Source organism: Lysinibacillus sp. FSL W7-1291, from assembly GCF_038593415.1.
GTDB classification, from domain to species: Bacteria; Bacillota; Bacilli; order Bacillales_A; family Planococcaceae; genus Lysinibacillus; species Lysinibacillus fusiformis_D.
Genome location: NZ_CP151994.1, coordinates 3,574,193 through 3,631,863 on the forward strand (window position 1 = coordinate 3,574,193; position 57,671 = coordinate 3,631,863).

The following is a 57,671-nucleotide window of genomic DNA, read 5'->3' on the forward strand; positions in this document are numbered from 1 at the left end:
TTGGGACCATTACCCCCAAAGGACGAATCCATTCAGTCCACAATTCTGTTCACTGAGAACATCGCCGCACTACTACCCGCTAATCACCCATTAGCTAAAAGGGAAAGTATTCAGCTAGCAGAGTTGAAAAATGATTTATTTGTCTTATTTCCAGATGGCTATATATTACATAAAGTAGCTATGGATGCTTGCCGTGCTGCAGGCTTCTTACCAAATGTTATTTCAGAAGGTGAGGATTTGGATGCACTGAAAGGTTTAGTAGCTGCTGGTATAGGTGTTAGTCTATTACCTGAAAGCTCCTTATATGATTCAGCCGCTCGATTTACCGTCAAGGTTCCAATTGAATCACCCACAATACCTAGAACTGTTGGCATTATCTCACCCGTAAATCGAGAAATCGCACCATCTGAAGCAATCTTTTTAGATTTTGTGAAACATTTCTTTTCTCGTCTTTCCCAATTCCAATAAAAAGGCGATGTCAATAGCAGAGAAAGACTTTTTGACAAGGCGAGAGGTTGATTTCCGTTCCGCCAGCATCCTTTCCAAGGGGCATCCGATGAGCCGCTTCACTCACCGCGTTCGCTCCAGGTCTCCGCTGTGACGCTAATCCCTAAGAGTGACGCTGGCTCTACTCTAATCAACCATACTGCATTTTGTCTTTCTTACTAACTTAAGGAACATAGCCTATTATTAGAGAAAGGATAGGCTATTATTTTCAATGTGAAGAAGTATTGGTCCCAACAGCCATCGATTAAATGAGTAATGAACACCATCATTTTATTTGTGCAACCTTTATCACTTTGCAGATGAGAGTGGCAGACTACTTGACTCCCGTAGGATAGCATGACAGGGGGCAACTGCTTTTATTCTGCACAACAGCGGCAAGCAAGTTTCCTAAAACGAAAAGCCCTTTTCACCTTTCACTTTCAATACTATGAAAAAAATCGCCTGAAAAGGCGATTTTTTTTGCATGAATGCTATTCAATTGATTGCTCACTGATCCATTGTAAAGTTCTTGCACCTAAGCCTCCAGCACGCCATAGCACCACGTCATGATAGCTTCTTTTTTGTATATAGTTTACCCATTTTTCAAGTGTTTCTTGATCTGCATACCAAACCTCATGACTGACATTGTCATGATCTACATACGTAAAATAAACGGCCCCACTCCCCTTATCACGCTGCTTCACTGCATTCGTTTCAGCTAATAGTTGTTCAGCCTCAAGCTCTGTTAAAGCAACAATTTGACCTTCGGCTACCCAATCAAAGCCTCCTGTAGCAAAGGCAATCGCTAAATCCTGATTGGACTTCTTCACTTTTCTCACTAAATCATTGAGAAAAGAGTAAGTGGCCTTCGCACCTGGACCACTATGATAGCCATGAACATTATAGGCCATGACAGTATAGATTGGTCCATTAGGCAATTTCATATTAAATGGAAAACTTGGCTCTAGAACGACATGTAATGTCACATCCTTTTTTGAAAGAGCTTTGTACAGCTCTTTTAAAAAAAGAATGTAGTTTCGAAGGTCTTTCTGTGCTACCTTTTCATAATCAATCTCAATGCCACTCACTTGGTATTGATCGACTACTTGCAAAATATTATTGATATGCTTTTGCCTCGCAGAAGAATCCTGCACGAGTCTATGCAAAAGCGTACTGTCCTTTTGAACAGAAGGGGCATTATCTGTTACATAATCATTGATAAGCGTTAGGATTACAGGATGGGAATCATTAAATTGTTGCTGCGTTTGTTGTAGCATGTCAATCGCATTTTCAGTTAATAATAGTTCATCTTTGCTATTAAAATAAGCACCGAAAACCCGTATATCTTGTAATCCATCTAGAGAATTTTTCACATCCTCCATCGCAGATTTATTTTGCCATTCTGGTAACCAGATGGACAATCGAAGCTTCTCCTTGTCCTTTATTCCTACCTTTGCTTCAGCTGGTGGCTCTTTACTATTACTACAAGCAGTGATAAATAGTAGTGCTATACATATAAACAATACAAAGTTCTTCACTTGAATCAAATTTCACCCCGATTTAGAAGGTATCAATAAAGAAATCCACAACATGATTAAACATGGTGATGGTTTTATGCTTCACCTTCTCAAAATTCGTATATTGGTTCGTAAATATGGTTTGATCTTTACTGTCTGTAATTAATATATCCTCTATCAATGTATCGTAAATATCATCTGCATACTGTTCATGTGAAGTATCCTTTTTACTGTACAATGCACCAAATCCAATTTGTGACCCTTGTAACAATGGATTTATTTGAACGGTCCCGGATAATACATTATCAACATCTATTTCTATTTTATCCTTATTCACGGTAATGTTAAATACTCTTTTTTTCGTTAAGTTTCTTGGGTATTCTTTGTCATTAATCCGTGACCCATTTTGTGTATCTTGATAGGAATAAACGGTCGCTTTGTTAAAGGCATATTCCTCTTCATTCCATTTTATTTCATTTAACTGAAAACGCTGCTTTTCAACAATTCCTGCTCCTGGTAATTTTTCGCTAATCACAATCTCATTATCTACTAATGCAACTCGCAAATAGCTATTCGTTTTTTCATCGTAATTAATATAGAAGGCTTGCTGACCCACAACATTTCCCTTAAAAGTAAAATGCGCCTGATAGTTTTCGGGTAAGGCTTCCTTAAAGAGAATTCTCCCTTCACTTGATGGTGCTGATGTTAACGTAACTTCATTGTTTTCAAATTCAGCAGCACCGTTCATTACATCCCACTTCTGTGCTAATGAAAGATCCCCTATTTTGAATTCAACATTTTGTTTACTAGCTTGACGGATTTTCATCATGACATGATTGGTTGACCAATAGGGGGAGACTTGCAAGCGATTTAAATTATACAAATCTGCCTCTCGATCATTATAGGCACCTAACTCTAAATTGAAGTGCATACGAAACTTGTCTTTAATTTCCTTATCATTGACATGCTGAACAAGTGGGTCCATATTGTTATACAGTGAGTTGGCATGCATAATTGCATAGGCTTTCGGCACTTCGCCAAACTCCTGTTGATAGATTTCCTCCATCAATGTGTAATCCTTGCGAATGCGTTTTTCCATCTCTAATCGTGTTTCACTTGGAATCATATATTGATTTCGAATAAAGTCCATTAAATAGTGGTTATAGTATTCTATCGTTGTTTTATTTGGTACATTATTTTCATCAATCACACCAAGAGACTGTCCCTTATCATTAAAAATATTAATATAGGTTAGCCTATATCCATTAGATCCTAGCTCCCAATAACCGCTTCGTTCCATTAGCTTTAAATCTTTAGGCTTTAAAAATTTATTGTCTCGCGTATCCATTTTATTAGCATACGTAAACATCGTCGCCTTATAATTTAATTTTTCCATAATATTTTGAGCAAAAATACTGGAGTCTGTTCGTCCATCCTCAAACGATAAATACAATGCTTTTTCTGGCAATGGTTTATCTTTTTGATAAAAATCTAAAATATCCTGTTGCGTAATGGTTTGATAACCTTGCTTTTCTAGCAATGTTAATTGTTCTTCTAAATTCTTTTTGGACACATATTTAGGTGAATCATTTCTACTCACACCGAAATAGGAAAGGGCAATAAAGCCCTCTTTATTGTTTAATGGTACCGTTTCAGCTGTTCGTTTCTCTGTTAAAAATACAGCTTTTATTAAAATAACAGCTAACAAAACTACAATGATTAATTGCACGATTGAACGGATGATTTTTCGACGATTTTTTTTTGCTGGCTGGAGTTCTATATTTCTCTCATTCATTCCTTCTCACCCATTTTTCTAATTTTTAACATCGAAAATCGGGATTTTCGTAATTTTTGCTTTTCCATTTTCTTTTCTTTCGCGAGAATGTCCTGAGGTGTCTCCCTTGTCCCCCATGTAGATTTCCAAAACGTCACCCAAGCAACTGGCATCTGCCAAAGCAAAATAAATTCATAATAGAGAACAAAGATAAAGCCAAATCCCCATAATTTACTTTTTCTAAAGAATAAATGAGCCAAACTCATTAGCATGGCCATTAGTAGTAAGCCAATTAAAAAAGTGGTTGGAAAAATACCATACATCAGTGGTACATAAATTAAGTTATAAACAACGACAATTGGTGCAGCAATCGGCACAATTAAACCAATAATGAAGAAAAGGAACATAAACGGTTCTTTTTTCCACATAAATAAAAATGCTCGTAATGATTCTCTTAGCCAAGAGCGTTTCCATCTCATTTGCTGTGATAAAAAAACTTTTGTGTCAGAGGGTACGATCGTTGAGCAAATGGCATTGTCCTGATAACCTGTTCGATGCGTTTTCAAAATATAGTTAGTCATACTGCGATCATCACCAAATGTCGCTGGCTGACCAAGAAATTTTTGATTGAGCCAGGCCTTTTCATTTTTTAAAATAAGCTCTTTTCGATAACATGCTAATGGCCCAGATAAGCAAGTAACCGTATCAAACCATGATTCAGCCGCTTTCATAATGCGGAAGGCGATATAATAACGGACCGTTTGTAATTTCGTTAGAGCATTCGTAAATTTATTTTCAACCTCAGTTCGGCCAGCTACACCGCCCATTTTAGGATCTTGAAATGGCTGTACTAAATTGCGGATTGCATGTGGCTCTAAAAAGCTATCTGAATCCACAAAAACAACTAAATCATGCTTTGCTTGATGAACACCAGCTACTAACGCTTCCCGTTTCCCTCCATTTTGTGGCAGCTTATAAAACTGTAAGCGATCATTTGTCCTAAAACGCTGGCCCTCTTGATGAATAAGGTCAATCATGTCCTTTGCCTTTTCTTCCGTACGATCTGTTGAACAATCATCCACAACAATGACTTCTAATTTATCTACTGGATAATATTGATTGATACAGCTTGAAATTGTGCGATGAATCCATTCTTCCTCATTAAACACGGGGATAATAATCGATACACCTGGTTCAAACTTCGGATTGATTGGTACATTCTTATAGAAAATACCAAATATATATCTACTTAGTAGAAACGTAGCCGCAATAATACTATATAAATATAAAAATTTATTAAACCTAAAGTAAATCACACTTTCGGCTCGCATTAACATGACAATAAGTGATACAACCAATAAAAATAAACTGGCCATAAAAATAGAAATGCCCCAACGTTTTTTTGTCATATATTCATTCAAAGGCTGTAAAAATTCACAGGCAACGTAATACCGGATTTGTCCATCTATCTCTTTCGTAAAAAAACGTTTAACCTTAGCCTTTAACTTTACTTTAGCTTCATAGCCCTCAGGCATCGCTCCACCTGGTATTGTAAAATTCATTGTTAAAATTTCATCGATGAGTAAATGATGGGGCTGATTCGTGTAAACAAGGATACCTGTTACTGAAATATCCTCCGCATAGTATTTGTCTGAACTCACTTGACGTCGTGCTCGTTTAATTTGCACCTCAAAATGAGTTTCATAGCGCAAGCTTAGTTGTTGGAGCCGATAAATTTCATTCACATCGGCAGGATCAATTTCATCTTTCTGGTAGGATGCGCCACGCCGATTGACAAGGCTCCGTACATTTTCGGGATCAGGAATATTTGATAAAATCCGACGATCAGAGCGTGGTATGGTTAAAACCTCTTTTTTCGTTTTCATCATTCATTCACATCCCTATTTGAATCTTCTTCAATCCACGTCGACATTTTACTAAAGCTGTAACCATCTTGTTGCAGCTTTTCAATGATGAGTGGCAGTGCTTCTACCGTATTAGTTCCATCTAAAATGTGCATGACAATGACCTTTCCTGGCCCGACCCTAGACATCACTCGATCATAAATGTCTTGTGCTGTATACTCTAAATTCCAATCAAAAGAAGCTATATCATACATAGCAATCGTTTTAATGCCCGCAGCAGTGATGATTTTGGCTGTTCGCTCATCCATTATGCCTTGTGCTGGTCTAAAATAGAGTAGAGGTGGCTCTTGTAGCGCATAGGTCAAAGCCCTATGTGCTTTTACTAAATCGTCCTGTAAATCTTCGGGTGTCATTTTCGTAACATCTAGATGGTAATAGGAGTGACTAGCTACCTCATGACCTTCCTCTACAATCATCTTTGCTAATTGTGGATTTTTCTCCACGCCACTACCGATCAAGAAAAAGGTGCTTTTGATTTCATATTTACGTAAAATATCCAACACTTCTTTTACTCTTTTTTCATGTGCCCAGTCATCAAAAGTAATCGCAATCTCCTTTTTAGTCGTCTCTTTCCGATAATATAAATTCGGCTTGACCTGCTCATAATTTAAATTGGGGCTAACAGCATCATAACCAGCTATCTCTTCTACAGACTTTGTTAAATAGCGCTCATCTAATAAATCACTTAAAGTAGTAAAGGTATACTCCCGTTCGTTCGCTAATTGGGCTAATAAAGGAATGGCATCTATAATAGCAGGGTTAATGTATGTGTTGAGATGAATAATAGAGCCCCTATCAATATATTGGCCGATATAGTCGGTCAATTCCTGAGCACTTTGCATTTTTCGATCAAGTGGATTAATAGATAATCCAATAACGGCCTTCATATTTAGTGCCGCTGCTGCTAAGCGCATATTATCGGTAACATCACCTGAGCGACTACGAACAAATTGTGGTGTATAACCTAAATGCTCTTTAAAAATTTGATTGGTTAAAACGATTTCTTCATACGTTTGGTCATAATCTAAAATTGATACATCTGGAAATGTCAATGTACCATTTTGCACCTCATGTCCCCTTTTTAATATTTCTTTAACAAGCTCTGGCTCCTGAGCAACACGCATCCCCTCTAGAAAAAAGGTTGCTTTCATATTCGATTCATCTAATTTTGTCAGTAATAACTCCATCGTTTCATTATCTGCGAAGCCATTAAATGTTAAGGCAACCTTTGGCACAACTATATTGGCATGACTGATTAAGTCACTCATAGTACCATCAGATTTTTTGACGTCTATGGTAGAATCAACTGGGTGAATCGTTTCTTTAGGAGTAGATTGACAGCCTGCTAACAACAGTAGAATGAGCAGACCACATAGTTTAAGTTGTTTCATTTCCCATGAATTCTCCTTATAATTTGTAATAATTTTTATTTTTAAACAGAAAATGGGTATTTCGTGTATCAAAAATTAAAGAAGCCTGTTGGTCAATTAAAGAGTAATCAATATCTGAATGATTCGTTAAAATTAATACTGCGTCTGCCTGTTGGATTATTTCTACTGTTAGTAGGTCCGTCTTGACAAGAGCTTGCTCTACAGAAAAGGTTTCAATAAAAGGATCGATAATCTTTAACTGACACTGATTATCTAGTAGTTGTTGAATAACACGAAGTGCTGGAGATTCACGTGAATCATTTATATTGGGCTTATAAGTAACGCCAATGACAACAATGTTTGCCTTACACAGCTCTTTTCTTTGTAGACGTAAGTAGTTTTCTAATCTGTTCACAACAAAATGAGGCATGGAATCATTGACTTTATCTGCCGCTTCAATTAGCGTTGCCGAGATCCCGTGTTGTTGTCCTGCCCACAATAAGTATTTAGGATCGACTGGAATACAATGCCCTCCTACTCCTGGTCCAGGTGTAAATGGCATAAAACCATATGGCTTTGTAGAAGCTGCATGAATGACTTCCCAAATATCGATATCCATTTTGTAGCAAATCTGACTTAACTCGTTGACAAGGGCAATATTAATTTGACGAAATGTATTTTCCAGCAATTTCTCCATCTCAGCCACTCTTGGGCTTGAAACAGGACAAACATTGGTATGAATGACTGTTTCATAAAAGACCTTTGATACTTCTAAGCATGCTGCGGTTATTCCACCAACCACTTTAGGCGTATTCGATACGGAAAAGTTGATATTTCCTGGATCCACACGTTCTGGTGAATAGGCTAAAAATAAATTTTGACCAATCGCAAAACCATAATCTTCTAAAATAGGCTGGACAATTTCTTCTGTTGTCCCAGGATACGTTGTACTTTCAAGAATAACTAACCCATTCGTCTTGATATATTGTCCGATGGTATGTGTTGCCTCTTTTATATATGAAATATCGGGAGTTCCTTCTGCAGAAGTAGGTGTAGGCACACAAATCATAACGACATCCACTTGTGAAAGCTTAGAAAAATCATTCGTTGGCTCAAATTGATTACTCTTTATCATTTGCTGTATATTTTCTTTAGGTAGATCAGCGATATAACTATGACCATTTTGTAACTGCATGATTTTATCTTGGTTTTTATCAAAGCCTATCACCTGAAACCCACTTCGAACCATTTCCACTGCAAATGGTAACCCTACATAGCCAAGTCCAATAACCCCAATTGTAGCTTTTTTTGTGTGGATTTTTTTTGATAAAGCTTTGCTTAATGATGTCGTTTCAATTGTCATAAAAAATTACTCCTTTATCTAATCTAGTAGTCCATTGTCATCGTTCTTTTCGTTACAGCTTCGTTTGACCATAGTTATTCATGGCAAGCATTCTGCAAAGTAATTTGTCACTTCTCATCATCGTACTGTACAGACTCCTTTCATCGCTACATACTTACGTATGATTTTTCTAGTCAAAATAGATTAAAAAAATAAATTTAACTCAAAAAAACTTCATAAACATTTATATAGTACTAATTATAACTAAACAATTTCTAAACAATTATAAAATATAATCATAAACACCTACATTTTATGTAATTTAATAATATTTGTGCAATAATGTTCATCCTATTTAACAAATAATTTCAGAATTACTTTCTAACTCTAAAATAATTTGATTAAAAACAACACTGATTGATGTTAATAGTTGATAAATCAACTTTTTAATAATTGCAATAAAAATAACCCCCTCAAGTACCATTAATAAGCGATACTTGAGGGGGCTATTAAAAAAGTAAGCGAGTTAGATCACTCACTTACCCTTTGAATTATTGTACTGGTACTACTGCACCTTTCCATTCTTCTAAAATGAAGTCTTGGATTTCTTTAGAAGTTAATACTTCTAATAATTTTTTAATTTCTGGTCTTGTTTCGTCGCCTGCACGTACTGCGATGATATTCACATATGGAGATTCTTTGTCTTCAAGAGAAATAGCATCTTCGATTGGATTTAAACCATTATCGATCGCAAAGTTAGAGTTGATAAGTACTGCATCGCCCTCATCATTTTCATACATTTGTACGAGCATTTCTGGTGCAGTATTCGCATCGAATTTAAAGTTTTTAGGATTTTCTTCAATATCCTTTATTTCTGCTGCCGTTTTATCAATACCTTCTTTTAATTTAATTAAGCCTTTAGCTTCCAGTAATGATAGCATACGACCGTGGTCTGATACTGAGTTAGAAAGTAAGATTGTTGCGCCTTCAGGCAGATCTTCTAAAGTTTTATATTTTTTTGAGTAAATACCGATTGGTTCAATATGAACGCCACCAGCATTCACGAAATCATAGCCATTATCTTTAATTTGTAGCTCCAAGTATGGAATATGTTGGAAATAGTTTGCATCAAGTGTTTTTGAATCTAGATCTTGGTTTGGAAGAACATAATCTGTATAAGTTTCAACTTTAAGATCAATGCCTTCTTTAGCTAAAATTGGTTTTGCTTTATCTAGGATGACTGCGTGTGGTGTATTAGAAGCACCTACTTTTAATGTTACATTGTCTTTACTATCTGTTTGATCAGATGCTGAATTGGCATCTTCTTTTTTATCTGTACCACAAGCTGCTAATGCTAGTACAAGTATAGATAAAAATAATCCTGCTAATAACTTTTTCATTTATGACACTCCCTTTTATTTGTTTCAAATATGTTAGCGGTTAGAACCGGATTAACCTCTTTTAGTCTTACTAACGTTTATCGATCTTCACCGTTATGAGATCACCAATCCATTGAATGATAAATACAACTACTAAGATCAAAATAGTTGCCATTAATGTCACATCTTGGCGATTTCGTTGGAAGCCGTCTAGGAAAGCTAAGTTACCAAGACCACCTGCACCGATAATCCCTGCCATTGCAGTATAACCAACGAGGGCAACAGCCGTTACAGTAATCCCTGAAATTAGTGCTGGTAAAGATTCAGGGATCAGTACTTTCCAAATAATTGTGGATGTTTTTGCCCCCATTGAACGGGCTGCTTCAATGACACCTTTATCTATTTCACGTAACGCAATCAATACCATACGAGCGTAGAACGGGGCTGCACCAATAATTAGAGCAGGTAATGCCGCATTTGCACCCCGAATCGTACCAAGTAAGAATTTCGTAAATGGAATTAATAAAATAATTAACACGATAAATGGGATGGAGCGGAAAATATTAACGATTGAACCCGTTAAAAAGTTAACCATTTTATTAGCCCATAGCTGATTAGGGCTTGTTAAAAATAGAACGATCCCAATGACTAACCCAAGAATAAATGTGACAACTGTAGAAATTGCCGTCATGTACAATGTTTCATACATAGCTTGCCACATATTTTCCCAGTCTACGTTTGGAAAAAGATTAGTTAGCATTTGCGATCACCTCCGTTTGTACTTCGACTGTATTTAAATAACGAAGGGCTTCAGCCACATTTGTTTTCGAGCCATCAATTTGCACAATCAGTGTACCGTATGCACCGTTTTTCGTTTGCGAAATATTACCATGAACAATGCTTACTTCTACATCAAATTGTTTCACAAGATGTGAGATAACCGGCTGCTCGGTCTTTTCACCAACAAAAATCAGTTTGACAAGTTGTCCAGTTGGATAATTTGTTTTGATTTGTGCCACCGTATCCTGTGTTTCCTTTGTATCTGTAATCTGAGATACGAATTTTTTAGTAATAGCCGCTTGTGGTGCTTGGAAAACTTGCAATACCTCACCACGTTCCACTATTTCGCCTGCCTCCATGACCGCTACACGATGACAAATTTTGCGGATGACATGCATTTCATGTGTAATCAAAACGATTGTTAAGCCTAAACGTTCATTGATATCAACGAGTAAATCAAGAATGGCATCCGTCGTTTCAGGATCGAGTGCGGAAGTCGCCTCATCACATAGTAAAACCTCTGGATTATTCGCTAATGCACGGGCAATCCCTACACGCTGCTTTTGTCCACCAGAAAGCTGGGATGGATACGCCTTGTCACGTCCCTCTAGACCAACAAGTGCAATTAATTCCTTTACTCGTGCTTCACGTTGAGCCTTTGAAACACCTGCTATTTCTAGAGGAAATGCAATATTTTCGGCAACTGTTCTAGACCAAAGTAAATTGAAATGTTGGAAAATCATACTTACCTTTTGTCTAGCTGCTCTAAGCTTTTGCCCTTTAATCGATGAAAACTCTTGACTGTTCACCGTTACTGTTCCTGTTGTCGGTTTCTCTAAACCGTTTAATAAACGAATCATGGTACTCTTACCAGCGCCACTATAGCCGATAATGCCAAAAATTTCACCTTTATTGATGGTAAGGTTGACGTCTTTGACTGCCGTTAATTCGCCATTTGCTGTTTTGTATTTCTTCGTAATATTTTGAAGCTGGATCATAGCGAATACTCCTTTTCTCATATAGAAAACCCCTTCACTCACAGACAAGTAGAAGGGGTCACGTATAATAACGTTAAACCGTTCTCTCATCTTTCAAAGAAAAATCTTTGAGTGATTTGGCACCTTTTCACTTTGTGATGGTTGCCGGGCTTCATAGGGCACTTCCCTCCGCCACTCTTTATAAGAGTTCGATATATTTAATGTTTTAGTAATATATTTGATACTTTACCACGCTAGTAAAGTTCAGTCAATTGATTTTTTTAACAATTCGTATAAAAATGGTACGGATTGAAAAGCATAAATCTTATCTGTCACTTTTCCGCCATCACTAACAAGTAAACACGGAACACTTTCAATTTGATGCTCAACAGCAACATGCTCTAAAAAATTTATATTCGCTTTACCTATTGGTAGCTGTGGCAGTAATTGTTCAATAATGGCCATCATTTTAGATGCCACTGCACACGTTCCACACATCGGTGTATATAAATAAAATGCAGCTTTCTGTCCCGACTGTTTAGCCGTTTCCCACTGCTCTTTTGACCATTCTTCCATTTCCTCACGCAACCTTACAAAATATATTCATTATGGATTGAAAAATGTGCACGCAGTAATATCATCGCTAACACTTTTCTTGGTGTCGTCTCTACTTCCTTATAGGTTGGCATTGTACGTAAATGCTCTGCCTCTGGATAATGTCTGTCCATTAATGCACGTAGCTTATCGCCTGAAGTATCTGCATCAAAAAAAGTAAATAGCTCACAGCTCTCATAGGGATCAAGCAGCTCTTCTAATTGATGCACACCAATTGTACCATTCGTACATAGTATTGTAACATTCTCATTTAAAATTGGCTCAATTTGTAGCTTATCTGAGCGTCCTTCTACTATTAAGCATTTTCCCTCGAACATTACGCCACCTCCATTTAGACATACCCACTTATAAGTCATTATATAACAAAAAACGCCGGTAGTTTCCGACGTTTTTCGATTATAGCTTGTCTTATTCAGCGATCATTTCTTCGTATTGCTCTGCTGTCATTAGTTTTTCAACTTCTGATGCATCAGCAGGCTCCACAACGATCATCCATGCTTTTTCATATGGTGATTCATTAACGAATTCTGGGCTATCTTCTAAATCTGCATTTACTTCAACTACAGTACCTGAGATTGGTGCATACAATTCAGAAACAGTTTTAACTGATTCTACGCTACCGAATGGATCATCTGTTTTGATTTCGTCGCCAACTTGTGGAAGCTCAACGAAAACGATATCTCCTAATTCAGATTGTGCGAAGTGAGTAATACCAATACGTACTTTTCCATCTTCTGTTTTTACCCATTCATGTTCTTCAGAATAACGTAAGTCTTTAGGTGTGCTCATGCAAAAAACCCCTCCATAAATATGTAATATATTCACTTTCAGTGTGCCATACTTCTCCTATAAAAACAAGATTCAATTACGTGCCAGCTTAATTGCAGTCCACAATTTTTTCAAGTTACTTGAAATACATCTCTGTTAAAAATTTGTGACATCTGCCAGTGACTTTATCTCGGTTAGAAGAGTCGTTCGATCCTGTTTAAATACGGCTATTTCCAAGTTTGCTCAAAATCTGATTCTTTAAACCCTAGCGTTACTTTTTGGCCATCCGTTACGATTGGACGTTTGATTAACATCCCATCAGAAGCAAGTAGCTCCAGCTGCTCATCTTCAGTCATTTCCGCTAGCCTGTCCTTTAAACCAAGCTCACGATATTTCATACCCGATGTATTAAAAAATTTCTTCAAAGGCAGTCCACTGGCTTGCCAAATGGCTTTTATTTCATCCTTTGTTGGCGATTGCTCTACAATGTGTACCTCTTCATAGGAAACCTCATGATCATTTAACCACTTTTGTGCTTTTTTACATGTCGTACATTTCGGATAATGGATAAATTGAATCGTCATTAAAATGCTCCTCTACTGTCTTTTTCTGTAGTATACCATCATAATTGTTTCGAATGGTGGAACTTCTCTCATTTTCGTAAGCCTATCCATCCGTTTTGCTGTTCTATTCATCACTTTCTCCATTTTATCCGTCAATCTAGCTGTTCTATCCGTCAGTTTCACGCTTCTATCCATCTCTCATAAAAAAACCTAGCTATCCTCTTACAGATAGCTAAGTGAAAGTGTATGCTATTAAACAATATATTTTTCAGCTTCGATTAGTTTAACAGAAGCTTCACGTTTCTTCGCAATTAAGTTATAAGGATTATTGCGTGTTAATTTACGAAGTGCAGATAATGTCATACGTGCTGCATCGCCATCTGCTGAAGCAAGAATTGTGTCTTTTGCTTCTTTTTCGATTTCTGTGAATGCTTCTTGGCAGAAGATTTGCGTGTATAGCAATTTCTGCTGTGCTTTTTCAGCGCCATCACGAGCAATTGCCTTTTCTGTACGTAAGACAGCTGACTCCATTGCAAATAATTGGTTAGCGATATTAGCAATATTCACTAATACCTCTTGCTCCTGATCAAGCTTCGCACCAAAGCGTTGTGCTGCTAAGCCTGCAGCTAATACAGCAATCTTCTTAGCATTTTTCACTAAATATTTTTCTTGTGCTAGTGGCTCTGTACCGATGTCTTCTGGCATTAACATTAGCAGCTCTTGCTGTAAATTTTGAGCAACTTGTAATAAAGGAAGCTCGCCTTTTAGCGCCTTTTTCATAAATGTGCCAGGGACAATCATGCGGTTAATTTCATTTGTACCTTCAAAAATTCGATTAATACGAGAATCACGGTAAATACGCTCTACCTCATATTCAGCCATAAAGCCATAACCGCCATGTAATTGTACGGCTTCATCTGCAATATAATCTAATGTTTCCGACCCAAATACTTTCGCAATAGAGCATTCAATTGCATACTCAGCAATAGCACCTGCAATTACTTTTCCTTGCTTTTGCTCTTCAAGGCTTAACTGGCTTAAACGATCCTCAAATAGACCAACAGTACGATAGTTTAATGATTCGGACGCGTACAATTGAGAAGCCATTGTTGACAATTTCTCTTTTGTTAGATTGAAATCAGAAAGCTTTGTTTTAAATTGCTGACGTTGGTTTGTATACTGGATAGCTAACTCCAATGCACGTTTAGAGCCACCAATTGTGCCCACACCAAGCTTATAACGACCAATATTTAAAATGTTGAAGGCAATGACATGCCCACGACCAATTTCACCTAATAGATTTTCTACAGGTACTTCCGCATCTTCTAATACTAATGTACGAGTTGACGATGATTTAATCCCCATTTTCTTCTCTTCCGGGCCTACTGAAACGCCATTGTAGGCACGTTCTACGATAAAGGCAGAGAATTTATCACCATCAATTTTTGCATAAACAACAAATACGTCAGCAAAACCTGCATTTGTAATCCATTGCTTCTCACCATTTAAAATATAATGTGTGCCTGCCTCATTTAATTTCGCAGTCGTTTTTGCCCCTAGAGCATCTGAACCTGAGCCTGGCTCTGTTAATGCGTATGCTGCGATTAATTCACCTGAAGCAAGCTTAGGTAAATATTTTTTCTTTTGATCTTCATTACCAAATAGAACGATTGGTAGTGAACCAATCCCAACATGTGCACCATGTGTGATGGAAAAACCACCTGCAACAGACATTTTCTCAGCAATTAAAGCTGAAGAAACTTTGTCTAGTCCAAGCCCTTCATATTCTTCTGGCACATCTGCTCCAAGCAAACCTAATTCGCCTGCACTTTTTAGGAGACGCACTGAATGCTCAAATTCATGGTGCTCTAAATTTTCAACTACTGGTAAAACTTCATTTGCTACATATTCCTCTGTTGTTTTAGCAATCATCTTATGCTCGTCAGTGAAATCTTCTGGTGTAAATACACGATTTAATTCCACATCTTCAATTAGAAATCCGCCGCCTTTAATGAAATCAGTTGTTTTTTCAGTCATGATAAATTCCTCCCAATATATCTATTTTGATTGTTTAATCCCCAAATGAACATGTATAGAAAAGCTTGATGTGAACATGTTCGGAGGCAACCGTAAACCGTACACCTCAAGCTGATCTAGAAAATTTTATAAAATTTCAAATACACCAGCAGCACCCATGCCGCCGCCAATACACATTGTCACCACGCCATATTTCTTCCCTTGACGCTTCAATTCATGAATAAGCTTTAACGTTAAAATAGCTCCTGTAGCACCTAGAGGGTGACCTAATGCAATTGCTCCACCATTGACATTGACTTTTTCTTGGTCGATGCCTAAATGACGTACTACCTGTAATGATTGAGAAGCAAATGCTTCATTGATTTCCCATAAATCAATGTCATCTATGGATAAACCTGCAATTTCTAACGCTTTAGGTACTGCCACAATCGGACCAATTCCCATTACTTCAGGAGGCACACCACCAACTGCAAAGCCTAGGAATTTTGCCATTGGTGTCAGTCCTTGCTGTTCGGCCTCCTCACGATCCATCACTAGTACAGTTGCTGCACCATCAGAAGTTTGAGAGGCATTACCAGCCGTTACACTGCCCTTTACATGGAAAGCTGGACGCAATTTTGCTAAGCCTTCAACTGATGTACCTGGTCGTACACCTTCATCCATACTAAATGTAAATTTTTTTACTTGTGGTTTATTGTGATCGTCTACGTAATGCTGTTCCACTTCGATTGGTACAATTTCATCATTGAATTTGCCTTCTTTAATCGCCTTTTCAGCAAGAACATGCGAGCGAACTGCAAAAGCATCTTGATCTTCACGACTAACATTGTACTGGCGAGCCACTTCCTCAGCCGTATGTCCCATACCCATATAATATTGCGGAGCCGTTTCAGCTAATGTCGGATTTAAGCGTGGTGTATTCCCCACCATCGGCACCATACTCATAGACTCGACACCGCCAGCTAGAATCACCTTTGAATGACCTAGCATAATTCGCTCTGCTGCATACGCAATTGCCTGTAAACCTGATGAACAAAATCTATTAATCGTTAGCGCAGGAGTTGTATCTGGTAATCCTGCTAGTGCCCCAATACTACGTGCTACATTCATCCCTTGCTCTGCTTCAGGCATCGCACAGCCTAAAATTAAATCATCAATCGGTCCTTCATAGCCCGCTCTTTTCAATGTTTCTTTGACTACAACAGCACCAAAATCATCTGGTCTTACTGTTGCTAAAGAACCTTTTTTTGCTTTTCCAATTGGAGTTCGTGCTCCTGCTACAATAACGGCTTCACGCATCGTATTAATCCCCCTTTGTTTCATGTGCAAGATTGATCTATTTTGTCAATTAGTTACGAAGTGGTTTACCTTTTAACAGCATGTGTTGCATTCTTTGCTGAGAAAGTGGATCAGCAACAAGGCTAAGGAAAGCCTCACGCTCTAAGTTCAATAGATACTGTTCGTCAACTAATGTACCGTACGGAACCTTACCACCCGCAATGACATAAGCTAATTTTTTAGCAATTTTTAAATCATGTTCGCTAATAAAGCCTGACTCAAACATGCCTTGCGCACCGATGAGTAATGTTCCGTAGCCTGATGCACCGACCACTGGCACTTTTGTTGGAACAGGTGGTTGATAGCCCGCTTCGTAAAGCGCTAATGCAGCTTGCTTCGCATCATATAGTTGATGGTCTGGGTTAACAGAAATACCATCTGCAAAGTTTAAGAAGTTATTTTCACGTGCTTCCTCACCAGAAGTTGAAACCTTCGCCATTGCAATTGTTTCAAATACTTTATTAGCAATATGTTGATAGTCTACATCTACGCCGTTCGGTAAGCCCTTTAGGAATTTTTGATAAAGCGCTTTATTACCACCACCGCCTGGAATTAAACCAACGCCAACTTCCACTAAGCCCATATACGTTTCCATCGTTGCTTGAATATGTGCAGCTGGTAAGCAAACCTCTGCTCCTCCACCCAATGTCATGGCAAAAGGTGCTGCCACAACAGGCTTACGTGAATATTTGATTTTTTGCATAGCATCTTGGAATGCCTTAATCACGAAATCTAGCTCAAAAATATTATCATCCTGTGCTTCTACTAAAATCATCCCTAGATTTGCACCTACACAGAAGTTTTTCCCTTGATTGCCGATTACTAAGCCCTTATAGTTAGCCTCTACTTCATCAACCGCAAAGTTAATCATTTGGATAATATCTAAACCGATTGCGTTCGATTGTGAATGGAACTCAAGCAGTGCAACTCCATCACCTAAATCTATTAAACTAGCACCTGTGTTTGATTTAATAACACCATGCTTTTTCTTATAGCGTTTTAAGTTAATCTCTTTTTCATTGACTGGAACTTTCACATATTGCGAACCATCATAGTAAGCTACATCGCCATCTAATTCAGAATAAAATGTCTCAAAGCCATTCGCTAACATCTCTTTGACAAATGCAGGGACTTCTCGACCTTCAGCCTCCATTTTTGCTACAGATTCTTGTACACCAATAGCATCCCAAATTTCAAATGGTCCTTGTTGCCAGCCGAAGCCCCATTTCATAGCATTATCAATGGCTACAACATCATCTGCAATTTCACCGTGTAGCTGTGCTGAGTAAATTAATGTTGGAGCAAAGATCCCCCACAATAACTCACCTGTACGATCCTTTGCATAGGTTAATGCCTTCACTTTATTAGCTAACCCACGTGTTTGTTTCGCCATTTCAATAGAAGCTGTTTTTAACTTTTTCGCTGGACTATACGATAATGTTGTTGGATCAATCTCAAGTATCTCTTTTCCTTGTTTTAAGAAGAAACCTTGACCCGATTTTGCACCTAACCAGCCGTTTTCAACCATTTTTTGTAAAAACTCAGGTACTGCAAATACTTGCTGTTCCTCACCTATTGTTTGGTCGTAAACATTTTTTGCTACATGAATAAATGTATCTAAACCAACAACGTCTAGTGTACGGAAAGTTGCAGATTTTGGACGACCAATAAGTGGACCTGTTACAGAGTCTACTTCACCAACTGAATAACCACCTTTTAACATTTCCTGTAATGTGATCAGTAAACCATATGTTCCAATGCGGTTTGCAATAAAGTTTGGTGTGTCCTTCGCCAGTACAACACCTTTACCAAGCACATCTTCCCCAAATGTTTTCATGAAACTAACTACTTCAGGAGCAGTTGTATTAGCAGGAATCACCTCTAGTAATTTTAAATAGCGAGGTGGGTTGAAAAAGTGTGTGCCAAGGAAATGCTTTTTAAAATCATCTGAACGTCCCTCTGCCATAGCATCAATACTAATACCAGATGTGTTTGAACTAATGATTGTTCCCGGTGTACGAACAGCATCAATTTTTTCATAGAGACTTTGTTTAATTGGTAAATTTTCCACAACAACTTCGATAATCCAATCTACATCTTTTAGTTTCCCTAGATCATCTTCAAAGTTGCCAACCGTTAGTAGTGATAAATTTTTCTTAGAAGTAAGTGGTGCTGGCTTTTGCTTTAATAACTTTTGCAAAGCTCCGTTTACAATACGATTTCTTACAGCTGGATGCGCTAAAGAAAGACCCTTTGCTTCTTCCTCTTGCGTCAGTTCCTTCGGTGCGATATCCAATAGTAATGTTGGTATACCGATGTTTGCTAAATGTGCTGCAATTCCAGAGCCCATCACCCCAGAACCTAGAACAGCTGCTTTTTTAATGTTGTAAGTCACAAGCAATTCCCCCTTATTCTCCCATTGAATGAATAGCCATTCATTTTTTGGCCAAAAAAATATCAAGTGTACCTTAGTGGATTTTTGTCTTGTTGTTGGATGAGATTCACTCCATTCAACCAAGCACTACTAAGGTTTATCTCCGTTCTCATTACAACTCTTAATGAATGAAGATAAAACTACTTTTCTGTTTTTAGTGTAGATTATTTTGTCTAATTTAGCAATCTTTTTTCAAGAATTATTTTTGCAATATACATCTTTTTTTGTTCTTTACGAGCTAAAAGCAGACAATATGTAGCGCTCAAAACAGCCAAACAGAAAACTTTCAGGTTGAGAGAAAAATGTGTAGAATGAAAAGCAAGGAGAGTGAATACTGATGAAAACAATTACTACTGCAGAACAATTTAATGAACTAATCGCTGGTGACCAAAAAGTGCTAGTGAAATTTTACGCTGGCTGGTGCCCAGATTGCACACGCATGAATATGTTCATCGATCCAATCATTGAAGAGTACAACCAATATGATTGGTATGAGCTAAATCGTGATGAGCTTCCAGAAATCGCTGACAAATATGATGTTATGGGAATCCCAAGCTTATTGATTTTCCAAAACGGTGAAAAACTTGCACACTTACACAGTGCCAATGCCAAAACACCTCAGCAAGTAACAGAATTTTTAGCTGCACAATAATAATGAATAAAGAGCTGCATTTCTTCTTGAAATGCAGCTCTTTTTGGAAGGGAAACATGATGCACCAACAATTGGCTTTATATGGAACATCACAATATGATGCATCCATTGCACCAAGCTATCGAAATTCTGCCTGTGGGCCCACTACGATTTACGTCATTTTAAACTATTTGAACAGTTCAGCTCCTTCTATTAATAAGCTTTATCGACAGCTTGGTGGCACAAAAATTGGTTTGTTTAAATGGCGACTGATTCACAACCTCCGCGAACTGCAACCCACCTGGGATATTCGAACTTGTTCACTAAAAGAAGCTTTACAAGAAATTGACGCAGGTCGCCCTGTTGCTATGCGTTTTGACCGCTATTTTAGCCTACAGTGGCAGAATAAAAAATCAACATTTGCCTACCATTGGGTACCGCTTATTGGCTATACCATAAAAAATGATACGTTATCGTTAATATTTCATGATAATGGTGGGCCACAACGTGACAGTCAAATTCGGCAGGCTCTCTACAAAGACAATGACAAAGTATTATCGTTCGTTAAAATAACACCTCAGTAGGGCAAATAATGAAACGTCCTTATTTGCTCTCTCCACTCATTTCTCATAAAAAAACAGAGCATATTGCTATACTCTGTGATGATCCATTAAATAAGGGAATATAATGAGCGTGCATGCTTTGCAATTAGCGTGTAGCCACTCTCTTCTATCTCTTTAAAAATTTGCGGTTCATAGTTTGGTAACATAAGGCTTGTAAAATCGGCATCAATTGGAACATTCGTTTGAATTGTTGCAAGCTCATGGGATAATTTCAGCATGTCCAAATTCTCTTGAATTTTTGTCCGTTGCCCTGGCTTTAATTCACCGAGCGACGCTAAAATTTTGTCAATCGAGCCATATGTTTGGATTAACGTTAGTGCTTGCTTAGGACCAATCCCCTTCACACCTGGATAGCCATCACTTGTATCACCCATAAAGGCTTTAACCTGTGCAAACTGTGTTGGTTCAATACTATATTCTTCTTTAAAGCGAGCATGTGTATAAATATCGTATTCTGTGTAGCCTTTTTTCATAAAAGCAATTTCTGTAGATGGTCTTAAAAGCTGAAGCAAGTCTTTATCACCACTAATGACAGTAATATCTGCCTGTTCCTGCCATTTGGTAATCATCGAGCCAATTAAATCATCAGCCTCCATGCCCTTCACTCCGAAATTTTGCCAGCCAATTTGCTGTGATAAATTTTTCGCCATATCAAATTGAGGGAGCATTTCCTCTGGTGGTGCTGGGCGATTCGCTTTATAGCCATCATATAAATCATTGCGGAATGTATGTGCCCCCATATCCCAGCAAACAGCCATATGCGTTGGCTTCATGATCGATTGTGCCGTTAACACATGTCGCACAAATCCTTGGGCTCCATTAGTCGGTGTTCCATCTGCCAGACGAATAAAATGCCCCATTGCAGCGGAAGCGAAAAATGACCGGAATAACAGTGCCATCCCGTCAATAATCAATAGTTTTGGTTTTGTTGTCATGCTATATTTCCTCTCTATTACAATACAAAGTTTGTATCTATTATTGTTTTCTACTTAAACATTATAGCAAACTTTCAATAATCAGCATTGTTAATACACGGAAATACGCTTACTTTACAACATAACCTTCCCTTTTTTCGAGATGCGATTGCGGTGATCCAGTTGAATCCCTGTTAACCATTGTAAAAAAGCTGTCACTCCAATCTTAACAGTTTCTGGACGCAGCACTCCTTCCTTCGGGTCGGCGTAAACAAAATCAATATGACGAACCCCTTCATTTTCACCAATTAGTTTAAGAATATCAAACAATTCATAGGCCGTTAAACCACCTGGTGTTGCTGCCGGAACATCGCGCGCAAACATAATATCAAGAGCATCTAAATCAACGGAAACATAAATGCGATCTACCTCATACATAAGCTGACGTAGCATTTCGCGGATTGTGAGCTGAATACCATCACGTCGCATTTGCTTTAACGTAATCATATGAATCCCTTGCTCTCTTGCATAATGAATCATTTCAGGAGAATTAAAAAAGCCATGCAGACCGACATTATACACATGTTTCCCCTCCACAACCCCTGCTGCCATTAACTGATGGATTGGCGAATCTTGCGCTAAACCAACCTCCTCTTGATTTCTTGCATCTAGATGCGTATCAATTTGAATAATGCCAATCCGATCTTGTGGAAAAGCATTCTTTATGCCTTTTAGTGAGCATGCTGTAATGGCATGATCGCCTCCAATCAAACAAGTAAAGCTTTTTTGAAAGGCGATACTTAAATTTTCCGCCGCCGCCTCGATGGCCGATTCTGAAAGCATTCTATCTTGTTCATGAATCGCCACATCTCCTATATCAACGACTGATAGTGCACGTAAATTTATCTGCTCATCTAAATTATACGATTGAAAGCTTGGCCAAGCTTTCCGAAATGCTGTTGGGTATTGCGCTTTTGTTGAGGCTCCACTGGCATACGATAAAAGAGCACCATATACGACAATATCCACATCATTCGGGTTCGGATTTAGCTGCTGCTTTATCCATTGATGCATCGCTGATCCATTTTCTTGCTTCCATTGGCATTCTGGTTGTATAAACATATTCATCTACCACCTTTATATCTTTTCTATTCAAGTTAAATTGACCTATACGAACTTATGCTCTCCATAAAAAGTCTTAACATATATCCTCTATAGTAATAGTACCATTCGTACATTCAACTTCGTCACTGTTTTTCTTTTTTCCTCTTTTCTTTTAAATTTTCTCCTTATACAACAAAAGAGCAAACTAGAAATCAGTTTGCTCTGCACATTTTATAGAAATAAATATTTGTTTTTCGTCCCGAGTTGGTGTCTTTCACGAGAGTTACCACTATTTTAGAACGCCTTGTTCTTCTTTATAAGCGGCTTTCTCACCTCGAGAGCTATATTGGACCACTTTCATGAGCAAGCCACCGTGGTAAAAAAGATGTGAACCCCCAACCCTGTTTCCAAAAATTCTCTACTTTTAATAAAAGCACTCGAATCCTCTACTTCTGCTGTTTAGAACGGCTTTCACAAAGTTCTGCTACTTCATACATGGAGTAACTTTGAAAATCGTATTGACTGCGCAAGGTCTGAAAATAACTTAATAGCTCTTCTAGCATAGCTAAATTTTTATCAAGATGTTTGCCAAAATTATGAGGATGCCACCATAAATGATAAAATGCTTGTGCCTGAGCAGCCTCGAGCATGCCTTCCTTTATGCGATTTACTTTTAAACCCTCGAATACACGTAACGGACTACAATAAGGTCTTAAAAAGGCACTTGATCGAATATTAATTAGTTGGTCCTCTTGCATATCCTCCAGTGTAGCCATATGATGACCAGTTAGATTCCAATAGCTATCTAGCCACTTTTTGGCACCCAAAAGTCTCCCCTTTTTCGTAAACTTTTGGGCATCATACAGAACATGATTTTCGGTACCTCTGTAGCAAACATAGCCCGCTTCTAAACATGCTGCTAAATAATCTTTGTTTACTTGATTACGGGGAAAGACTATGGATTTCATCGGAGCAACATACCCCTCACTAATCGTTTTTGTCGCATGTAAGTCTGCGCAAAAGGCTGCTTCTGTTTGACCGTTCTCTAAGCAATAGAAATGAGAAAAGGTATGACTTCCTATTTCCTGATGTGGTGTACGTTTAATCTCCTCAATTAATGATTTCCCAAAATGCAAGAGATCCTCTTGTTCATTTTCGCCTACTTTTGCTAGCTGGCTATGCGCCGCAAAGCGCATGTTATCATATTTCACAGGGATACCTCGTAAATAATGAGCCATTTCTGCCTTTGATTCTGCAAACAATAATCCGACTGTAGCCCAAGTCGCATGTATGTCATATTGCTCAAATAACGCTAGTATCCTGGGCAAGGCTTTCCGTACACCATAAAGGTTCTTATTATATTGTCCATATCGAAATACATCATGGACACCCCAATTCAGCTCAAAATCTAATGAAATAACGAGACCCCCACCATTCATGTAACTACTTCCTCCATTTTTGCACACCTAGTAACAGTGCACGTATTTTGGATTGAGTAATATAGCCTGAGTAAACATGGACAAGCTTGCCTCCAAAGCTTAATTTAAAGGCTCGTACATTTCGATTGTCCGTTAACTCACCCATATCATATAAAACAAACCCTTGTGCTTTTAGATGCAGTAGGTTATGCCAGATTAAAAAACGATTAGCATAACGGATTGGGCGTTTTAAATGAGCAGGCATAGCTGATGCATGATAAGTTGCCACATAATAGGACATCGCTTTTTTCTCATGTACAATATCTAATCGATAGCACAATGTTTGTCCACAAATACTTTGGATCTCAGATAATAATAATGCCCCCTGTTCGTTGAGGAGCATAATAGTTTCCATTTGCGACTTGCCAATCGCTTCAAGCTTTTTTCTTTTTGCAAAATGATTATAAAATTGCTGAAAGGCTCGTAAGTTCTCCAGGGATGGCTCTTTATACAAAATGACTTGATAAGATTCCTTTTGGGCACGTCGTAAAATTTTGCGATTCCCTTCAGAAAGCGCTAAATACAATGATAGCTCATGCTCTTGCAAATGAATGTGAATCGTTTCACTTTTTACAAGCTTTCGACTAGGTACCAATGAATGTGTATACCCTACGACTTTCATTGATTTTCGAAAATTCGCTGGTTTTTCTAAAAAATAAAAATGCTGCATTGCGATATTCCATCGCTTACTTTTAATGGACAGAATGAACATCGCCCCCACTCTCTGTATATTTTTCTACACGCTGTCGCTCAAAACGAGCGATTTTATAATGTTTCATTCGAGAAATAGGTTTATAGCCTAGCTGTACTAAACGTTTACGTTTCCGCCATTGCCAAAAGCTTGCTGTTACCCACAATGTTTGTGCTGGTTTTATTTTTCGGAAATACGCTGTAATAATATCGATTTGTTTGAAAACATCATAGGCTAAAAAATAGGTTTCCTTCGGTAAGGCTTCTACAATTTTCATTGAATCTACACGCCAATTGGAGGCATGTAACGCAAAGGCTGGCTTATTCGTTTCCGCAAAGGAGTCTTTATAGATCTTATAGCCCTTATAATAAAGAGCAATGACTTCTTCCTGATCAAGCTGCATCGCTTCCTGAATGGACATTTCTTCAAATAAATTACCTACAGGCTGCTGTGGCGATACGTCCTCTAATGGGGATAATTCATACAGCTCCACTTGTTTCAAACGAATACATTTTTCTACGAATTGTTGTCCATATTCTAGCCAATCTTTTATCTTTCCATACTTTACTAAATAACGTAAATAGCCCAGTGTATTACGCTTCCAGTCCACAATTCGTTGATTGCCCTTTACGTGTTCTTTAAGCCGTTCCTTTAGCGTCAAAAAACCTGCCAATAGATTTGTACGTTTCGTACCACTGCTAGCAAGCATATGCCTCGTAAAATCAATGCTAGAACGCCAATCAAATTTATAAGGCTCATAGCCAATGCTCATATCAAATAAGTTATAGTTTGCTGCAAACGTTCGCTGAATGGTTTCCTGATTGACTATACGACCAGCACCAAATAAATTGAAGGTTGGCTCATGTGCCAGAGCATAAGTTACATAACGACCACGACAGCCAAGACCATAGGTGAAAGCAATCCACTGGTTTTCAAAAACAAGTGCATCGACCTCCACCTGTAATGCCTCTCCTTTTAGCATTGTAAGACGCTCAAAAAAATCTCTTTTCTTGCCCTTTGTAAAATCACTTGTATCTAGCTTCTTTGCCCAGCGTCTATCAAACAACCGAAACATTTGCCAAAGCTCGTCCTGTGATGGCTCACGCCTTGTTAAGGAGCCTAAATTTCGGAGCTTTCGTTCGCGCCGATCAACACCATGCATTTTTCGCCGTTGCTGGAAATGATGCTGAAAATCTACTTCTGAAAAGGCGAGATAGGGTGTCACAACACGGAAAATACTTGTACGTAATTGTCGCTCTACAAAGTATTGCTCCACGACTTTTGTAGACATTTTACTTTCTAATAAGCCATGCAGTGAAAAAACAATATGCCGATGCTTCTTAATCAGTTCATCAAATACGAAGGTCGTTGCTTGTGGTAACCATTGATGTTTGGCAACAACCCCTGTATAGTTAGCAATATTTTCACCTGCAAAGGCATACACTCTTATCCCCCATCGAACAGATACCTTAAAGGGGAAAAACGCAATGATTGTCCCGTCATGTTCAATGGCGTAAAGCTCAACTCGTTCTTTACGCCCTACAATTTGCCACCAATTATAAAACCAAGCAAATTCTATAAACGGGTTATCATTGTCCTCTGCTTCTAAAATGGCATCCCAAATTTCCTTGTACCACATAAGCTCATCATCTGTTCTAATGCGAATTAATTGCAATTTAATCCCCTTTCTTCACAAGTTCTGAAACAGCCTGTTGATACACTGTTACTGTTTTTTGATACATGGGGATAAACGTGAAATCCTGCAAGTAACGACGTTCACTTGCATTCCCCATTTGTTGCCTTAAAATAGTATCCATTAACAATGTACGAAGCCTCTTCTTCAATAATTCATATTCTTCTCGCCCTACTAAAAATCCATTATCCTTATCTGCAATAAGTTCATTCACACCACCTACATTTGTTGCAACAATTGGAAGACCTACACGCATTGCTTCAATGATAGAAATCGGCAAGCCTTCCCAATCTGACAACAATACAAATACATGGCTCTTCTCTAGATATGAATGAACGTCTAATTGATTGCCTAAAAAGGTTACACGATTCGTTAAACCATGCTGAACAACGAAATCCTCAAGAGCTGGACGTAAAGAGCCATCCCCAATTAATTGAAGATGCCAAGATAGATCAGTCAGCTCTGCTAATGCCTTTAGTAAAATATCCTGTCTTTTTGGCACTTCAAAACGAGCAACCATGATAATGATTGGCTGCTCCACGAATGTCTTTTCAGTTGCCTTGCTTCTCTCAATTCGATCAATTCCATTATGGATGGTCAGCAATTTATGAGCGGGCGCAACCTTTTCCAAGAGGGCTAGTTCCCGATCATATTCAGATACTGTAATTATTTTTGTTGTGAATGGCTGAACCGATTTTTCCACCCGATGATAGAGTAGCTTTTTCTTGCGGGGAACACCTTCTGTAAAACTCCAGCTATGTGCAGTAAAAACAGTTGGGATACGTAGTAAACCGCCAACGACACGACCTATTACACCTGCCTTAGATGAATGGGTGGCTACAACATCAGGTTGTATTCGTTTGAAGATTGCTCTTAATTGCCAAAATGTTTGAAAGTCTTTCGTTACATGAATATTTCTTTGCAAGGTAGGGATGGTGATCACTGGAATTTGTTGTTCTTGTAAGCACCATAATGAGGGCTGATAGGAACCTGTCACGACAGTGACTTCATGCCCATCTTGTTTGAGCTGGATAGCAAGTGCCTCCACATGCTTTTGTGCTCCTCCCACTTTATCCATTCGTGTAATAAGCTGAACAATCTTCAGTCTAGCCACTCCTTATTTCTTTAATAGGCACCTGTTCTTGCTACTACGACATAAAGTGTCTTCAACACAATTTGAACATCCATCCAAAAGGAATAATTTTCAACGTATTCAACATCATAAGAAATTTTTTGTCCATGTGAAATATTCGACCTACCGTTAATTTGGGCAAGACCCGTTAAGCCGGGTTTTACCTTCAGACGCCTGGCCTGTAGCGGGTTATACGCATTTGTAATGGTGGGAACCTCTGGGCGTGGTCCGACAATGCTCATCTCACCCTTTAACACATTTAAAAGTTGTGGAATTTCATCAATACTGAGCTTTCGAAGGATAGCACCCACTTTTGTAATCCGTGTATCTTGCTCTGTTTTAAAATAATAATCATCAGGGATACCGTCAGCACAAATAGCAGGCATATTCACTGGAATTGCTTGAATACACATGGTTCGTAGCTTCCAAATCACAAAGCGGTGATGATCGAGGCCAGTTCTTATTTGTTTAAAGAAAATAGGGCGACCTGTCGTCATGAGTAAAATGAGGAATACTATTAGCATAAGAGGGATTGTCATGAAAAGTAAAAATAATGCTCCAACTATATCAAATATTCTTTTGCCGTACTGACCATAGAATGTGAGATTCTGAGCTGTCTGAACGTGCAATACATCATCCTTTGCATTTTTTTAGCACTTATCACTATATATTCATTTTGAACATTTCTAGAACTATTAAAAAAAAGTGCCTCCTTTTATAAAAAAAAGAGTTATATCAGCGACCTATGCTGAATAACTCTTTTTGCCTTATTATATGCTTGCTTCCAAAATTTGAACATCACATTCAATCATAACGTTACCTTTTAACGCTTTACTAATCATACACGTTTGTTCCGCCTTTTGTGCTAAACGTTCCACTCTTTTTGCAAGTTGTTCTGATAATGCTTGGACAACAATCGTTGGATTATGCACAATTTTCTCATAAGTAAATACACCATTTTCTACACTGACAAACCCATGCGCTTGCATGGATAATTGCTGCACCTCAATTTCTGATCTTTCAAGGAGGGCTGCTAATGTAATTAAATAACACGTTGCCGCTGCCCCTAACAGCATTTCATCAGGATTTGTCCCAATGCCAGGTCCATTCATTTCCTGAGGAATAGAAATTTCTGTTTGCAAATTGCTTGCTTTGATGTTCCCTGTACCATTTCTTCCCTCTGCCCATGTTAAATCCATTGTAAATTGATGCTGAACCATTCTATATCCTCCTTCTGGAGATGAGTATTCCTTTTATTCAACTATTGCTGTGTTTTTTTCTGCCTCAACATGACGACCCTTTTTAGTTACGGTTTGATACTCAGCAAGGCGAGCCGTTGTACGCCAATAGTGATAAATAAGGCGATCAAGCCACAGTAAAGCCTCCACTTTCGATACGGCTGTCTCTAACTCTACCACATTTTCAACAGTATGCTCGAAGTACGCATTTCGTTTGTCACGTCGAACTGCCGCCATTTCGGAGGATGTAACCTCAAGCAGAGTTGCAATCTCAGGTAAACGCTCATCCTCATCGATAATCAATAGAACTTTTTCCAATACCTCTAACCATTTTTGAGTTAACGTCACCTGTAATTGGAAGGCATTAGGGTTCTGCTCACGTAATGCCTTAGATAGACGGTACAAATGATCTAAAGCATGTAAAAGTGCTATATGCTTAGAACGTTCCTTTTGCGAAGAAGATTGTATAGCATCCATAAATAAACGTGTTTTTTCAATCGCCTCATCAATTTGAGCTAATTGACTGTCTATTTCAGCTGTTCGTTTTTTCCCTTGTATAAGGGTAACAATGACAGTCGTCAATTCCTTGGTAATGTCCTGTAACGTATTGAAGGACACTTCTACAGCTACCCCTGGTAATTTAGCTACACTATCATCTAAATTCCGTGTTAAACGATTTCCTTTTTCAGGAATCATTTTTTCAATAGCCTTTGCGAAAGGGCGTACAAAAGGCACAAAAAGAATGGCTCCGATGACACTAAATAATGTATGGAAAACAGCAATGCCTAATGTTTGATCGAAGCTACCATTGATGGATTTCGTGACAAATTCGGTTAGTGTGAACATAAACGTTGCACCAAATGTCACTAGAATAGCCGTTACTACGTTGAACAATACATGTGTCACGGCTGTTCGTTTAGCAGCTGTTGATGCACCAATTGCAGCAAATAATGCTGTAGCAGTCGTACCAATATTTTGGCCAATAACTAAATAAGCTGCCTGTTCAAAATCGATAGCGCCTGCATATAAAGCTGTTAAAGTGGCGGCGATTGCGGCACTAGAAGCCTGCATAATAACCGTCATAATAAGGCCTAATACAATTAAAATTAGTATTCCACTAATAGAATTTGCACTAAATGCATCGAATGGAATTTTATCCTGTACAGCTGCCATTCCTCCCTGCAGGACATCAATACCTAAGAATAATAATCCAAAGCCAGTAACTAGCCCACCAACTGCTTTGTAATCACGAGGAGCAAGCAATTGCACAAACACACCAAGGGCAATGAAAGGCAGTGACATTGTCTGCATATTAATTTTGAAGCCGATTAGTGAAATAATCCAACCAGTACTTGTACTCCCAATATTGGCGCCAACAATGACACCAATTGATTGGACAAACGTGAGGAGACCCGCACTGACAAAACCAATGGTAATCAAGGTAGTGGCAGTGGAGGATTGCACTAGCATCGTCATCAATGTTCCTGATAATACCGAGCTAATGGTCCCACCTGTAAAACGATTTAGCCATTTTTTCAAGGCATCTCCTGCCAATTCCTTCAAACCGTTAGTTAACATCGTCATCCCAAGTAAAAATAAACCGATGCCCCCTAGCACATTGATCAACCTATCAACACTCCCTACTAAATAATCTCTATTGATGCTCGACTCCTTTTTGGAGACGTTTTATTTCTTCATCGTACCATTATTGAATTTGAGAAAATAGGGATGTTTTCCTTTAACGAACAAAATAATCCATAATTTTACGAAAAACAAGATGATAATTTTTATGGTAGAATAGAATAAATAATTATTTAGGAGATTTTCAAATGATTTTAACAAAGCAAGAAGCAATACAAGCACTAAAAAAGAATAAGTTTATCGGTTTTACAATTACAACAGGCAATATTATTATGAAAAAGATCAATAAAACCGAATATAATATTTTTGTCTTTGAAGAAGGTCGAGATAAACCTTTACGTTATGTTGGTTCTATTATGAACGTTATGGCGACAATGAGCGATAAAGCTTCTAATAAAGATTTTGTCATTGTTGAACAACTTCCAGCAGCAAGCAGCAATGAGGAAACGCAAACTTCTAATCAACAGGCAGCAACAGAAGAAAAAGGAGCACCAGCGATAGAAAAGGAAGAAACTGTAGCTGAAGGAACAGAAGAAAGCCGTGCTATTGCTGGCTATGAAGGGCTATATGAAATGACTGTGAGTGGTCGCATTTTAACGGTCCGTGAAAATCGTCCTTTAGCTCGTTGTAATGACGAATACGGCTTCCATATTGCACGACTAACGAAGGATGGCAAAGCATCCAGTCATAATGTCTTTGAGCTTTGGAAGCAAACATTCCCTGAACTTGAGCACACTCATTTCAAAGGTGCGTTAAAAGCAAAATATGGTACAGGCTGTAAACTAATCGATAAACCTGGTATCCATTTTTAATGAAACACCCTCAGCAAAAAAAGCTGAGGGTGTTATTTTTTAGAATTGATATATTTTTCGCCATTTGAACAACTTCACAATGTGAATTTTGGCTACCTTATGGAACCCAGCATACTGAAGCTTGCGCCGCCTGTGTCCATCATACCATGAAGCGATTGTACAAACCGATCTCCCTTCACGCTGCACATCAGCCACAATGTCAGCTAGTCGCTGGCTATCATATTCCCTGATAAAGGACATATTTTCTGGCAGCTCATAAGAATAGTCAAGCATTTCTTCAATTGCTATTCTATCGTGTCTCCTATATAAAACTTGATTGTTTTCCCCAAACAGCCGATAGCCCTTATAGAAACTAGCAACATAATGTGCTCGCTCATTCAGCGTCATGATATCCTTCATTGTTATCTCTTGAAAGTTTACTAATTCTTTTGCTTGATTTTGCTCTGCGATATAAACGTCTAATATATGAATGGCTAGAATTCGTTGGAGTCTGCTTGTTAAAGCCTTTAACCAATTTTTTGCACTGGCATTCTTCACAAAATAACGCAGTTCCCCTAGTCGATCTCTCTTCAATTTCACTAGCTGATGATTATTCGTTAATAGACCTTTCAGGCGATCACGAAATACCATCCATGTTCGAATAACACGCTCTTTGACCCCTTTTGTACTCATGACAAACTTCCTTGTGAAATCAATATGTGTATACCATTCAAACTTATATGGCTCATATCCACTTCCTAAGTCATAATAACGATAGCCAGAGTCATGGGCTTTTAACATATTTTCTTTTTCTATGATGCGACCAGGACCAAATAGATTGAAATCAGGCTCATGTCCCATTGCCTGACAGAAGTTACGCTCTCTACAGCATAGATCAATGGTAAAAGCAATCCACTGCCCTTCAAATTGCAAATGATCTACTTCTACTCGTAATACCTTGCTGTTCGTTTTGGCTAATCGTTCATAAAATAAGCGAGTTTGCTTTGCTGTAAAACCACTTTTATCAATTTTCTTTTGCCATCTTCTTGTAAATAACGTAAACATATCCTGTATATGATTGTGCTTCACACTTTGAAAGACTACTTGACCAAGTGACCTTAATTTATGTTCACGGCGCTTTAAGCCTTTGAATTTTTTCCGGTGCTTTTTCAAAAACTCATCCAATGAGATCGATTGAAAATCTATATAGGATGTTACTGTTCGAAATATAGAATAAGGCATCTGGTATTCTATGGCATACTTTTCAAGCGCTTGCGAGGTAATTTTACTTTCTAACAAGCCATGAAATACTAACAAATAACGCTTATATTTTTGGCTAAATTCCTTCATTAAATAAGCAATTGCCTGCTCTAGCCATCGCTTTTCTGCTATCACTTCCATATAGGTCGCAAATCCTTGTCCTATAAAGCTAAAATGATGGATTCCATACCTCACAGAATGAATGAACGGAAAAAAAGCAATGGCTATGCCTTCATTTTCGACTACATAAATCTCTACATTGTCATGAGCCCCTAGTGTTGTCCACCACGTTGAGATCCATTCGTATTCAATAAAAGGATTATTATTATGCTCTCGTTCAAGTATTCCTGACCAAGTACTTCTATAGGGCTCTAATGTTTCAATGTCCGTGATGAGTCTATAAGCTAGCAACGTACTAAATCGCTCCTTTTTCCGTTTTCATCGCCATACATTTAGTAGCCACTATATTCCTAGCAAGAAAGTGTTAGAACATTTCCCCAATGTAAAAACCCTTCCTCATCAGCGTGCTGGAAGGGTTCCGTCCAATTTATACATTTACAAGTGATGCCTCTTCTTTTGCTACTCCTTTGGCCATATATGTTGTCGCCACATAGCTTAAAGTCATACCAGGTCCAATGGTCGCTCCTGGTCCGGGATATGTTTCTCCCATAATAGACGCTGAACAATTGCCAGAAGCATATAAACCTTCGATTGGTTCACCATCTTTCTTAATCACCCGAGCATATTCGTCCACAACTAAACCGCCTTTTGTACCAATATCTCCTGGATATAAACGCAATGCATAGAACGGGGCTTTCTTTATCTCTGCCAAATTTGGATTTGGTAATGTCGGGTCCCCATAGTAATTATCATAGGCGCTATCTCCTCGATAAAAATCATCATCATGACCGTTCCGTGCAAAGTCATTAAAACGATCTACCGTCGCTACTAGTCTCTCAGCTGGCACATCCATTTCTCTGGCAAGCTCTTCAATCGTCTCCGCACTTTTCACGATGCCATGATCATACCAACTTTTCGGGAAGGCTTGTCCTGGAAACAGCCCTGTAAAAATATAACGGCTTTTAGCAGAGGCATCAATCAATATCCAGGAAGGAACAGCCTGCTCTGTAGCTTCTTGATGCTTGTACATCCTCTCTACAAATTCATGATAGGGTGCCGCTTCATTAACAAAACGTTGCCCTGTGCTATCCACTACCATCATATTCGGTACACCGCGATCTGCCACTAGGAAGAATGGTTGCCCTTGCGGATCAATAACAGAAGGCGCTCCCCACACTTTATCCATTAAATCTAACGTAGCGCCAATTTTCACGCCAGGTTCAATGATGTCGCCTGTCTGCCCTTCTGGTGAAGAAGTCCACGCAGCATTCGTTGGGCTAGGTAAATACTTTTCGCGGAGTGCCTGATTATGTGAAAAGCCACCTGATGACAGAACAACACCCTTCTTTGCCTCAATGCGCTGCTCTTGCCCATCACGTTCCACAACGATGCCAATCACTCGTCCCTTGTCCATAATGAAATCTTTAAAGGCAGTCGATAGCCAAAGCTCGCCATTTGCCTCCGCAAGAGAGAGCCGTAAACGTGCCACTAAAGCCTCGCCTAAAGCTACTGGGTCACTCTTTGTCACCTTTGATTTTACTAAACGCACCCCTAATTTCAGTGCAGTCGTTTTTCCTTGCAACGTTCGTGTAATCATATTCACCTTATGAAACTCGTAACTATTCATCGTAAAGCCTTTTGTTGATAGTGTTGCCCGACGCATAGTATTCGCTAAAGAACCCATTTTCGTTAAATCGAAAATCAGTGGTTCAATGGAACGTCCCTGTGACAAGCCACCGGGTTTTTCAGGATAATAATCCGAGTAGCCTTTTGCATACTGGAAGCGTATATGCTTAGTTTTATTGTATAAAAAGCGTAACATTTCAGGTCCTCTCGTAATATAAGCTTCCTTTAACGCTTCTGGCACACGATCACCGATTGTTGAATCTAAATATTGGCGTGCAAGCTCATGTGTATCTGGAACACCTGCGCCTTTAATGACATGATTATTCGGAATCCATAAGGCACCGCCTGAAATAGCAGAAGCACCGCCGTAGCGATCTGTTTTTTCAATCACTAATGATTTCAATCCTTGTAATTTTGCTGTTAAACCTGCTGTCAATCCTGCTGCACCTGATCCTACTACAACTACATCATAACTTGCATCCCATTTCATTCAACCATTCCTCCCTATATGAGCTTAATCGATGAATCTGGTCTTTCTATTAAAAAGTATAAAATTAAACTAATATTCAGTCAATTGAATGAATTCGCTATTTTCCTACATTATGAAATTATCCACTGCTTTCTAGATACATTCTTGCAAGCATATTCATGTCCAATTAGCATATATTTGGAAAAATGACATTAAAGTTTATGATAGGGCGGAGGAACTTTACAGGTGAGTGCAATGATACTTGGCGGATTTCTATTTTTCAGTGTGAGCATTGGGGGTGCGATTGCCTGGATTTTCTCTAAGCTATTTCAGCATACGACACAGGGATTATCATTATTATGTGGGGGCTTTCTAGTAGGCATACTTGTGCTAGATATCATCCCTTCTTCATTTCAAATCTATCAATCATTCGGTATTATACTAGGCATTTTTATCGGTTATTTCATCTTTCAACTACTAGACACCCTATTTCATGCTTCACATACACAAAATCCATCGGTTTCTCTCCTAACTCTTGCTATGATTATCCATACAATCCCTATTAGTCTCACTGTTGGAAACTTACTTGGAAATGCTGCCTTAAGTATTTCGCTCACAGCCTCTATTATTCTTCATCATGTTCCAGAAGGCTTTGCTCTTTCAACCGCACTTATTTCTCAGGGGGAAAAGCTATGGAGACTTTTCATTTATTTCTTTATCTTCTCTATTTTCTTTAGTATCTTTATTTGGTTTGGACAATACTGGTCTTTGACGGAGAAAGCACAGGGGGTCTTAATGGGGATATCGATAGGATTAATTGCCACGGCTAGTATTTCTGAATTTATTTTGCATCAGCTACAGAAAGTCTCATTTAAATCATTTTTTATCTACCTCTTTTTAGGCTATTTCCTCAGCTATATTTTCCATATACTTGTGGAGTAAAAAAAGGGTGTCTCTAATATTAGAGACATCCTTTTTCATTATTCTTCTTCACTTAGTAGCATTAAAGTAAGCGTTAAAATTTTAGAAACCTCTGCACGAGTCAGATTTCCTTTCGGGTTAAACTTCCCATTAGTGCCATTTAAAATTCCTAAATGTTGTAAGAGACCAATAGCTTCTACTGTTTCTTTACGCATTTGATTTTTATCTGTGAAAGTATTAGTTGTGCTCACTTGTGAAACATTAACTTCCATACTTTCTAAATATCTAGCAGTAATGTATGCCATTTCCTCGCGTGTAACAGGCTTTTTCGGCTCAAATTTTTCACCATTAAAAATATCAATTAAGCCATACTCTTCTAGAATCGCTACTTCCTTTGCACCCCAGAATCCATTCAGGTCCGTATAAGTAGCTGGTCCCTCATAATCTTCATTTACATTTAAGCCAGATGCTCGGAAAATAATGGCCGCTAATTCTCCTCTAGTTACTTGTCCATTCGGATTAAAAGTTGTGGCAGATGTACCCGTGATAATATCAGCTTGATATAGCAATTGGATATAGCTCTCAGCCCAATGACCAATGGCATCCTTAAAATAACCACCTGGCTTTAACTCAACATCTGCACGAGCAAATACTTGAACCATATCATTTAAATCCTCTGTGCTAACAGCTTCCCATTTCCCTGCTGTATAAACTTCACTCTTAAAACCATTGCCAGTTTGAGTAATTTTTATTTGAATCGCATTACCGAATAACTTTTTAAGCTCTTCGTAGTTTTCTTTAAATTCTTTTTCTCCCTCTGGATATAGGTTTGTACCATCCTTGTAGGATTGAAGAATCGACTCTAACGAAATTTTTACTGTAATACTATTTTTCGTTGTAACAATCGAGACTTCATCATTCTCAAAGCCTATTTTAGATAGCAATAGCATTTTATAAATATCTTGATAGGACATTGCCTGTAATTGACTAGTAGCTGCAACAGCCTGCTTTGGATGGATAATATTTGCCACATTTACAGTTTCCTGTGCCTGTGCCTGTCCACCAAATCCTCCTGTTAAACATGCAATACTTAGTGCACCAGCTAACATTACTTTTTTCATCATTCTTCCTCCTTCAATTCATACACCAAGTGTACTAAAACAGGACTTAGTAAATCTATAAAAATATGTAAATAATTCAATAATTATAAGAAAGACCTATTTATTACATACTAAAATTTTACTACTTCTCTTTTTATTTCGGCATGTATTCAATTAAGCGACAAGGTAATTTTTTATTATTTCTAAAAAAATTTAATAATATTACCGCCTTATATTAATTACTAGCATGATTTTTATGTGTGTTTCTAGTCATAGATGCTATTGAAACCATCCGCCTCACATGTCCTAAATTTAACAACGACAAACATACAATAGAAAATCATACTTACAGGAGGCTTCTTAATGGTTATCACCCCTGGTATTAAAGATTTACCCTATGTCATGCAAGTAAATGGTACGAAGTTTTTCACTTTGATTGCAGAAGAAATAATGTGGGAGCTTGTCGATGGAATCTTCATTCATGCGTGGGGCTACAACGGTTCCACACCTGGGCCAACCATTCGTGTTTATCCGGGGGATCATATATGTATTCGTGTCATTAATCGACTACCTGAAAAAACTAGTGTACATTGGCACGGCTTACTTGTCCCGAACACAATGGATGGTGTTCCTCCCATTGAACCGTCACCTTTTATCGAGCCAGGGCATTATTTCGATTATCATTTTACAATTAAAAACCCTCCTGGAACATATATGTATCATTCGCATGTGAATGTCGCTGTGCAAGATAATGCTGGCCTTTTAGGCGGATTTATCGTTGAAGACCCATGCTTACAAAACACTTCTCAGCACAAGGATTATCTATGCCTATTACAAGAATGGGCTGTCGATCAATTATCCTGGGGGAAGCTTACAAAAGGTACGTATCCTTTAAACTTTATTAAGCCTGAATTTAATTTCTTCACGATCAATGGCAAATGCTATCCTTTCACAAAGCCATTAGCCGTACATTTAGGTGATACTGTAAAAATTCGTTTTGGCAACATCCAAATGCATCACCATCCCATCCATTTACACGGTCACCAATTCCATGTCGTTGGGGCCGATGGTTTTCCTATCGCTAGCCACACACAAATTGCTAAAAACACCATTCTTGTTGCCTCTGGTGAAACATGGGATATAAGCTTTACGGCTAATAACCCTGGTATCTGGCCCATCCATTGCCATATGCCCCATCATGTTACAAACAATGGCGCACCTGGTGTTGGGGGCATGTTTACTACAGTGAATTATCTTTAACATGGAGGACAGCTTAAAAGCTGTTCTTTTTAACGTTATATTTCTTTATTATTGGGTACATACTTGATAAGGAACATCACATAAAGCTTTATATCTCTATAATATTAGAGTCTATCATTTGATTTTTATTGAAGGTTAGAAGTAGTATGGAATTGTAACGAAGGATTATCTACCTATCCACACTATTATATTAATGTAACAATTTCAAAGGAGGAATTTCGATGAATTATCAAAACATTACGGTTGCAGGTAGCGGTGTATTAGGAAGTCAAATTGCTTACCAATCTGCTTTCAAAGGTTTTAATGTAACCGTTTACGACATTAATGACGAGGCTCTAAAAAATGCACAGGATCGCATTACAAATTTAAAACCCTTGTATCAACAAGACCTAGGTGCAACACAAGAAGAAGTAGATGCTGCTTATGCACGTCTTACTTTTAATAGTGACTTAGCTCAAGCTGTTGCGAATGCGGACCTTGTAATTGAAGCAATTCCTGAGGTTGTGAGCATCAAAACTGAGTTTTACACAAATCTAGGCAAAGTAGCACCGGCAAAAACAATCTTTGCAACAAACTCGTCTACTTTATTACCTAGTCAATTTGCTGAGGCAACTGGACGCCCTGAGAAATTTTTAGCTCTCCACTTTGCAAATACTATTTGGAAAAACAATACAGCTGAAATTATGAAACACCCTGGTACAGATATGAAAGTATTTGATGAGGTTGTAGAATTTGCACGTGCAATCGGCATGGTACCTCTACCATTATATAAAGAACAACCTGGCTATATTTTAAACTCATTGCTTGTGCCATTTTTAGATGCAGCTGAATCTTTGCTTGTAAAGGAAGTAGCTGATCCAGAAACGATTGATAAAACATGGATGATTGGTACTGGTGCTCCACTTGGGCCATTTGCTATCCTAGACATCGTCGGCATTAACACAGCCTATAACATTGTGGAAGCGAAAGCAAATGCTACTGACGATGAAAACATGAAAAAATTAGCTAACCTATTAAAAACAGAGTACATTGAAAAAGGTAAACTTGGTCGTGCAACTGGCGAAGGCTTCTACACATATCCAAACCCAAGCTTTGCTAAACCAGACTTCTTAAAAGGTTAATGCTTCAAAAGAGCAATTATCCCATTAAAAAGGAAAATTGCTCTTTTCTTTTGTTTCATGTAAAGAAATCCCAAAATCCAGGTGTGTCCTTAAATTCTTTTGTCGCCATTTTTTCAATAATTTTTAATTTGATCTCCTGTTCCAGATCCTCTCTTTCCTGATAACTTGTTTGATGAAGACACTGCTTAATTTTTGGCATGAAGTTCTCAATGATTATTAGCGTCTCCTCATTGTAGTTGTTTTCCATTGATTATCTCTCCTCTTTTTTAAGCATCTGCTGAAGTTTCTTTAATGCCTTTCGATGTAGATTGGATATATTTTGAGGTGATGTGTGTAATGTTTCTGCTATTACTTTAATCGAACAGTCTTTGACATAAATCAGCTCTAAAATTTGAAGTTGCTTGCCCGTTAATGTTTTTAAAGCTTTAAAGAGCTGTTCGTTTTCAACCATGTCCAATAATCCTCCCTCAATTTTTACGTCTCCTCTAGTACACTCAGTCTCAAATAGGTCATTATCTACGATTAATAAGAAGCGGTTTTGCAATCTTCTCCTTTTTTTATCAAAATCCAAGCTGAAGAAATAAATTAAACTGCTGACATATGTTATTTTTCGAACCCTTATATAGTGAGTTTGAAAAATTTCATCAACCATTTTCCTATTACAATCGGTTGGATATAAAATGGCATTTTGAACCAAATATAGATTTTTAGCATCAGCTAAAAAACTTCTAATAATTGGATTTTTAATCTGCTCTATATTCCTGCGAAAAAACGCCTCTATTTTTTGATGCTCATTACACATTATTATCACTCCTATCTATCCCTCTTCTTGCTAAATAAAGTGAATATCCTCTCTCTATTATAAACCAAAAACAGAACAAACGTTCTATTTAAGATTAATTTATATTGATTTTATGGTGCAGAAATTCACTTTAGTCATTGTAAGGCACAACAATATTGAAGGAGGAAGATGTCATGATTACACCTGAAACGATTCAAATATGGGTTAGCTTAATTGGAAACTCTGGTTTCCCTATTGCCATTACCATCTATCTCTTTGTGCGATTCGAAAAGAAAATAGAGGTTTTAGAAGCGGTCATCTTGAGATTATTAGATAAAATGGAGCAATAATCAGCCTAAAAAAATTTACGGCAGCACTCTTTAAAAGGAATGCTGCCGTGTGACTTAACCGTGCAAATTCATACAATATATGTAAGAACAAATACTTTTTAGATGGGAGGGGATTTTATGAATCACAATAACATGCTGTCACCGAATATTGCCATGACCCTTTTTATCATGCTTGGCATTTCCTATAATTACTTTTACGATTCATTCGCCATTCAAATTGAATACTTAGGCAATCTAGGATTTTGGCTAACACTCCCCTTATCAATTATTATTATTGTGTTGAGTATATGGCTACTTAAAAAGAAAGTGCCCATTGTTAGCACTTTACTTATACTTGTTATGGCTGGTATTACTTTAGTCATTGCATTATTTTCATTGTTCCATTGGAGTTCACCATAAAAAAGAAATGCCTTTGAAGGCTGACTTCAAAGGCATTTCTTTTTTTACTAGATGTACAGCACCATATAATCTTCATCAACATATTGCTGTCCTATTTTTAACGCACGCTTTTCTGTTCCAAACACCTGAAAGCCTAGCGATTTATATAGCCCTTTTGCTGAATCATTGGAAGACACAACCGTTAAATTGATCTGCTCAACGACCGCTAATACCTTTGCTTGATTAATGACGGCTAACATTAAATGTTTACCTAAGCCAAGCCCTCGCTTTTTTGGAGAAACATAAACGGCAAAAATATTTGCTTTATGCTTTAGCTTCATTTTATTTTCCTGTACCAATGTCGCAACGCCCAGCAAATCATTCTGTTCAAATGCCCCGAATGTAAACGATTCCTGCCCCTCGAGTCTACTTGCAAATAAGGCAAGCCCCATATCCTTTTCCTCTTCAAAGCTAGAACCAAATGCCTCCGGATTCATTTGGAGTCCCTCTAATCTCAATTGACGATATACCGCAGCATCTGCTGCTGTTAAAAGCCTAATTTCCATTCTTCCCCTCCTATAACACTTTTCATTTTTATCGACCATAGCGAATAGCATTTGATGTATTTTTTCAAGAAAATGAAGGAGGTTAAAATAGATGTCTAGCAGTATCGCGAAACACACTCTTATACTGTCGGTGAACACTATTAGCAGTACAAGAAAAATACACTTTGTACTAAGTAATCAAGACATAGAGCAACCTTAACGAAACAATCGTTTTGCAAGCGTTCTTAAAAGATTTTGCTAGGCAAACCCAATGCATATTTTCAAGCTATACAGTTGCTGGTTATTTATAGAAGACATCATTTTCGTATAACACTAGGGATTTTTCAGAAGATTTGTTTTCTTATCAAGCATAACCTCTACTAAATAAGTGATATAGTATCAATTATTTACGGAAATGATTTTATTAAGCATAAAGGATAATTATATATGAAACACCTTACTTTTAGTGATTATAATCCGTTGTTGATAAAATAAACAAACCAAATTACATACATTAAAGAGAAAAAAGATATATATTCAGAAAATTACGACATATTATATTGACACTGTGTCATTTTTAATTTAGTATATGCATAGATTCACCAGATTTTTTAGAAATGATAGAAAGAAGTTGATCTATGAAAGATGAAATTTACACAAAGGGGATGAAAGAATGGTTAAACATAACCACAGTATGGAAGACATTATGGAACGTGAGCAAGGTTTAAACAAGGGATTAAAGACAAATCAAATTACGATGATTGCCATTGGAGGTGCCATTGGGACAGGGTTATTTCTCGGCAGTAGCTTAGCCATCGGTCTAGCTGGTCCAAGTGTTATTGTGAGTTACGCTATAGGAGCTCTCATTGCACTATTACTAATGGGTTGTCTCGCAGAAATGACGGTTGCGCACCCTACAACTGGATCATTTGGTGCTTATGCTGAAAAATACGTAAATTCCTGGGCAGGATTTGCTATTCGGTATTCCTATTGGTTCTCATTAATCTGTTCAATTGGTACAGAGGTGACCGCTGTTGCCCTTTATATGCGGTATTGGTTCCCAAGTGTACCCAATGCTGTATGGATTATATTATTTGCTGCTATACTGCTTTATGTAAACGCTACCACAGTGAAATTATTTGGCGCTGTAGAATATTGGTTCTCCGTTATTAAAATCACTGCGATTGTCGGCTTTATTATTTTAGCTAGTATTGTTATTTTCGGGGCAGATAGCTCCTCCAATATTGGCATCCAAAACTACTTCAATGATGGCGGCTTTTTCCCACATGGTTTTTGGGGAATGTGGATGGGTATATTTATTTCATTATTTAGTTATCTAAGTATTGAAATGATTGCTGTAAGTGCTGGGGAAGCAGAGAACCCAAGGAAAGCTGTCCCAATTGCATTAAAATCAGCTGTGATTCGTTTAATTTTATTTTATATTGTAACACTTGTACTAATGCTGATGATTGTCCCTTGGGGAATGGCAGGTGCAGACAAGAGCCCATTCGTTAAAGTAATGGAAATATTAAATATTCCTGGTGGCGCATCCATGATGAACTTTGTTGTTCTAATCGCAGCGCTTTCGGCTATGAATAGCCAGCTTTATATTTCTACTCGTATGATGTTCTCACTTTCACGGGGTGGCTTTGCTCCGAAGCAATTGGGTAAGCTTAACAAAAGACAAGTTCCGACGAGGGCATTGCTCGCATCTGTTATCGGTATTATCATTGCTACAGCATTTTCGATTTTCAAGCCAGAATCAGCTTTATCGCTTATGATTTCAATTTCAAGCTTTGGCGCTATGTTTGCGTGGTTTATGATTTTCATTACGCATCTATTTTTCCGTAAAAAATACAAACCGATAGATGGAGAAAAACTACCTGTACGTATGATTGGTTATCCTTATTTAACCATTTTAGGAGCCGTTCTATTAGCTTCTGTCGTATTATCAACATGGTTCTCTCCTGATTTTAAAGCAACATTACTTGTCGGCTTCCCTTGGCTTATCTTCATTTCCATCTGCTATTATATTTGGAAACGAATAAACATAGCAAAAAATCGTGTCATCACAAATGATCTTGAGGAAGAGCAAGTAGAAACCATATAGCATAGTTGTTAAAGCGCTAAAACTAATAAGATACCTCCAGGATAGGAAATTCTCTATCCGTCTTGGAGGTATTTTTCAGATGAATAAAATGGAAAAATAGTTCCTAGAAAACCAGATGTAAACTTGATCTTAATACTATTAGAAAGCAAAGCCATTCAGTTCAAAAAATCTATTGATTGTACACATAGCTAACAGCCAGATAAAGATGCTACTATATAAAAGGCCTGAGTTCCTATACTATACTGAACTCAGACCTTTTCAATTTCTTTTTACATACATACAATCTCATTTCTTCGAGTACGATTACACGATTTGCCCCTTTAATAGGTTCTCTGCGCTTTCACATGGTAGCTGTAAAGCTTCAGCAACCTTACGCATTGTAATTATACCTTGATAAACATTCAAACCTTTTCGCAATGATTCGTTTTGTAATAGTGCTTCCTTATAGCCCTTTGCTGCAATTTGTATAGCATATGGTAATGTCACATTCGTTAAAGCCATTGACGATGTTTTCGGCACTGCACCTGGCATATTACCAACTGCATAATGCACAACACCGTGTTTTTCGTATGTTGGATTATCATGTGTTGTTACACGGTCTGCTGTTTCCACAATTCCTCCTTGATCAATGGCCACATCTACGATAACAGAGGCTGGCTGCATGGCTTTCACCATCATCTCTGTCACAAGTCGGGGCGCCTTGGCACCAGGAATAAGTACTGCACCAATAACCAAATCTGCTGTTTTCAATTGTTCTGCAATGTTGAAACTATTGGATAGCAACGTTTGAATACGATCCCCAAATATCTCTTCAAGCTGGCGAAGTCGAGCAGGATTGACATCTAAAATCGTTACATTTGCACCTAAGCCTACAGCAGTCTTTGCTGCATTATAGCCGACAACCCCACCACCTATAATGGTTACATTACCTTTTGCCACACCTGGCACACCGCTTAGTAAAATACCTTTACCACCATTTGTTTTTTCTAGATAATGTGCACCGATTTGCGCAGCCATTCGACCAGCCACTTCTGACATCGGAGCAAGAAGTGGCAGGCTTCCATCAGCTAATTGGACCGTTTCATAAGCAATGGCTACTACTTCTTTTTCTAAAAGTGCCTTCGTTAATGCTTCATCTGCTGCTAAATGTAAGTAGGTAAATAAGATTTGTCCTTTGTAAAAATAATCATATTCTGAAGCGATTGGCTCTTTTACCTTTAGGACCATTTCGGCAGCCCATACGTCCTTCGCCGTTGGAACGATGGTTGCACCAGCTTCCATATAGTGCTCATCTGTAAAATTCGAGCCAAGACCTGCGTTCGATTCAACAAGTACTATATGACCTGCAGCTATTAAAACACTTGCACTTGCAGGCGTTAAAGCAACACGGTTTTCCATTACTTTTATTTCTTTAGGTACACCAATAATCATTCCATTACTCCTTTATTATGCAACGATTTCCCGTTCATTTTTGAATTGCTCATACAATTTTTCATCCATAATTGTTTTTAGTATTTGAACGACTTCATACACCTCTTCAAAGGTGTTATAAAGTGCCACAGGTGCGATACGAATACCATTTGGTGCTCTAAAATCAGGAATAACTCCCTTCGCTTTTAATGCCTTACAAATACGAGCCGCTTCTGTATGTGTTAAAAAGATATGTCCACCTCGTTGCTCATTGATTACTGGGCAATTAACTTCGAAACCATATTCGCCCAAATATTGATAGTATAGTGCAATGAAATACTCTGTTAGCTGAATTGATTTCTTACGAATACGTTGAATGCCTGCTTCATTAAAGAGTTCCAACGCACCTAGCAGTGGCGCAAGGTTTAATAAATGTGGTGAGCCCATTTGATAAGCACCTGCATCTGGTGCCTGTATAAGGCTTGTTTCCATATCAAATTGCTTTTCTTTAGCCGAGCTAAACCAACCTGCCAAGCCTGGCTTTGTATTAAAATGCTTCTCATTGACGAATAATCCAGCGACAGCACCAGGACCTCCGTTTAAATGTTTATAATTACACCAGAAGGCAAAGTCCACATCCCAGTCATGTAGTGAGTGCTCTATAGAACCCACTGAATGACAAAGATCAAAGCCAATTAGAATACCACGCTGATGCGCTTCCTTTGTTAGCGCTTCCATATCAAGAATCTGGCCACTTCGATATAACACACCAGGAAGGATAATCAATGCCACATCATCTGTCATCGCAGATACAATATCATCGTGCGCATAAAAGTGCCCGTCCTTACTACGAACATATTGAATATGCTCCTCAATATTTTCATAATGCAAACCTAATTGACTTTGTACTGCATATAAGTCAGTTGGGAAATTTAATTCATCAATAACAATTTTTGTTTTATTACCTGTTGGCTTATAAAATGTTGCAATCATTTGATGCATATTCACAGTAGTAGAACCTGTTGCAATGACCTCTTCTGGTTTCGCGCCTACAATCTTGGCCAGCTGAGCACCCACTTGCTCAGATAAATAAAACCAAGGATATTCCCCTTGCGTCCACCCATCAATGCCGTACTGTTTCCAAGAATCTAAAAGCGTCAACAGACTTGCCTCAGCTTTCTTTGATAAAAGCCCTAATGAATTCCCATCAAAATAAATGGTCTCTGGCTGAAGATAAAATTGTTCTCTAAATCCTTGTAAATCATCATTTTTGTCTAAAAAAGCTGCGTATTCTCTTGTAGGATTAAACTCCATATTAAACACCTCACCTTTCTAAAATATTGGTAGCATGGTCATCTTTTAACCACCTTATATTCATCTTATCAAAAAGTGACACAGTGTCAATATTTTTAAAAAAAGAATTTTTATGTTTTAAAATTGATTTTTAATACATAAAACAGAAAAAACCTCCAACAGGGGGAGGTTAATCAGTATAGAGGCCTTTCATATAAAAATGTACCATTAATTCTACATTTTGCTCGATTGAGACATTTGGGTCTTGCAAGCAACGCCAAAGGAAACTCTCATTAATGTGATACCACATATTTGCAACATCTTTGGCATTTAGATGGGCGTATGCAATATTATTATTTTGCACATATAAAATATCTTTCTCAATATGATCAATAAAGTGTTGCTGAACAAGAGACCATTTTTGACGAATTTCCTCTGAGCTCCCTATTGCCTCAAGAACCAGCTTCATGAGCTTCTCGTTTTCTATACCTTGCTTATTGAATGCCTTTACCTGGAATGTAATTTGCTCTCTTGCTTCTTCCTTTGATTTCGGAACAAAGCTTAACTTCGCAATATTGTACATTTTTTCAAGAAGCGAATCGATTATTTCTATTAAAAGTGCATCTTTATTGGAAAAATAAACATAAGCTGTGCCATGCCCAACACCAGCTTCCTTAATAATTTGCTTCATCGTTGATTTCTGAAAGCCCAGTTCGAAAAATACTTTTTTCCCAGCCTCAATTAATGTCCTACGCGTTTCATGAGCACGGTCTTGTTTAATTTGACTACGATTCTTCATATTACACCAACTTCCACTTTCTCATTATACAGTGATAAAAAATAACAAGGTATTACATGAGGTTGAACAGAACCAAAGCCAATTTTGATTGTACTTCAATCAAAACTGGCTTTCCTTTTCATTATAACATTTTTATTATGACGAAATAAGAAGAAACCTTTTATTACAGCACACTACGTTTTTTCTGCACCCTAACAACACTTAACTTCCCAAAACGAGTAAGCTCACAATCGCTTGTTCAAAATATTTTAATACAAAGTGAAAAGAGAAAGATACGCTGCTTGCACACGATTAAGTAATAAACTTAGCTAATAGAAATTAAAAAGGCTGCCCATATCAAACTTATAACCTCAATTGTATTTTTTAATATTTAACTTTAAATTCTACGCACATTATTTAGTCACAAATAGTGCCCTAAAATAAAAGCGGCGTGTAAGCTCATATTAGCCCCCTCGCCACTCATAAATTTATCAATCCTTCAAGAAAATCAAATGACCCTTTTTCAAATATCCAATAGAGGAAATCAATAATAATCTAAAGTAGCATGCGTAAAAACTGTTCAAAATGTACGCCTGCCTCGCGTGGAACTTGCTCCTTCGATGTAGCTTCGATCGCGGCGGCTAAAAATGTCTCTGCCAGCTTCATAGACTCCACTAAATCTTGCCCACGCATCATGCCGCCCATCACAACGGATGCAAATAGATCACCTGTACCTGAATAGCTCTCACCGTTATAGTTGCGAATACTATGGAAAGACCGCTCCGCATCGACAAACATATTGCCAACATAACGCTTGCCCGCAGCTGTTGTTGGTGGATTCAACCCAGTAATAATGACGTTCGCTCCAGTCGCCTGTTGTAGCTGTTGTCCTGCCTCTTCAAGACCCTGAATATACTCGATATCGTTTGGATAGCGCTGTAGTTTCTCATACGACAAACCTGTAAGCAAGCAGCATTCCGTAACATTTGGTGTAATAATGTCAGCACACTTCACTAACTCTTTCATTCGATCAAGTAACTCACCCGTAAACATTTTATAAACCTCGCCATGATCGCCCATCACTGGGTCAACAAGCAATGTCGTTTCATTGGCGTGAAACACGTCTAAAAAACGAAAGATATTATCGATTTGCTCCTTCCCTGTGACAAATCCTGTGTGAATGCCATCAAAGGTAGCTCCTAGCTTGCTCCACTCATCTACAAAATAGTCCATCTTTGACGTTAAATCCTCACAATAAAAACTCGAATACCCTGTTTGCGCCGTTAAAATAGCTGTTGGAAGCGGTACTGCTTGTACGCCCATTACAGACAGTACAGGTATCGCAGCCGTTAACGAGCACTTCCCAAAGGACGACATATCTTGAATTACAGCAACTTTTTTCATCATTCATTCCACCTAACTCATCCTGCTTATACTTACCTCATCGTATCACAATTAGAAAGATGCGAAAATAACCTCAATCTGACCTCTAATTTTTTTATAAAATTGACACTTTCACAACAGTCAGTCCTTTGCTAAAGTAAAAATCATCAAAATATTCATCATAGTGAGGAAGAGACAAATGCAAAATATACAAAGGCCATCATCCTTTACAAAATCACGCACGAAAACATTTGATTTAGTCATTACAGCTATTTTAGCAGCACTTGTTTTCGTAGCTACCATGTTCATCAATCTTAAGCTACCGATCGGGCAAGGCGGACTTATTCATTTAGGGACATCCATGCTTTTCATTTCAGCCATTTTATTCGGACCTAAAAAAGGGGCACTTGCTGGAGCCATCGGAATGGGTTTATTCGATATCGTAGGCGGCTGGTTAATCTGGGCACCGACTACTATTATTTCACGTGCATTACAAGGCTTCATCGTTGGTAAAATCGCCTGGTCAAAAGGACATACAGGTGATAATCTTGGGCTGAATATTTTAGGGGCCGTCGTATCCATGCCTGTGATGATTGCCGTTTACTATGTTGGGCAAGCCATTATGTTCAATAGCTGGATTGCACCGATGGCATCCATTCCAGGAGACGTCATTCAAAACTTTGTCGGCTTAATGATCGCCATTCCAGTATGTGTTGTACTGAAAAAAACACCTTATTTTAAAAAGAATTTTTAATCTAAAGACGCCAGCTTGCTGTTTTGTACACTGCAATGATGGCGTTTTTTTATTGAGTAGTATGAAAAACAACGAATTTCTAGATAAAGCGAAACTAGCCTTGATCTTTTTCATACTATAGGGTGGAGGTGTAAAAATGCCAAGAGTAAAATACCGCGATGCAGACGTTGCTTTAATGGCAAGGATGATGAGAGCTGAGGCTGAGGGTGAAGGACAACAGGGTATGCTATACGTTGGCAACGTCATTGTCAATCGTGCAGTAGCATCTTGTTTAGACTTCAACGATGTTAGAACCATTGAACAAGTTATTTACCAGGTACAAGGTGGAAATTATTCTTTTGAAGCCGTTCAAAAAGGCAATATGTTTTACCAAAGAGCGAGAGAAACCGAAAAAAGATTAGCGAAACAAAATTTAGACTTCTGGCGAGATCATCCAGCAAAATATGCACTCTGGTACTTCAATCCATATGCCCCATGTCCCCCAACATGGTACGGCCAGCCGTTTACTGGTCAATTCAAAAATCATTGCTTCTATGAACCAGCTCCAGATACTTGTGAGAGTGTTTATATGGGATAGGGTAATATTTGAGTTCGCTACGCATTTTTAGTTATTCCTATATTAAATAAGGAAAAACATATTATTGACCAATGAAATAAAGGGGAACAATCTAAAACTTAGATGTTCCCTTTTTGAAATTGAGTTAGGATCATTCAGAAGATGGAGCACCAACGTTCAAACGATTTTTATACATTTACGAACAGTAAATAATAAAATGCATTTGTGAAATTGATTTAAACTCCTAAAAGAATTATTTAATCTTGGAAACTAGTTAATATACCATCTTCAAAATAAAGATATTGCCCGTTTCCATAAACCCATTGTTCATAAGACCCGTATTCTGTTACTGTTCTATTAATATCATAAGGTGCGCCCCATAGTGATGCTAATACTTCGTCATATGTCATTCCAAGTGTAGGATTCATCCCCCTTGCATTTTCAATTTTTTCATTCATTACTTTTTTTTCTTCAGCTCTTCTCTCCATTGTATATAAATTACTTCGATATTCATGTTCTATCCATCCCCAATCATTTAGAGTTATTGGCCCAAACGATGATGGATTGGCATAAGACGTATTTGTTATTCCTGCTACAATTTCATCCCTCATTCTTCCAAAGTATTTAGGATTTACAGCAAGTGCTAGTGCTCCTGAAGCCTTATAGGAATTCTGATCGGTTTGTAAATATAAAGCATAATTATACATTGCTAAAAATTCTTCATTGTCTTCTAGTACTTTTGTATTCTCATATAGTTCTTGAACTTTTAGGAAATCTTTTGTTCTGACTGCTTGTTCCATCTCATCTAATTTTAACTTTTTCTCTTCTTCTATAATTTTTACAACCTTATTCCAATCTTCACGATTCAAAACGATTCTCATTCTGTTATATTTAGATCCCAAGAATTGTACATTTTTTTCCTGTATTAATTGATCTACAAATTTTGTCCCAACTGCTCTAACTTTATCAATTTCTGATTCTGATACATCTAAAGTTTCCATTTCAACTAAAAGATCCTCATATTTCCTTTCTTTTATAAGTGTTTCTAATGTTAAAATCTCTGCCTCAATACCGCTTTCCATATTTTTTTCTTTTATAACTTTTTCATCATTACAAGCAGACAACATTAAAATGAGACCAACACCGATTGCAACATGTTTAACTTTTAACACTGCTCATTACCCCTTTACGCTTTCCCCATTATGTAATATTGCTATAGAAAATCTTTTGTTCTTGAATGCAAAAAATAATAACGATCCATTGGTACTATTCTTATTTATCAATCTTTTCATAAAAAATAAATCCTACTCAGAGGAAACATCTTTTTAAATACCTAATTATGAAATATGTTACAAAAAGCTCAATATATACATTTTACATTTCTATGTAATTTTAATCAATAAGATAGTAAATTTATACTGCAATGATTACGTTGAAGGAGTAATATGGATTCGTTTTGTACAATAAAAGGGAATTACCTTGAGTACAGGTATTCCCTTTTGTCATTACATTATGGCGCAGTTTTATTTAAATAGTTACCTTCGAAATCTATGCTCTGTTTATAAGTAGGATAAAAGGATGTTCTCAACCTCCTGTTTCCACACGCCTTTCCTTAAACAACATCACCCCAATTAAGCCCATAACAGAGAATGCGACTGGCGAGATGAAACCATAGTAATATCCCTCACCGATATTGCCTGAAGCAGACTGAAAATAATCCAAAATATAGCCAAACATAATGGGTAATAATGCTGCACTTAGAAAGCCCCCTGTATTGGCAAACCCCGAAACGATACCTGATTCAGCTAAAGGGAAAGTTTGGCGAACAGCTGCAAAAGTTAGGGCACTTGCACCATATCCAAAGCCGATGATAAAGAACAGGACAATGAGCATGAAAATGGATGGATGCCCTTTCCATAAAAGAAAGGCAAACCAACACACTAAAACTGCAATATGAACAACAATATAAGGCTTTTTAATCGTTCCTAACCAACCTGCAACCCAACTCGTTAACGGAGCTCCCATCAGTGCCCCAATCAATCCAATCATAATGAGCTGGCTTGCCTCTGCACGTGTCATCTCATACATATTGATCCCATACGGAACAGCCCACGAGCTGATAAAGCCAACATAGCCTCCCACAACACCAAAATGACAAAAAAATAAAGCCCACGCTTGTCGACTCGAACATATTCTGCGTAATAAAACAGAGGTTTTTTCACGTTGTACTTCTTCATTTACAACGACTAATTCTTCTGCAAAAATTCGTTTTGTAGTTTTCACAAGCACAAAATAAAGAAGCACTCCACATAAGCATAATAAGAGCCCCGTTGAAAAAAATGTGATCCGCCAACCAAATAACAGGATCAAAGTCGCAAAAGGGACTGTCGCCAATAAGAAACCAAGACTCCCGGTCATCCCAGCAAAACCAATTAATCGGACAAACTCCTTTTTCTGAAACCATTGCGCCAAAATGAGCACCATATTCACCCATATGGTCGCATCCCCTACCCCAGTAAGCATTCTAGAGAAAAACAGTACGAATTCATGTGTACCTAAACTATAAAGAATTGTACCTAATCCTGTAAGGGCAGCACCAACGATAAGAAAAAAATTCGGCCCAAACCGATCCGCTAAAATCCCCATCGGAATCTGCAAACCTGTATACACAAAAAATTGTATACTCGTCAATAACCCGATCGTCGATGCTGTCACACCAAAATCCTTCATCAATTGGTCCGTAATTAACCCTGGAGCAGTTCGCTGACTTGCCATTAACAAATAGGTAAACAATACAGCAACAAACACAACCCATCTGTACTTATGATGTTGTTTGTCCAATAATCACTACTCCCATTAGCTTTTATTTTATGTATATGAATTTTAGGTTGGGGAGAAGACCTTCTATTTGAGGTAGTTTTGAAATGAACATACATGCTGACATTACATTGAAAGAAAATGCACCTAGCCTAGACTAGGTGCATTCCATAGTGTTGAAAAACAAAACCATCAATAGACTTTTTGTGAAAGGTGAAAATAGATTTCCGTTGCAGGCTACTTGCTTTCCTGTGGGCGAGCGCCGAGCCGCTTCCTCCGCTACCGCTCCGTGTAGGGCTCGCCTGTCTCGCTATCCCACGGGAGTCAAGTAGCCCTCCACTCCAATCCATAAAAATATTTCTTTTTAGTAAAGGTTTTCAAATAAAGGGAAGGTGTTCACTACTTTTTATGAAGAGGTGTGTCACGCATTACTTCTCCATATTGAAAATAAGAGTTTATCCCCTCTAAGAATACAGATAGTGGGCTATTTGATCGCTCTACTACTATGAAAAAAAGTAAAGACACTTTGCAGAATGGTTGATTGGAGTGGAGCCAGCGTCACTCCTAGGGGATTTGGCGTCACAGATGAGACCCTGGAGCGAGCGTAAGTGAGTGAAGCGGCTCATCGGACGCCCCCTGGAAAGGGCGCTGGCGGAACGGAAATCAACCTCTCACCTTGCAAATTTGCTTTTTCTGCCGTTGACATCATCTTTTTTCAACAACATGAAATGCACCTAGCCTAGACTAGGTGCATTCATGCTATATTATATGGCTGGAGGTTGTGCTTTACTCACATGTACTTTAATGAACCAACTAATCTCTTGAAAAATATTTTACTGGAATCATTAACAACTCACCGTCACATTTTCTGTAAAGTATTTATTACTTAAACAGCTAAGATATTATGTGACTTTATTAAGCTTGTCCGAAAGAATTGAAATAACAGGATTTCCATATTAAAACTTCACAAAAAAATGGAACTTTTATACTTTAAAATCATCAAATAAAGCTTTTTTATTTCTGCAAATATGACTTTAATTCATCATTTTTTTGTTCCCAATCTAATAAATAATTATATGCTTCTTTTATATTCATATACATAATTTTACTATTTTTAGCTGTGCTTAAATCTCTTCTCAGTTGTAATAAATTTTCAAACTCAACTATATTATTACCTGTTTGATCATTATATTCATAAACTTCAAACTTACCTAATAAGTTTTTGGTTACTTCATATTTAGGATATTTGATTATTTTGCCGCTATATAACGCAAAACAGAATAAGATTAAACAACTTGAAATTATGATTTGTATTATGTGAATAATTCCAAAGAATATACCTTGATCAAGGGAATATGATACATTAAATAATTGTGTAGCGAAACTTCCCAAAAACAAATTAATTATATTTTTGACTTCAATCGAACTACTGCTTAAATCATTCACTAAATAATAATAGGTTACCTTCACAATGAATGATAGAAACGCAATCTCGATTAGACTTTTTATTATCAGTATTATTCTATCCATTGAGTTTAAAGAAGACGACTTTATGCGATCCGAAATTACATCGACAAAAAACGCTTTTAAAATCTCATATCCTCTCATTAAAAATCTTGTGGAAATAAACAGAAGTGACATGATTAAAAATGTTAAAAAATAGTCATTAGAAACTTTCAATAACAATAATGCTGTTGCGAATACAATTACTGTAATATAAAAACTTATATATAAATTCATACTATTACGGCGTTTAATTATTTGCGCTCTCTCATTCGCAATTTCTCGCCTACTATATCTTTTTCGCTTAAAAAAACTAATCTCTAATGATGAATAAAAGCCAATCTTTTTATCAACAGTAAAATATTCAACAAACAAAAATTTTTTCTCTAAATCTGCTATTAAATATTCAAACTTAATCGTTCGATAAAATACCCAAATTATAATAACCATCATACTTATAAAAGAATATGTAGCCGTAAATAAATCCATCATTACTAATAATTTTTTATATTCTATAGGAAAATTACAAATGACTATAAAATCCAAAATGATGGTAATTACTAGACTTATAGCAATGATTTTAAATGTCTTTACATATAAATATTTCACAAAGAGAAATGATATTAACAAAACAATGATAATTAGTAAAGCTGCGTTCCAATCAAAATTAAAAATTAGCGGCAATAAAAAGGGTACAGTATATAGACCTTTTATTAAAATCTTTTCCAACGAAGAGATATAAGTTAAATTATGTTTCATTAGTTTAAATAATAAGGTAAATTGTCTCAATAAATCAGTATTTAAAATTTTCATTAGAAATAACACAAAATAATATATTAATAATAACAATATTAATAACAATATTACTTCATTAACAAACGATATAATTTTCGTTAATAATGATAAATCCAACTGATTTGAATCTGGATTATATAAACTTTTAATGTTTTTATCAACAGAAGTGAAAAACTGTTTATCCTTCAATAAGGAAAAAAATCGAATTTGATCGGTAAAATCCACCGTTTTAATAGCCAAAAATAAAGTGAACACAAATGCACTAATAATAATTATAAATTTCTGTGCTTTGTGTAATCCTATAGGTTGTTTCCTACCCATTTTTAACTTCCTCCAATTCTAAGTATTGCTATATAAATTGCTCTCTCCACTTTAAAGACAAAAAAATACTTTTCGAAAAGTACATACTCACTACTGATTTTTTAATAATCCATTTGAAAGCTATGCTATAAGCAGAACCATGAATAATATAATTACTTATTTTTAACACATATTATAAAAACAAAATTTTGATATAATTTACAATTTACATAGTAAATAATCATAAAATAACCAAAAACAATTTAAGTTTTCAAATATAGACCGCCCCCTAATATATAAGGAATTTTGATATTGTTAATAAGCTGAAATTATAATTAAAAAGTATGCGGTAATCGCAAATATTGACATAGAATTAGAAATTACAATGCATTGAGCTTTTTCTAATTGTCTTAAATCCTATTTAGAAAAAACTCCGCTTCAGTAATCCCTGTATATAGCTAGTAATAGGTATAAGTAAAAGTTTTCATCTAATCTATAAAGTTATTTTGTTTGACTTGGCATACTAGAAAACATATAGTGTTGAATCGTTGTTTATCCTTGATAAAGAAATCTTGTATACTCAATAAAAATTTCTTCTAAAGATCCATACACGTTATCTGTGGTCAATCAATAATTCAGGCGGATTATTGCTATCATTTAATTTTCAGTTTTTCATTTATCGTTTTTATAAAAGGCTACCTCAATATCTATTAATGTCAGAGGAGGGCTCGTTTAAATACCGACATCGCCACATTCTACCTACTAAAAATTAAAAAAAAACGGGGTTTCTTCATATCTTCGGCATTTACTTAAAGACTATCCATGCATTTGGATATTAAAACTAAACTGCTCTCTATACTCACACTACAGAAGAATTAGATAATTAGGGATAAGTTACCACTTAACTACCACTATAGTATATAATAATTTTATAAGTTAAGTTTTTATATTTAATGATGTAATGTGGTTTTATGCAAAATTAAACCAAAATGAGATGTTAAATAAAAGAACTTTTTATTAACAATATTAAAAGATGCATTTAAAAAATAAAGCCTTTAATTTACAATAAATGCCAATAAATATATTTAATGAAGCGTTTAGGTATGAATCTGATATTATGTTTTTCATCAACAATTAGGAATGCTTATTTTTGAAGTAAAATCCTATAAATTCGATCAAATAAAAGATGTATTTAGGGCAGAATGGTTATATTTCAAGGCATAATTTGGGGGTTATTGAAAAATGAAAAAGAATAACGTTTACAAAGTAATAATTGCAATTTTAACATCTATTATAGTGATGGCTATTGTAGTTATAGGGTATCTCTTATCAACCAATGGTTATCTTACAGAGAACAAACAAGAAAGTTTGAGCCCAGAAGGTGAAAATCCTGAGGTGATAGAAACCAAAGAGGTAGAAGCAGTTGAGGTAATAAACAAGCCAGCTACTGATAAATCTTGTCTATCACCTGAATACGCAATTGCTTTAGACGAAATGTATGCTAATTACCTTGAGTTTAAACGAGTGGCACTTAATGAAGGTGGATCACTAAATTTCGATAACGCAATCAACGCTTATAACGGCATCACACAGAACTTAGCTACATCGGTCCTTATAACTAAAAAAACGGCTTATGACAAAGAAGTATATAAAGTGGTGAACGAATGGGCTGTGGATGCTTCTAACGTCTCGAATGACATGCTGGGATTCATTCAAGGTACGCTGGAGCCGACTGACTTTAATTTAAATGTCTTCAGAGCTTCGTTTGATGATCTTGATAACTTCTATGGAAATAAACTGAAATGGGAGAATTGCCAATGACTATGATGTCGAGAAGTGAGTAACTCCTAATGATATATGCCCAGTTGGGAGGTCGAAAAATTATTCTCCGTCGCTGGTGAAGCGGTAGGATGTCTTAGCACAGTGAAGGATAATAATAAATATAGCGGTGATGGTTTTTATTGTTGAAACAGAGGAAATCAAAGCTAATGTTTAATAATATATGAACTATTAGAACAAGCTCTTTTTTAGACTTGTTCTTTTTATTTTTCTACAAACTCTAATTTGTCTATAAACACTATGATAAGTATGTACGGTTCTACTCCCCTAACACTCTGTCTCTGTAAGCAGTACGGAGGCGAAATTACTTGGGCGAGAAATTCCCAAATCAAAGAGTATACATTAACTGCTAATGATGCTAAATCACCCATTGATTTTATAAAATCTGCGGTTTGATAAGCGCTTGTAAAAATTGAAATCGGTTCTTTTACATCCATTTGATCCACTGTTCACCCCCTCCTAACTGCTGTTCCTGTTCATGTGCTTCTTGCACTTGGGCAGCATAGTTTTCGATTGAATGGTACCACCCCCAACAATTTTCACCGTTCCCTTAACTAAGGTGGCAGCATATTTAGCAATCGTAATACCTGCGCTAATGCTGAAGTACTCGCCTATGTCTAACAACATTCTGAAAGGTCCGCCAACTGCACTTTATTTTCTCACTAACAGCTAAAGGCGAGCAAGTAGCCGTTTATATCAGGTTCGAATGTCGATTAAATATCATAAAACTACTTTACCTTTTCAAATAGCCTACAAATGATGAAACACTTAATTTTGGTGGGATACTTATCAAATATGAAAATGATAAGATAGGCGGTTGTTTCAATAAATTCTACACCTCATATAATTGGCGAAGAATTCTATCTATAACTACTTTAATTTGACCATAAATAATTTGCCTTCTATACTTTAGTGCAAAGACGATGTGATACTTACAATTCCATGTTATATGTGCTAAACT

Annotated in this window: 51 protein-coding genes, 1 pseudogene and 1 riboswitch (2 of these 53 running past the window's edge); of the genes and pseudogenes, 13 read left to right on the top strand and 39 right to left on the bottom strand. The window is 37.3% G+C overall.

All coding sequences use genetic code 11. The features are described 5' to 3' along the window. Positions 1-468, top strand: the 3' portion of a protein-coding gene (locus tag NST76_RS17375) for a LysR family transcriptional regulator (protein ID WP_036119678.1). The gene continues 435 nt to the left of window position 1, outside the view; the window shows 468 of its 903 coding nt (coding positions 436-903); its start codon lies off the left edge, out of view; the stop codon is at positions 466-468. A gap of 509 nt (positions 469-977) precedes the next feature. Here the strand turns inward: NST76_RS17375 and NST76_RS17380 are convergent. From NST76_RS17380 to NST76_RS17450, 15 genes are all read right to left on the bottom strand, one after another. Continuing rightward, positions 978-2,024, bottom strand: a complete 1,047-nt coding sequence (locus NST76_RS17380; RefSeq protein WP_340809383.1) for a glycosyl hydrolase family 18 protein — start codon at positions 2,022-2,024, stop codon at positions 978-980. Between the two features lie 22 nt (positions 2,025-2,046). Then, a complete protein-coding gene (locus tag NST76_RS17385; protein WP_342544205.1) occupies positions 2,047-3,798 on the bottom strand; it encodes a polysaccharide deacetylase family protein in 1,752 nt (583 codons plus the stop codon). Beyond that, positions 3,795-5,666: a glycosyltransferase gene (locus NST76_RS17390; protein ID WP_330493981.1), complete on the bottom strand. Its 1,872-nt coding sequence runs from the start codon at positions 5,664-5,666 to the stop codon at positions 3,795-3,797. The genes NST76_RS17385 and NST76_RS17390 overlap by 4 nt, the downstream gene beginning before the upstream one ends. Further along, on the bottom strand, positions 5,663-7,093 hold the full coding sequence (locus tag NST76_RS17395; RefSeq protein ID WP_231745102.1) for a polysaccharide deacetylase family protein: 1,431 nt from the start codon (positions 7,091-7,093) through the stop codon (positions 5,663-5,665). The genes NST76_RS17390 and NST76_RS17395 overlap by 4 nt, the downstream gene beginning before the upstream one ends. A 16-nt stretch (positions 7,094-7,109) precedes the next feature. Beyond that, positions 7,110-8,435 carry a nucleotide sugar dehydrogenase gene (locus NST76_RS17400; RefSeq protein WP_342544209.1) on the bottom strand — a complete coding sequence of 442 codons (1,326 nt, stop codon included), beginning with the start codon at positions 8,433-8,435 and terminating at the stop codon, positions 7,110-7,112. Positions 8,436-8,965: 530 nt separating this feature from the next. Continuing rightward, positions 8,966-9,814, bottom strand: coding sequence for a MetQ/NlpA family ABC transporter substrate-binding protein (locus tag NST76_RS17405; protein ID WP_342544211.1), 849 nt, complete (start codon positions 9,812-9,814; stop codon positions 8,966-8,968). A 70-nt stretch (positions 9,815-9,884) separates the two neighbouring features. Then, the gene (locus tag NST76_RS17410; protein ID WP_036119643.1) at positions 9,885-10,553 is read right to left on the bottom strand and encodes a methionine ABC transporter permease; all 669 of its coding nucleotides are present in this window, start codon (positions 10,551-10,553) and stop codon (positions 9,885-9,887) included. Continuing rightward, the gene (locus NST76_RS17415) at positions 10,543-11,571 is read right to left on the bottom strand and encodes a methionine ABC transporter ATP-binding protein (protein ID WP_342545301.1); all 1,029 of its coding nucleotides are present in this window, start codon (positions 11,569-11,571) and stop codon (positions 10,543-10,545) included. Before NST76_RS17415 ends, NST76_RS17410 begins: the two co-directional genes overlap by 11 nt. 83 nt (positions 11,572-11,654) lie before the next feature. Further along, positions 11,655-11,758, bottom strand: a riboswitch (SAM riboswitch). Positions 11,759-11,814: 56 nt separating this feature from the next. Beyond that, positions 11,815-12,126, bottom strand: a complete 312-nt coding sequence (locus NST76_RS17420) for a thioredoxin family protein (protein ID WP_036119641.1) — start codon at positions 12,124-12,126, stop codon at positions 11,815-11,817. Between the two features lie 14 nt (positions 12,127-12,140). Next, complete coding sequence (locus NST76_RS17425) at positions 12,141-12,482, bottom strand: TOPRIM domain-containing protein (RefSeq protein ID WP_036119638.1); 342 nt, start codon at positions 12,480-12,482, stop codon at positions 12,141-12,143. Positions 12,483-12,573: 91 nt separating this feature from the next. Further along, positions 12,574-12,954 carry a glycine cleavage system protein GcvH gene (gene gcvH / locus NST76_RS17430; protein WP_036119635.1) on the bottom strand — a complete coding sequence of 127 codons (381 nt, stop codon included), beginning with the start codon at positions 12,952-12,954 and terminating at the stop codon, positions 12,574-12,576. A gap of 206 nt (positions 12,955-13,160) precedes the next feature. Beyond that, the gene (locus NST76_RS17435) at positions 13,161-13,517 is read right to left on the bottom strand and encodes an arsenate reductase family protein (RefSeq protein ID WP_342544213.1); all 357 of its coding nucleotides are present in this window, start codon (positions 13,515-13,517) and stop codon (positions 13,161-13,163) included. A gap of 231 nt (positions 13,518-13,748) precedes the next feature. Next, on the bottom strand, positions 13,749-15,533 hold the full coding sequence (locus NST76_RS17440; protein ID WP_036119631.1) for an acyl-CoA dehydrogenase family protein: 1,785 nt from the start codon (positions 15,531-15,533) through the stop codon (positions 13,749-13,751). Positions 15,534-15,659: 126 nt separating this feature from the next. Continuing rightward, positions 15,660-16,832 carry an acetyl-CoA C-acetyltransferase gene (locus NST76_RS17445; protein WP_058844823.1) on the bottom strand — a complete coding sequence of 391 codons (1,173 nt, stop codon included), beginning with the start codon at positions 16,830-16,832 and terminating at the stop codon, positions 15,660-15,662. Between the two features lie 49 nt (positions 16,833-16,881). Further along, positions 16,882-19,266 (bottom strand): 3-hydroxyacyl-CoA dehydrogenase/enoyl-CoA hydratase family protein, encoded by a 2,385-nt coding sequence (locus NST76_RS17450; RefSeq protein WP_271910814.1) that lies wholly within the window; start codon positions 19,264-19,266, stop codon positions 16,882-16,884. A 376-nt stretch (positions 19,267-19,642) separates the two neighbouring features. Between NST76_RS17450 and NST76_RS17455 the strand changes: the two genes are divergently transcribed. Both NST76_RS17455 and NST76_RS17460 read left to right on the top strand, forming a co-directional pair. Continuing rightward, positions 19,643-19,957, top strand: a complete 315-nt coding sequence (locus NST76_RS17455) for a thioredoxin family protein (protein ID WP_036119622.1) — start codon at positions 19,643-19,645, stop codon at positions 19,955-19,957. A gap of 59 nt (positions 19,958-20,016) precedes the next feature. Continuing rightward, positions 20,017-20,520 (top strand): C39 family peptidase, encoded by a 504-nt coding sequence (locus NST76_RS17460; RefSeq protein WP_271913619.1) that lies wholly within the window; start codon positions 20,017-20,019, stop codon positions 20,518-20,520. 86 nt (positions 20,521-20,606) lie between these two features. Here the strand turns inward: NST76_RS17460 and NST76_RS17465 are convergent, their stop codons facing one another. The 9 genes from NST76_RS17465 to NST76_RS17505 all read right to left on the bottom strand — a co-directional run bounded on the left by NST76_RS17465 (position 20,607) and on the right by NST76_RS17505 (position 30,426). Further along, the gene (locus NST76_RS17465) at positions 20,607-21,494 is read right to left on the bottom strand and encodes a 5'-3' exonuclease (protein ID WP_330493984.1); all 888 of its coding nucleotides are present in this window, start codon (positions 21,492-21,494) and stop codon (positions 20,607-20,609) included. A gap of 114 nt (positions 21,495-21,608) precedes the next feature. Beyond that, entirely contained in the window at positions 21,609-22,601 is a 993-nt protein-coding gene (locus tag NST76_RS17470; RefSeq protein WP_334312329.1) for an agmatinase family protein, read from the bottom strand. Between the two features lie 422 nt (positions 22,602-23,023). Further along, positions 23,024-24,016, bottom strand: a complete 993-nt coding sequence (locus tag NST76_RS17475; protein ID WP_036119612.1) for a polysaccharide deacetylase family protein — start codon at positions 24,014-24,016, stop codon at positions 23,024-23,026. A gap of 4 nt (positions 24,017-24,020) precedes the next feature. Then, positions 24,021-24,767, bottom strand: coding sequence for a hypothetical protein (locus NST76_RS17480; RefSeq protein WP_342544215.1), 747 nt, complete (start codon positions 24,765-24,767; stop codon positions 24,021-24,023). Continuing rightward, the gene (locus tag NST76_RS17485; RefSeq protein ID WP_340811996.1) at positions 24,748-26,421 is read right to left on the bottom strand and encodes a GNAT family N-acetyltransferase; all 1,674 of its coding nucleotides are present in this window, start codon (positions 26,419-26,421) and stop codon (positions 24,748-24,750) included. Before NST76_RS17485 ends, NST76_RS17480 begins: the two co-directional genes overlap by 20 nt. Before the next feature lies 1 nt (position 26,422). Continuing rightward, the gene (locus NST76_RS17490) at positions 26,423-27,553 is read right to left on the bottom strand and encodes a glycosyltransferase family 4 protein (RefSeq protein WP_342544216.1); all 1,131 of its coding nucleotides are present in this window, start codon (positions 27,551-27,553) and stop codon (positions 26,423-26,425) included. 11 nt (positions 27,554-27,564) lie between these two features. Further along, entirely contained in the window at positions 27,565-28,200 is a 636-nt protein-coding gene (locus NST76_RS17495; RefSeq protein ID WP_036119603.1) for a sugar transferase, read from the bottom strand. A 141-nt stretch (positions 28,201-28,341) separates the two neighbouring features. Further along, on the bottom strand, positions 28,342-28,791 hold the full coding sequence (locus NST76_RS17500; protein ID WP_058844818.1) for an SACOL1771 family peroxiredoxin: 450 nt from the start codon (positions 28,789-28,791) through the stop codon (positions 28,342-28,344). A 33-nt stretch (positions 28,792-28,824) separates the two neighbouring features. Then, positions 28,825-30,426, bottom strand: coding sequence for a Na/Pi symporter (locus tag NST76_RS17505; protein ID WP_342545302.1), 1,602 nt, complete (start codon positions 30,424-30,426; stop codon positions 28,825-28,827). A 212-nt stretch (positions 30,427-30,638) separates the two neighbouring features. On the opposite strand from NST76_RS17505, the gene NST76_RS17510 reads away from it, so the two are divergent. After that, positions 30,639-31,262: a 3-ketosteroid-delta-1-dehydrogenase gene (locus NST76_RS17510; RefSeq protein WP_342544217.1), complete on the top strand. Its 624-nt coding sequence runs from the start codon at positions 30,639-30,641 to the stop codon at positions 31,260-31,262. 39 nt (positions 31,263-31,301) lie between these two features. Here NST76_RS17510 and NST76_RS17515 read toward each other — a convergent pair whose 3' ends face one another. Together NST76_RS17515 and NST76_RS17520 are read right to left on the bottom strand one after the other, a co-directional pair. Then, entirely contained in the window at positions 31,302-32,912 is a 1,611-nt protein-coding gene (locus NST76_RS17515; protein ID WP_342544219.1) for a GNAT family N-acetyltransferase, read from the bottom strand. Positions 32,913-33,048: 136 nt separating this feature from the next. Next, entirely contained in the window at positions 33,049-34,737 is a 1,689-nt protein-coding gene (locus NST76_RS17520) for an FAD-dependent oxidoreductase (RefSeq protein WP_342544220.1), read from the bottom strand. Between the two features lie 234 nt (positions 34,738-34,971). Here NST76_RS17520 and NST76_RS17525 point away from each other — a divergent pair, with 234 nt between their 5' ends. Continuing rightward, positions 34,972-35,658, top strand: coding sequence for a zinc transporter family protein (locus NST76_RS17525; protein WP_244504876.1), 687 nt, complete (start codon positions 34,972-34,974; stop codon positions 35,656-35,658). Between the two features lie 38 nt (positions 35,659-35,696). On the opposite strand, the gene NST76_RS17530 is transcribed toward NST76_RS17525, so the two are convergent. Beyond that, positions 35,697-36,761: an S-layer homology domain-containing protein gene (locus NST76_RS17530; protein ID WP_342544221.1), complete on the bottom strand. Its 1,065-nt coding sequence runs from the start codon at positions 36,759-36,761 to the stop codon at positions 35,697-35,699. A 339-nt stretch (positions 36,762-37,100) separates the two neighbouring features. Between NST76_RS17530 and NST76_RS17535 the strand changes: the two genes are divergently transcribed. Together NST76_RS17535 and NST76_RS17540 are read left to right on the top strand one after the other, a co-directional pair. Continuing rightward, positions 37,101-37,997 carry a copper oxidase gene (locus NST76_RS17535; protein WP_342544222.1) on the top strand — a complete coding sequence of 299 codons (897 nt, stop codon included), beginning with the start codon at positions 37,101-37,103 and terminating at the stop codon, positions 37,995-37,997. A 221-nt stretch (positions 37,998-38,218) separates the two neighbouring features. Further along, positions 38,219-39,118: a 3-hydroxyacyl-CoA dehydrogenase gene (locus NST76_RS17540; RefSeq protein ID WP_141904972.1), complete on the top strand. Its 900-nt coding sequence runs from the start codon at positions 38,219-38,221 to the stop codon at positions 39,116-39,118. Between the two features lie 55 nt (positions 39,119-39,173). Here NST76_RS17540 and NST76_RS17545 read toward each other — a convergent pair whose 3' ends face one another. Then, positions 39,174-39,365 carry a hypothetical protein gene (locus tag NST76_RS17545; protein WP_036122865.1) on the bottom strand — a complete coding sequence of 64 codons (192 nt, stop codon included), beginning with the start codon at positions 39,363-39,365 and terminating at the stop codon, positions 39,174-39,176. A 3-nt stretch (positions 39,366-39,368) separates the two neighbouring features. Next, a complete protein-coding gene (locus NST76_RS17550; RefSeq protein ID WP_342544224.1) occupies positions 39,369-39,920 on the bottom strand; it encodes a sigma-70 family RNA polymerase sigma factor in 552 nt (183 codons plus the stop codon). Positions 39,921-40,093: 173 nt separating this feature from the next. On the opposite strand from NST76_RS17550, the gene NST76_RS17555 reads away from it, so the two are divergent. Together NST76_RS17555 and NST76_RS17560 are read left to right on the top strand one after the other, a co-directional pair. Then, a complete protein-coding gene (locus NST76_RS17555) occupies positions 40,094-40,249 on the top strand; it encodes a YvrJ family protein (protein ID WP_080717074.1) in 156 nt (51 codons plus the stop codon). A 117-nt stretch (positions 40,250-40,366) separates the two neighbouring features. Further along, entirely contained in the window at positions 40,367-40,648 is a 282-nt protein-coding gene (locus NST76_RS17560; RefSeq protein WP_342544226.1) for a hypothetical protein, read from the top strand. Positions 40,649-40,695: 47 nt separating this feature from the next. On the opposite strand, the gene NST76_RS17565 is transcribed toward NST76_RS17560, so the two are convergent. Next, a complete protein-coding gene (locus NST76_RS17565; RefSeq protein ID WP_330493708.1) occupies positions 40,696-41,193 on the bottom strand; it encodes a GNAT family N-acetyltransferase in 498 nt (165 codons plus the stop codon). A gap of 652 nt (positions 41,194-41,845) precedes the next feature. Between NST76_RS17565 and NST76_RS17570 the strand changes: the two genes are divergently transcribed. Continuing rightward, positions 41,846-43,282, top strand: a complete 1,437-nt coding sequence (locus tag NST76_RS17570) for an amino acid permease (RefSeq protein ID WP_036122875.1) — start codon at positions 41,846-41,848, stop codon at positions 43,280-43,282. A 303-nt stretch (positions 43,283-43,585) separates the two neighbouring features. Here the strand turns inward: NST76_RS17570 and ald are convergent, their stop codons facing one another. The 4 genes from ald to NST76_RS17590 form a co-directional block, all read right to left on the bottom strand. Then, the gene (ald, locus tag NST76_RS17575; protein ID WP_342544228.1) at positions 43,586-44,713 is read right to left on the bottom strand and encodes an alanine dehydrogenase; all 1,128 of its coding nucleotides are present in this window, start codon (positions 44,711-44,713) and stop codon (positions 43,586-43,588) included. 15 nt (positions 44,714-44,728) lie between these two features. Further along, entirely contained in the window at positions 44,729-46,015 is a 1,287-nt protein-coding gene (kynU, locus tag NST76_RS17580; protein ID WP_170829884.1) for a kynureninase, read from the bottom strand. Positions 46,016-46,175: 160 nt separating this feature from the next. After that, the gene (locus NST76_RS17585) at positions 46,176-46,784 is read right to left on the bottom strand and encodes a TetR/AcrR family transcriptional regulator (protein ID WP_036122895.1); all 609 of its coding nucleotides are present in this window, start codon (positions 46,782-46,784) and stop codon (positions 46,176-46,178) included. A 534-nt stretch (positions 46,785-47,318) separates the two neighbouring features. Next, complete coding sequence (locus NST76_RS17590; RefSeq protein WP_342535782.1) at positions 47,319-48,167, bottom strand: pyridoxamine kinase; 849 nt, start codon at positions 48,165-48,167, stop codon at positions 47,319-47,321. A 178-nt stretch (positions 48,168-48,345) separates the two neighbouring features. On the opposite strand from NST76_RS17590, the gene NST76_RS17595 reads away from it, so the two are divergent. Continuing rightward, the gene (locus NST76_RS17595; RefSeq protein ID WP_036122901.1) at positions 48,346-48,900 is read left to right on the top strand and encodes an ECF transporter S component; all 555 of its coding nucleotides are present in this window, start codon (positions 48,346-48,348) and stop codon (positions 48,898-48,900) included. Between the two features lie 136 nt (positions 48,901-49,036). Next, positions 49,037-49,477, top strand: a complete 441-nt coding sequence (locus NST76_RS17600) for a cell wall hydrolase (RefSeq protein WP_036122904.1) — start codon at positions 49,037-49,039, stop codon at positions 49,475-49,477. Positions 49,478-49,713: 236 nt separating this feature from the next. Here the strand turns inward: NST76_RS17600 and NST76_RS17605 are convergent, their stop codons facing one another. The 3 genes from NST76_RS17605 to NST76_RS17615 all read right to left on the bottom strand — a co-directional run bounded on the left by NST76_RS17605 (position 49,714) and on the right by NST76_RS17615 (position 54,892). After that, positions 49,714-50,628, bottom strand: coding sequence for a hypothetical protein (locus NST76_RS17605; RefSeq protein ID WP_101966552.1), 915 nt, complete (start codon positions 50,626-50,628; stop codon positions 49,714-49,716). Positions 50,629-51,040: 412 nt separating this feature from the next. Beyond that, entirely contained in the window at positions 51,041-52,297 is a 1,257-nt protein-coding gene (locus NST76_RS17610; protein WP_342535064.1) for an MFS transporter, read from the bottom strand. 990 nt (positions 52,298-53,287) lie between these two features. Beyond that, the gene (locus tag NST76_RS17615; RefSeq protein WP_058844395.1) at positions 53,288-54,892 is read right to left on the bottom strand and encodes a hypothetical protein; all 1,605 of its coding nucleotides are present in this window, start codon (positions 54,890-54,892) and stop codon (positions 53,288-53,290) included. A gap of 1,221 nt (positions 54,893-56,113) precedes the next feature. Here NST76_RS17615 and NST76_RS17620 point away from each other — a divergent pair. Then, complete coding sequence (locus NST76_RS17620; protein ID WP_036122920.1) at positions 56,114-56,692, top strand: hypothetical protein; 579 nt, start codon at positions 56,114-56,116, stop codon at positions 56,690-56,692. A 221-nt stretch (positions 56,693-56,913) separates the two neighbouring features. Here the strand turns inward: NST76_RS17620 and NST76_RS17625 are convergent, their stop codons facing one another. Then, positions 56,914-57,156 carry a hypothetical protein gene (locus NST76_RS17625; protein ID WP_342544230.1) on the bottom strand — a complete coding sequence of 81 codons (243 nt, stop codon included), beginning with the start codon at positions 57,154-57,156 and terminating at the stop codon, positions 56,914-56,916. 290 nt (positions 57,157-57,446) lie between these two features. Then, positions 57,447-57,671 (bottom strand): annotated as a pseudogene (locus NST76_RS17630) (transposase) (its annotated part continues 12 nt past the right edge of the window); the annotation flags it as partial.

What these genes read in the sequence shown, in the direction of transcription:
- NST76_RS17475 (WP_036119612.1), bottom strand. Translation starts at nt 24,016, where the DNA reads ATGAATGGTGGGGGTCTCGTTATTTCATTAGATTTTGAGCTGAATTGG.
- NST76_RS17400 (WP_342544209.1), bottom strand. Translation starts at nt 8,435, where the DNA reads ATGACAATTGAAACGACATCATTAAGCAAAGCTTTATCAAAAAAAATC.
- NST76_RS17600 (WP_036122904.1), top strand. Translation starts at nt 49,037, where the DNA reads ATGCCAAGAGTAAAATACCGCGATGCAGACGTTGCTTTAATGGCAAGG.
- NST76_RS17410 (WP_036119643.1), bottom strand. Translation starts at nt 10,553, where the DNA reads ATGCTAACTAATCTTTTTCCAAACGTAGACTGGGAAAATATGTGGCAA.
- NST76_RS17585 (WP_036122895.1), bottom strand. Translation starts at nt 46,784, where the DNA reads ATGAAGAATCGTAGTCAAATTAAACAAGACCGTGCTCATGAAACGCGT.
- gcvH (WP_036119635.1), bottom strand. Translation starts at nt 12,954, where the DNA reads ATGAGCACACCTAAAGACTTACGTTATTCTGAAGAACATGAATGGGTA.
- NST76_RS17540 (WP_141904972.1), top strand. Translation starts at nt 38,219, where the DNA reads ATGAATTATCAAAACATTACGGTTGCAGGTAGCGGTGTATTAGGAAGT.
- NST76_RS17425 (WP_036119638.1), bottom strand. Translation starts at nt 12,482, where the DNA reads ATGTTCGAGGGAAAATGCTTAATAGTAGAAGGACGCTCAGATAAGCTA.
- NST76_RS17555 (WP_080717074.1), top strand. Translation starts at nt 40,094, where the DNA reads ATGATTACACCTGAAACGATTCAAATATGGGTTAGCTTAATTGGAAAC.
- NST76_RS17500 (WP_058844818.1), bottom strand. Translation starts at nt 28,791, where the DNA reads ATGGTTCAGCATCAATTTACAATGGATTTAACATGGGCAGAGGGAAGA.
- NST76_RS17445 (WP_058844823.1), bottom strand. Translation starts at nt 16,832, where the DNA reads ATGCGTGAAGCCGTTATTGTAGCAGGAGCACGAACTCCAATTGGAAAA.
- NST76_RS17415 (WP_342545301.1), bottom strand. Translation starts at nt 11,571, where the DNA reads ATGATCCAGCTTCAAAATATTACGAAGAAATACAAAACAGCAAATGGC.
- NST76_RS17550 (WP_342544224.1), bottom strand. Translation starts at nt 39,920, where the DNA reads ATGTGTAATGAGCATCAAAAAATAGAGGCGTTTTTTCGCAGGAATATA.
- NST76_RS17590 (WP_342535782.1), bottom strand. Translation starts at nt 48,167, where the DNA reads ATGAAAAAAGTTGCTGTAATTCAAGATATGTCGTCCTTTGGGAAGTGC.
- NST76_RS17420 (WP_036119641.1), bottom strand. Translation starts at nt 12,126, where the DNA reads ATGGAAGAATGGTCAAAAGAGCAGTGGGAAACGGCTAAACAGTCGGGA.
- NST76_RS17460 (WP_271913619.1), top strand. Translation starts at nt 20,017, where the DNA reads ATGCACCAACAATTGGCTTTATATGGAACATCACAATATGATGCATCC.
- NST76_RS17435 (WP_342544213.1), bottom strand. Translation starts at nt 13,517, where the DNA reads ATGACGATTCAATTTATCCATTATCCGAAATGTACGACATGTAAAAAA.
- NST76_RS17480 (WP_342544215.1), bottom strand. Translation starts at nt 24,767, where the DNA reads ATGTTCATTCTGTCCATTAAAAGTAAGCGATGGAATATCGCAATGCAG.
- NST76_RS17455 (WP_036119622.1), top strand. Translation starts at nt 19,643, where the DNA reads ATGAAAACAATTACTACTGCAGAACAATTTAATGAACTAATCGCTGGT.
- NST76_RS17520 (WP_342544220.1), bottom strand. Translation starts at nt 34,737, where the DNA reads ATGAAATGGGATGCAAGTTATGATGTAGTTGTAGTAGGATCAGGTGCA.
- ald (WP_342544228.1), bottom strand. Translation starts at nt 44,713, where the DNA reads ATGATTATTGGTGTACCTAAAGAAATAAAAGTAATGGAAAACCGTGTT.
- NST76_RS17525 (WP_244504876.1), top strand. Translation starts at nt 34,972, where the DNA reads ATGATACTTGGCGGATTTCTATTTTTCAGTGTGAGCATTGGGGGTGCG.
- NST76_RS17545 (WP_036122865.1), bottom strand. Translation starts at nt 39,365, where the DNA reads ATGGAAAACAACTACAATGAGGAGACGCTAATAATCATTGAGAACTTC.
- NST76_RS17385 (WP_342544205.1), bottom strand. Translation starts at nt 3,798, where the DNA reads ATGAATGAGAGAAATATAGAACTCCAGCCAGCAAAAAAAAATCGTCGA.
- NST76_RS17530 (WP_342544221.1), bottom strand. Translation starts at nt 36,761, where the DNA reads ATGATGAAAAAAGTAATGTTAGCTGGTGCACTAAGTATTGCATGTTTA.
- NST76_RS17565 (WP_330493708.1), bottom strand. Translation starts at nt 41,193, where the DNA reads ATGGAAATTAGGCTTTTAACAGCAGCAGATGCTGCGGTATATCGTCAA.
- NST76_RS17405 (WP_342544211.1), bottom strand. Translation starts at nt 9,814, where the DNA reads ATGAAAAAGTTATTAGCAGGATTATTTTTATCTATACTTGTACTAGCA.
- NST76_RS17465 (WP_330493984.1), bottom strand. Translation starts at nt 21,494, where the DNA reads ATGACAACAAAACCAAAACTATTGATTATTGACGGGATGGCACTGTTA.
- NST76_RS17470 (WP_334312329.1), bottom strand. Translation starts at nt 22,601, where the DNA reads ATGAATATGTTTATACAACCAGAATGCCAATGGAAGCAAGAAAATGGA.
- NST76_RS17570 (WP_036122875.1), top strand. Translation starts at nt 41,846, where the DNA reads ATGGTTAAACATAACCACAGTATGGAAGACATTATGGAACGTGAGCAA.
- NST76_RS17560 (WP_342544226.1), top strand. Translation starts at nt 40,367, where the DNA reads ATGAATCACAATAACATGCTGTCACCGAATATTGCCATGACCCTTTTT.
- NST76_RS17595 (WP_036122901.1), top strand. Translation starts at nt 48,346, where the DNA reads ATGCAAAATATACAAAGGCCATCATCCTTTACAAAATCACGCACGAAA.
- NST76_RS17620 (WP_036122920.1), top strand. Translation starts at nt 56,114, where the DNA reads ATGAAAAAGAATAACGTTTACAAAGTAATAATTGCAATTTTAACATCT.
- NST76_RS17615 (WP_058844395.1), bottom strand. Translation starts at nt 54,892, where the DNA reads ATGGGTAGGAAACAACCTATAGGATTACACAAAGCACAGAAATTTATA.
- NST76_RS17535 (WP_342544222.1), top strand. Translation starts at nt 37,101, where the DNA reads ATGGTTATCACCCCTGGTATTAAAGATTTACCCTATGTCATGCAAGTA.
- NST76_RS17395 (WP_231745102.1), bottom strand. Translation starts at nt 7,093, where the DNA reads ATGAAACAACTTAAACTATGTGGTCTGCTCATTCTACTGTTGTTAGCA.
- NST76_RS17510 (WP_342544217.1), top strand. Translation starts at nt 30,639, where the DNA reads ATGATTTTAACAAAGCAAGAAGCAATACAAGCACTAAAAAAGAATAAG.
- NST76_RS17440 (WP_036119631.1), bottom strand. Translation starts at nt 15,533, where the DNA reads ATGACTGAAAAAACAACTGATTTCATTAAAGGCGGCGGATTTCTAATT.
- NST76_RS17390 (WP_330493981.1), bottom strand. Translation starts at nt 5,666, where the DNA reads ATGATGAAAACGAAAAAAGAGGTTTTAACCATACCACGCTCTGATCGT.